The organism is Sphingobium sp. WR1 (genome assembly GCF_059693745.1).
Map to the genome: position 1 here is coordinate 278,784 of NZ_JCATID010000003.1, position 57,671 is coordinate 336,454.

A 57,671-nucleotide genomic window follows, 5' to 3' on the forward strand; every position below is an offset into this window, starting at 1 on the left:
CAGCAGCACGCCGCACAGGAATTGCAGCGTCGGCGCCAGATATTGCATCAGGCCCAATGTCGCCATGGGCAGCCGCTGCGCCGCCATCGCGAACAGCACCAGCGGCACCGTCGTGACGGCGCCGGATATGATGAGCAGCGCAGTGGTCGGGGCGTCCTGGCCAAATCCCACGCCGCCATGGCCGAGTTCCCAGAAGAGATAGGCGATCGCCAGCGGCGTCAGCAGCAGCGTCTCGACGCCCAGCCCGTTCATCGGCGCCACGGGCGTCATCTTGCGCAACAGGCCATAGAAAGCAAAGCTGAACGCCAGCGCCAGGCTGATCCAGAGCGTGGTCAGGGCCGAGGCGGCGAGGATCGCGACCCCGACCGAAGCCACCGCGATCGCCAGCATCTGCGGCCGGCGCAGCCTTTCCTTGAGCACCAGCACGCCCAGCGTGACGCTGACCAGCGGATTGAGGAAATAGCCCAGGCTCGCCGCGACGACATGGCCGTCATTGACCGCCCAGACATAGGTCAGCCAGTTGATGCCGATCATCAGCGCGGAGCCGGCCAGCGGCAGCACCAGCCGGCGATCGCGCAGCGCGGCGATGAAAGGCGGCAAGCCGCGCCGCAGGGCAAGCAGCGTCAGGACCAGCAGCAGCGACCAGAGGACGCGCTGGGTCACGATCTCCACCGGGTCGACATGGTGAAGCAGGCGGAAGAAGAGCGGCAGCAGCCCCCACAGCCCATAGGCGCCGAACGCGGCCAGCAGGCCGCGCCGCATTTCGGTGTCGGCGTCGGTCAGATGATGCCTCCGCCCATGAACAGGCGCAGCGCGCCGAACGCTGCGACGATCAGGCAGAAATTCCGGCCGCTATTTTTCGAGGACAACATGCCGACAAACGCGCCGAACAGGGCGATCGGCACCAGCAACCAGTTGAGGCCGCCCAGCAGCGGCAGGACCGCGGGGATCATCAGGATCAGGGTCACAAGACCGATGAGGCCGGAAAGGATGTTGAGCATGGTCAACACATGGGCTTCAACCTGTCCCAGAGCAAGACAGGGGGGCGATGCCAGTGACGGGAAACTGGCCTTTCGCGAAAAAATCGGTCAATCCCGCCATGTCTCTAAAGAATAGGGCAACTCTTCCTGTACATTGCCCGATGGCGAAGGAGTGAAAATATGGCGCTTATTCGGTCCGTCGGCATGATGTCCCTGCTTCTGGCACTCGCCGCCTGCGGCAAGGGCGACAAGGACGCCGATCTTGCCGCACTCGATGCGCAGCTCACCAACAATGCCGTCGACCCGGCGCTCAAGGGTGCGCTGACCGATCCGATCCTGGTCGATCCGCAACTGGTGGGCCAGTCCAACCGCAACGCCGTGCGCCCCGCCGACCGCCCGGCCAATGGCGCGGTGCCGATGCTGAGCGGCGACGCCGGCAAGGCCCAGGCGGCGGCGGTTCGCCAGGCAGGGGGCAAGCTGCTCTCCGCCCCGGCCGCGAGCGAGGGCGAGGCGATGGCGTCTACCGTGACGCTGGGCGCGGTCGCGCGGGAGCAGGCGACGCGGCGCGGCGGCAATGCCGGCTGCGCGAAGAAGCTGAATTACGGCATGGAATGGGCGCAGCGCCTGCCCGAACCTTTCGCTCTCTATCCCGGCGCGCAGCTGACCGAGGCCGCGGGCGCCGAAGCCGACGGCTGCACCCTGCGCGCGGCGAGCTTCGTGACGCCGGTGCCCAGACAGGGCGTGATGGACTATTATTACACGCTCGCCCGTCGCGCGGGCTATGACGGCGAACACAGGATCATGGGCGGCGACCATGTGCTGGGCGGCACGCGCAGTTCCGACGGCAGTGCCTATTTCATCCTCTTCACCGACGCCCCCGGCGGCAAGACCAGCGTCGACATCATCGCGGACAACGGGCGGTAGGCGCTCTGATAGCGGACATGCGTAGAGCGGCCGGAAACGGCCAATTCTTCTCCCCTCCCGGAAAGGGCGGGGGATATTTTGGTCCAACCCACGCCGTCATCCCTGCAAATGGGATCACTCCTCCGCCCTGTCCTTCTTCGGCACGATCTTTTCCACGATCACCGGGGCGACCGGGGCAGGTTCCACCGCACCCTTGACCAGGGCGTCGAGGCTGGAGCCGTCAAGACCCAGTTCCTTCATCAAGCCGTCGATCACCGGCGCCTGCGCGCGGTAGCGCAGCGCGGCGGAGACGGCGGCATTGGCGAGATTCTGGTCGCCGCCTGCGATGACGGATGCGGCTTCGCCACCGCCCTGGCCGGTCAGGCCGTCGACCTGAACGATCTTGATCGAGTCGATCGCTTCCATCGGCCGGGCGGCCTCGCGGACCAGTTCGGGCAGCACTTTCAGCAGCGCCAGCTTGGTCTGGAGCGAGATCTGGTCGGAGGACAGCAGGTTCGATGCCTCATTAACGGCGCGCTGGCCGGCGGCCTCCACCTCGAAGCGGACGCGGTCGGCCTCGGCGCGCAGCTTGGCGGCTTCGGCCTCGCCCTCGGCGGCGACGCGGAGCGCTTCGGCGCGGTCGGCGGCGGCCTGTTTCTCCGCCTCGGCTTCGACCCGGACCTGGATGGCGGCGCGCTCGGCTTCACGTGCGGCGTCGATCAGTTCGATCCGCTTGGCGCGCTCGGCCACTTCGGTCGCGCGGGAGGTTTGCACCTGTTCCTCGGCGGCGACCGCCTTGGCGCGGGCCTCATCCGCCTGCGCCTTGGCCTGGCTTTCCTCGCGGCTCTTGTTCTGGACCGCGATCTGCTGTTCCTGCCGGGCGAGTTCGAGCGCCTGTTCCTGCGCGATGCGGGCCTGCTGCACTGCGCGGTCAGCCTCGATCTGCTGGCTGTCGACCAGCTTCTTCGCCTCGATCCGGGCCTGATCGGCCTCCTGCTGGCGCAGCGACTGTTCGCGGGCGACCTCCGCGATCTGGGCGGCGCGGCGCATCTCGACCTCGCGCTCCTGCTCCAGCCGGGCGAATTCGGTGTCGCGTGCGATCAGCAGCGACTGGCGCTCGGCTTCCAGATTCTTGGTCTCGATCTGGACGCGGGTTTCCTGCTCGATGTCATTGCGCGATTTCTTGCGCAATTCGATCTGCTCGGTCAGCTTGGTCAGACCCTCGGCGTCGAAAGCGTTGTTGGCGTTGAAATGCTCGATCGAGGTCTGGTCGAGGCCGGTGAGCGAGACGCTTTCCAGCTCCAGCCCGTTCATCGCGAGATCGACCGAGGACACCTGCTGCACCTTCTGCACGAAGTCGCCGCGCTGTTCGTGCAACTGGTTCATGGTCATGCCCGCCGCGACCGAACGCAGCGCGTCGACGAACTTGCCCTCGACCAGTTCCTTGAGCGCTTCGGGATTCATGGTGCGCATACCGAGCGTCTGGGCCGCGGTGGCGATCGACTGGGCGTCGGGCTTCACGCGGACGTAGAATTCCGCCTTCACGTCGATGCGCAGGCGGTCGAGCGTGATGAGCGCGTCAGCATTTTTGCGCTCCACCGCGAGGCGTACCGTATTCATGTTGACCGGCATCGTCTCGTGAAAGATGGGCAGCACCAGCGCGCCGCCGTTCATCACCACCTTTTCCCCGCCGAAGCCGGTGCGGACGAAGCCAATCTCCTTCGACGCGCGCTTGTAGAGGCGGGCGATCACGATACCCAGCACGATCAGGACGAGCAGGCCGCTGCCGGCGATCATCGCATAGGGAAGGATGGAAAAACCTTGCTGGACGGCAGGCAGGGTCATGTCTGTCTCCTAAAGTTGCGGCAGATAATGGTCGCCATGCGAAATGGCGCGGAACAGATGCTCCTCGCGGCGAACGAGCAGGATGGTTTCGCCTTCCTCCAGCACCTGACCCGCATTGTCGGGTTCGACCATGACATAATGGGTCTGGCCATGATGATCCTGAACGCGCGCGCGGGCGGGGGAGCCGGTCGTGGCGCGGCCGGTGACGATGCGCGCTGGGCTGCCGACCAGATGATCGAGCGGGATGGCGGTGGTGTGATCGCGCGGCAGGAGCGGCGCAAGGAGCCGGGCGGCGAGGCCGGTGGCGGGCAGGGCGGCGACGGCAGCGCCGGGCACGGCAATCCAGGGCGAAAGCATCGCGCCGAACAGGTCGTGCGCCACCTGTTGGCCGAGTAGGCCGATGACAGCGAAGAGGGTGAGGAACAGCGCGGCCAGCGCTAGAAGGGGAAGGCGGCCGAAGCCCAGCCAGCCGAGCAGGTCGGCATCGCTGTCCAGGTCGAGATCGGCGTCGCCGGCAAAGCCCAGCGCCTGGACGCCGCCGATCAGCAGCATCAGCAGCAGGGCCGATACGAATACGATGTTTTCCGGCGCGAAAAGAAAGGCCGTCACCCCATAACCCCCTGATTCGGAGGCGATGCTAGACGACGAAAGGAGGCGGGGACAGGATAAAGCGATCTGGGGGCGTCGGCTTACTGCATCACCAGGTCGCGGCTCATATAGACCTGCGCCACGCGGCCGTCCTTCATCGTGCAGGTGAAGCGGCGGGTGGTGCCGCCCGTCGCGCGATAGCTGGCGCGGGTCTCTACCTCGCCGTCGATATTAAACGCACCGTCCTGCGTCGCACGGGGGATGTCCATGTGGCGGACTTCGGCATAGCCGCCATTCTGGCCCTGGGCTTCGTCGCGCGCTGCGACGGCGCAGGCGTCGGTCATGGCGTCATCACGATTGCTGGCGTCGGCCAAGTCGGAAAAATCGGCATCGTTGCGGGAGGGAGCGTTGCCGTCGACGTCCGTTCCATAGTCGGTGCCGGCGCTGGGCGGCGGCGCGTCATATTCGCCGCCGGTGCGGGGATCGCGGATCTTCCTGTCCTTGGACATGGAGGAGGCGACGATCGCGACCGCGCCGACCAGCGCCGCGACGCCGATCGCATCGCCCACGCCGAAGCCGTCGCCGCGGTGGCGGTGATGACGGTCCCACCCGCCGCGGTCCCAGCCCCGGTCATAGCCGTAGCGGGGACGGGCTTCGGCCGCGCCGACGCTGCCGACAAGCAGCCCTGCGCTCACCAGCGCTCCGGTCATCCAGCGTGCCTTGGTCCCGATCATGTCCATTCCTCCTGCGACAGAATGAGCCATAGCCGGGTCCGGCTGTCCAGCGGCTGAACGGTCAGTTGGTTTCCGCCACGCGGCTGACACGAATCGACTGGGCGTTCATCTGGGCGCCGCCGAAGATGGTCATGAACGCGATGTCGGTCGCGTCACGGCCCACGGCGATGCGGGCCATGGTCTCGACCGGCGCCATGCGGGTTGCGTCGACGATGTGCCAGGCGCCGTCGAGCCACACCTCCACCACGGCATGGAAATCGGACGGGTCGAGATCGAGCGCATAGACCGAGACCAGTCGGGCCGGAATGTCGCGCGACCGGATCAGCGCGGCGGTCAGATGCGCGAAGTCGCGGCAGACGCCTTGCTGGGCGACGAAGGTGTCGGCGGCGGTGGTGGCGATGCCGGAACTGCCCGGCACATAGGCGATATTTTCATGCACCCAGGCTTCGAGCGCCTGGACCAGCGCGCCGCCCTCCAGATTGGGGAAATGGCCGCCGACGAAGCTGCCGAAACGGTCGGCCTCGCAATAGCGGCTGGGCCAGATGAAGGGCAGCACATCCTCGGGCAGGCTGGGAAGGGGACTTTTGTTGAGGGCGGCGAGGTCGACCGTGGCGCGTTCCACCTCGATCGTGGCGCGGTAGGTGCTGACCATGCGGCCGGAGCCGGTGCGGGTCCAGGTGCGCCGGCCGACGCCGCTGCCGCCGACCTTGTTGGTGAGCGGCCCGGCATTGTCGATGATATGGGATTGCGCGATCACCCGCTGGTCGGGCAGGGCGGCCGCCTCCACCGCGAGCAGCACGTCGCTGGGTTCGGCGAAGTCATAGTCGAGGATCGCTTCGATCGCGAGGCGCATGATGTCGGGGTCCGATTTGGAACGCGGGGCGAATCGCCCCATGGAATGAGCATCGTGGTCATGCAGGCCGGGGGCAAGCGGCTTTGGCGGTGGGTATGTTTGGTGGCAGTGGTTTTCGCAGAGGCGGCAGAGAGAAAGAAAGAAGCATTCACGCGAAGAAGCGGAGATTTGGAGTGGCCTTCGGCCGACATGCCGTCGCTTAGCGGTCGCCGGCAATCTCTGCTCTCTGCGTGAACCAGTTTGATTGTCTTTCGTAATCCTCTCCGCGTCTCCGCGCGAACCGGAAGTGGGATTTAAACCGCTTAACTTCGCATATATCCCGCAAATCTTTTGCTGACTTGCTCCGATCCTATTGGAGTCGGGAGGGATGCGGGCCATGCCCCAGGCGGTAAAAGGCCCGCCGCGCAACGTGGCGCGACGGGCCTTTTCAGTGCGTGATGCGCAAGGCGGGCGAGTGGCATGGGCGGCACCCCGGCTGATCCGGCCGGGGCGCCTGTCCAGGCTTATTCGCCATCATCCTCCGCATCGGGTCCGGTCATCATCCCTTCGGCAACCTCCTCGGTCTTGCCGCGAATCGCCTTTTCCAAACGTTCCGCCATCTCGGGATGTTCCTTGAGATAGGTTTTGGCATTCTCGCGGCCCTGACCGATGCGGACCGAGTCATAGGAGAACCAGGCGCCCGATTTTTCGACCAGCCCGGCCTTGACGCCGATGTCGAGCAACTCGCCGATCTTGGAAATGCCCTCGCCATACATGATGTCGAATTCGACCTGCTTGAAGGGCGGAGCGACCTTGTTCTTGACCACCTTCACCCGGGTCGCGTTGCCGACGATGTCGTCGCGATCCTTGATCTGGCCGGTGCGGCGGATGTCGAGGCGGACCGAGGCGTAGAATTTGAGTGCGTTGCCGCCGGTCGTGGTTTCCGGATTGCCGTACATCACGCCGATCTTCATGCGCACCTGGTTGATGAAGATCACCATGCATTTGGAACGCGAGATCGATCCGGTCAGCTTGCGCAGCGCCTGGGACATGAGCCGCGCCTGAAGCCCGACATGGCTGTCGCCCATTTCGCCCTCGATTTCAGCGCGCGGCACCAGCGCGGCGACCGAGTCCACCACCAGCACGTCGATCGCGTTGGAGCGGACCAGCGTGTCGACGATTTCCAGCGCCTGTTCACCGGTGTCGGGTTGCGACACGATCAGTTCGTCAATGTCCACGCCCAGCTTCTTGGCATAGCCGGGATCGAGCGCATGTTCGGCGTCGACGAAGGCCGCGGTGCCGCCATTCTTCTGCGCTTCCGCGACGGCATGGAGCGCAAGCGTGGTCTTGCCCGAGCTTTCGGGGCCATAGACTTCGATGATGCGGCCCTTGGGCAGGCCGCCGATGCCGAGCGCGATGTCGAGGCCGAGCGAGCCGGTCGAGATCGCCTCGATCTCGATCTTCTCCCGGCTGCCCAGCTTCATGGCCGAGCCTTTGCCGAAGGCGCGATCGATCTGGGCGAGCGCCGCCTCCAATGCTTTCTGTCTGTCCATTGTCCCCGTCTTCTTGGAATCGATGAGTTGGAGCATTGCGGTCATCGGCCTATCCCCTGTCAAGCGGATCGCGTCGATTCTCTCGACGCCTGGCGATGATGTATCCCGTTTGTTCCCGTAGAACAAGAGGGGAACGGAAATTTCCTATCCGTCCCGGATTCCTGCCCGTGGCGCCATCATAGATATGTTTCCCGAATCGCCAAATGATTGCCCACGCATAAGGGTGGTTCACCCACGCCAATCCTGCCTGCTGGCTGCGACAAAGCCAGAAGGTGCCGCCGACCGCAATGAATCTATCGCCCACCCAGGGCAAGGGGTTGTGCGGCGCGACAGTCGTCGCCATGCTTGCGGAAAGGCGGGGGAACTTCGTTTCATTCCCGAGGATGCGGGAGGGCAGGCGATGGACAGACGCGCGTTTCTGGGACGAACGATGGGCGGCATGGGCGCCGCGACGCTGGCGGCGGCGGCGCGGGCCGCAATCCCCTTCGATCCCTTCGCCGGGGTGGAGCCGATCCGGGCGAGGCCGGACCGCATCTTTCGCACCACCGTCTGTCTGCGCCCCTTCCGCGCCGCCGGTCCGCGAATCGAGGTTGAGGAGGTCGGGCGCAAGCGGGTCGTCCATAATTATGGCCATGGCGGCAGCGGCTGGTCGCTGAGTTGGGGATCGGCGGAGGTCGCCACCGGCATGGCGCTGGCCGACGGGGTCCACGATGTGGCGGTGATCGGCGCAGGCGCGCTGGGCATCACCGCCGCGCTCACCGCGCAGCGGGCCGGCGCGCGCGTCACCATCTATGCCAGGGAGCAGTTCCCGCACGTCCGCTCTGCCCGCGCCACCGGCACCTGGTCGCCCGACAGTCGCGTGGCTATGGAGAAAGCCGTCGATCCGGGCTTTGGCGACCGGTGGGAGGCGATGGCGCGCACTTCCTTCGCGACCTACCAAAGCTATCTGGGCCTGCCGGGCGATCCGGTCGAATGGACCGATCGCTATATGCTGTCCGACACGCCCTTCGGCCAGCCCCATGTGTCCACCGCGCCCGTGATGGAGCGACCGGACGATTTCCTGCACCTGGAAAGCCGGTTGCGCGACATTCTGCCGCGGTCGGTGGAAATGACGCCGGGCACGCATCCCTTCCGGCCCGCCTTCGTGCGCCGCAACAGTTCGCTGACCTTCAACATCGCGGACCTCTCGCACCAGTTGACCAATGATTTCCTGATCGCGGGCGGCCGGATCGTGCCGATGGAGTTTCACGCGCCCGGCGACCTCGCCCGGCTGAAGGAGAAGCTGATCATCAACTGCACCGGCTATGGCGCTCGGGCGCTGTGGCGGGACGAGAGCATCGTGCCGGTGCGAGGCCAGATCGCCTGGCTGATCCCGCAGGCGGGGGCGACTTACGGCGTCTATTATCGGTCGCTGTCCATGCTCGCCCGGCGCGACGGCATCGTCGTGCAGGAGGTCGGGCAGGACGAATATTACGGCTATGGCGACGCCAACGAAACGCCCGACCATGAAGCGGCCGCCGCATCCGTGCGGCAGCTGGCGCAGTTCTGGGCGTAAATTGGCTTACTGCCCGGCGAGCGCGTCCATGATCTGGCGGACCGGGTTGATGTCATAACCAGCCGCCGCCGCCTGCGCCGCCAGCACGTCCGCATTGTCGCCCGCACGCGCGCGGGTCAGCGCCCAGAGCAGGGTGCTGCGCGTGCCCGACCGGCAATAGGCCAGAACCTTACCCTCCCCCGCTTGGCTAAGCGCGCCGGCCATGCCGTCCAGCTGCCAGGGGGCAAACCCGCCATGGGCGACGGGCACGGCGACATAGGCGATGCCCGCTTCCTTCGCCGCCGCCTCGATCGCCGCGCCGTTGACCTGGCCGGGTTCCTCGTCATCGGGACGGTTGTTGACGATGACGGTCACGCCCTGCGCCTTGGCCTCCGCCACCTGATCGACGCTGATCTGGGGGGACACAAGGATGCGGTCGGTGAGCTTGCGGAACATGGGCTTCTCCTTTTGCCGGAGCCATGCGCCGGCGCAAAACGGGATTCAAGCACAAAACCGTAACCGTTCGGCCCTTCGACTTTGCTCAGGAGAGCCTGTCGAAGCCCTGCCCTCCTTCCGAAGAGGAAGACGATCCTTCGACAGCCTCAGGGCGAACGGAAGCGAATGCTCCTCTTACAAAAAGGGGCGGATCGCGGCGAGGAAGGCGTCGCCATAAGCGTCCAGCTTCTTCTGGCCGATGCCGCTGATATGGCTCATCTCGCGGATATTCGACGGGCGCTGCTCGGCCATTTCGCGCAAGGTGGAATCATGGAAGATGACATAGGGCGGCACGCCGGCTGCCTGCGCCAGTTCGCGGCGGCAGGCCCGCAGCGCGTCGAACAACGGATCGCCGACCGGATTGGCTTCCGCGCCATTGCGGGCGCTGCGCTTGCGCCGCTCCCGCCTGGCCGGCACGAGGATGCGCACCTCCTCCTCGCCCCGCAAAATCGGCCGGGCATTGGGGCCGAGCATCAGCCCGCCATGCTCGGTCGTTTCCAGCGCGTCGCGCACCAGCAGCGCGCGCGACACCGGGCGCAGCAGCGCCGTCTCGTCGCCATCGACGATGCCATGGACGGAGATTTTGTCATGGCCGCGCTCGCGTATCCTGTCGGTCGTGGCGCCGGTCAGCACCTGCTCGATATGGCCGGCGCCGAAACTCTGGCCGGTGCGGTAGACGGCGGATAGATATTTGCGCGCCGTCTCGGTCGCGTCGACACTGGCCGGGGGCGTCAGGCAATTGTCGCAATTGCCGCAGGCAAGCGGCGGGTCTTCCCCGAAATGACGCAGCAGGATGGCGCGGCGGCAGGTCGCCGTCTCGACCAGCGCGCCCAGCGCCGAAATGCGCGCCCGTTCGCCCTGCTGGCGGGCCTGTTCCAGTTCGGCGATGCGCATCCGCGCACGGGCGAAATCCTCCGCCCCCCAGAAGAGATGGGCGACGGCCGGTTCGCCGTCGCGACCCGCGCGGCCCGATTCCTGATAATAGCCCTCGATCGACTTGGGCAGGCCCGCATGGGCGACGAAGCGCACGTCGGGCTTGTCGATCCCCATGCCGAAGGCGACGGTGGCGACCATCACCATATCCTCGCTGGCGATGAAGGCGGACTGGTTGGCGGCGCGCTGGGCCGGGTCCATGCCGGCATGATAGGCTCGTACCGAGCGGCCCGAACGGCCCAGCGTCTCGGCCAGTTTCTCGGTCGCGGCGCGGGTCTGGGCATAGACGACGCCCGGCCCTTTCTCGGTCGCGAGCAGATCGGCAAGCTGGCGCGACAGGCCGTCGCGCGGATGGACGGCATAGCGGATATTGGGCCGGTCGAAGCCCGAGATGATGAGGCCGTCGTCGGGGATGCCGAGCTGGACGAGAATGTCCTTGCGGGTGTGCGCGTCGGCCGTGGCGGTAAGGGCGAGGCGCGGAACGTCGGGAAATTCGTCCAGCAGCGGGCGCAGCAGCCGATAGTCGGGGCGGAAGTCATGGCCCCATTCGGACACGCAATGGGCTTCGTCGATGGCGAAGAGCGCGATCTTCGCGGCGCGCAGCAGGTTGCGGAAGCCTTCGCCGCTCGCCCGCTCGGGCGCGACATAGAGAAGGTCGAGATCGCCATTGCGCAGGCGATCCTGCGTCTCGCGCCAGTCGGCGTCGACGCTGGTCAGGCTCGCGGCGCGGATGCCCACCGCCTGCGCCGCGCGCAACTGGTCGTGCATCAGCGCGATCAGCGGCGAGACGACGACGCAGCAGCCGTCCAGCGCCACGGCGGGCAACTGGTAGCAGAGCGATTTGCCCGCGCCGGTCGGCATGATGGCGAGTGTCGGCCGCCCCGCCATGACGCGGTCCACCACCTGCTGCTGCACCCCGCGAAAGCGGGTGAAGCCGAAAATATCATGGAGAAGCGTGGGGATGTCGCGCGCCATGGCGTGGCCTTAGCGGCTAGTGGCGCGGGGGGCCAGCCTCATACCACGCCGCGCATATCCGGCCTGGGTGGGCAGGGAGCGGGCCGCTTTATCCTCCTCTTTGAGGGGGGATTTATGTCCGCTAATGATCGTCACCGGATCGACCGGCTTCGGGCGTGCCGCCTTACGCCAATCCCACTTCCTTGAGCGGCACGCTGGCATCGCCCAGTTGCGCCAGGTCCAGCACCGCGCCCGACAGGACATGCGCCCGGCCCTGGACATAATCCTTGACCGCATTGACGCAATCGAGCGCGATCACCCGTCCGCCCTTCAGATAGACGACCGAGAAACTGCGGTTTGCGGGATCGCCGCGCAGCACCGTCTGGTCATACCCGGTCGACAGGCCCACGGTCTGGAGCTTGAGGTCATATTGGTTCGACCAGAACCAGGGCACCGCGTCATAGGCCTCTTCCTTGCCCAGGATATGCGCCACCGCGACCTTCGCCTGGTCATTGGCGTTCTGCACCGATTCGAGCCGCATCTGGGCGCCGCCGGCAAAGCGGTTGGCGTGGGAGGCGCAATCGCCCACGGCATAGATGTCGGGCAGCGAGGTGCGGCAATATTCGTCGACATCGACGCCATTCCCGCCGGCCGCGCCCGCCGCGATCAGCGGGCCGGTTTCCGGCACGATGCCGATGCCCACGATCACCATGTCGGTCTCGATCCGCTCGCCGTCGTCCATTAGCACGGTGGTGGCCTTGCCATCATGCACCTCGATACAGTCCATCTTCGCGCCGGTGCGCAGGTCGACGCCATGGGCGCGATGCTCGGCCTCGTAGAAGCGCGACAACTCTTCGCCCGCGACGCGCGCCAGCACCCGGTCCAGCGCCTCCAGCAGCACGACCTTCTTGCCGAATTTGGAGAGCACGGCGGCTGCCTCCAGCCCGATATAGCCGCCGCCGATGATGGTGACATGCGCGATGCTGTCGATCTTCGCCATCATCGCGTCGACATCGTCGCGGCGGCGCACGGCATGGACATTATGCGCGTCCGCACCGTTGCAGGTCAGCATCCGGGGCGATCCGCCGGTGCACCAGATCAGCTTGCCATAGCCGATCTCTTCCTCGCCGACGGTCACGAACTTTTCCTGGGGATCGACGCTCTTCACCCGCTTGCCAAGCAGCATATCCACATTGCGTTCGGCCCAGAAGGCGGCCGGGCGGATCAGGATGCGGTCGAAGCTCTTGTCGCCCGCGAAATATTCCTTGGACAGCGGCGGACGTTCATAGGGCGGGTCCTTCTCGTCGCCGATCATGCCGACGCTGCCTTCGAACCCCAGCTGCCGCAGCGAAATCGCCGCCTGTGCTCCGGCGTGGCCCGCACCCACGATCAGAACGTCATAATAGCTCATCCGCCCGATATCCTCTGCTTCATGCCCGGTTTGGGATGCTGTTGGCGCGCTTTATCCCGATGGGCAAGCGGATATTCAACGGCTTCCCCGGCGATGATGGCGGGCAGGCGGCGGCATTCGGTCCCGTCGCCCATGGTCGGCCTGAATATGATCCTTTGCCTAGTCCGTTCTGAAATAAACTTGTCGCGGATTTATGCTCCTGATATCCCGCGAGAAATCTTGGGGGGTATGATGAAATATAAAGTTGCGCGCATGGCGTTGCTGGCCGGGGCGCTGGCGATGGTGACGGCCTGTGGCGGGGGCGGCGACAGTTCGGGCGGTAGCGGGGGTACGTCTGCGCCGACGCCTTCCCCCACGCCGACGCCTTCCACTGCCTGTTCCTTGCGGGAGCGGCAGGACTGGGCGGCGGCGACCCTCAGGGAATGGTATCTCTTTCCTGATACATTGCCCGCATCCCTTGACCCCGCGCCTTATGCGAATGTGGACGACTATATCGACGCCCTGACCCAGGTCGCGCGATCGCAGGGGCGCGACCGTTATTTCACCTATCGGACCTCCATCGCGGAAGAAAATGCCTATTATGAATCCGGCACCAGCGCAGGCCTGGGCGTCAGGTTCGCCACGGATTCCAGCCAGACCCGGCTTTTCGTCATCGAAGCCTTCGAAAACGGCGCAGCGCTGGATGCCGGCATCGATCGAGGTGCGGAAATCGTGGCGATCGGCACGGACAGCAGCAATTTGCGCACCGTCTCTTCGCTCTTTGCGGCCGGCGGACCCGACGCGGTTGTCGATGCCCTGGGGCCCGACACTTCGGGCACGACGCGCGTCCTGCGCGTTGCCGACGCTACGGGTATACGCAATGTGTCGGTGACGAAAAAGGCGTTCGATCTGATGCCGGTGTCCAGCCGCTATGGCGCGCGGGTCATCGAGGATGGCGGCCGTCGGGTCGGTTATGTGAACCTGCGCAGTTTCATCTTCCCGGCCGAGCAACCGCTGCGCAACGCCTTTGCGATGTTCAAGGCGCAGGGCGTTACCGACATCATTCTGGACTTCCGTTACAATGGCGGCGGTCTGCTTTCGACCTCCGAACTGCTGGGCGACTTGCTTGGCGGGAACCGCGCCACGACGGACGTCATGACCCGACATAGCTTTCGGCCGGAAAAGAGCGCGGAGGATGAGACGCGCTATTTCGCGCCGCAGCCGGAATCCCTGGCGCCGACCCGCATCGCTTTCATCGGCAGCGGCGCGACGGCGTCGGCGAGTGAACTGGTGATCAATGCGTTCATTCCCTATCTCGACTCGCGCGCCGCACTGATCGGCGCCAACACCTTTGGCAAGCCGGTCGGGCAGATTGCCGTTGATCGCCCGGCTTGCGACGATCGGCTGCGCGTCGTGGCCTTCGCGACCCGGAATAGCGCGGGCAATGCCGACTATTATAGCGGTCTTGCGACGAGCATGAAGGCGACCTGTCAAGCCGTGGATGATATCGGCTATCCGCTTGGCGATCCCCGCGAGGCGTCCGTCCGTCAGGCGCTCGATTTCATCGCCGGGCGGAGCTGCACTCCCATTGGTCGCGCGACCGCTGGGGCCAGCCTGTCCACAGCGTCCACGCGGGTGGGGACGCCCGTCAGCACTGCGCGCATATTGCTTTCGCCGGCTCGGCCCAGTCCAGCCCAGAATGAGGTCCCCGGCCTGTTCTGAGGCCGGGCTGTTTCAGCGTCTTGCGTGTGACCGGGAAGCGATGCGCGCCACCGTAGGGCGTTCTTTTGCGCAAAATAGCGATATGACGACAATGTCTGGAGATCGCGCCCGATCAGGCGCATCGCGCTTCGGGATGCATGTCGTTGGTAGCGGAGGAGGGACTTGAACCCCCGACACGCGGATTATGATTCCGCTGCTCTAACCAGCTGAGCTACTCCGCCCCACGGGCCTCGCCGGGCGCCTCGCCCTGCGGTGAGGCGGCGCTATACGCAGGCAATGCGGGCCGGTCAACGGGGCTGGGCGCTCAAAATCGAAAAAAATGGCGCGGCATGGCCTGCCACGAAATCCGAGCCGCTTCAACGAAGCAGATCGTCTTTTCCGCCAGGCCAAATGAATGGAGCGGAACGCTTTTGGGCATCCGTCATTTTTGCCTTGCAATCGCTAGGACGCGGCGCACTAATATTGCAACGCACAACCGGCCGCGCGGCCGAGGGAGGATCGACCACTTGCCCTTCCATGAAATGTTTGAGCCCGATGGTTCGATACGCCCCTGTTACGACGAAGTGCAGAAATGGGTGGAGCGAACCGGCATAGCCGGGCTCAATCGCCGCATGGATGAGGCCGAGGCGATCTTCCGCCGCATCGGCATCACCTTCGCGGTCTATGGCGAGGGCGGCGATCCGGAACGGCTGATCCCCTTCGACCTGCTGCCCCGCATCTTCACCGCGAACGAATGGCGCGTCCTAGACAAGGGCATCCGCCAGCGGGCCCGCGCGCTCAACGCCTTCCTGCATGACGTTTACCACCGCGGCGAGATCGTGAAGGCCGGCATCATGCCCGCCGACATCATCTACAAGAACAGCGCCTATCTCGCCGAAATGGCCGACTTCACCCCGCCGGGGAAGGTCTACAGCCATATCGTCGGCATCGACATCGTGCGGACGGGGCCGGGCAGTTTCGAGGTGCTGGAGGATAATTGCCGCACCCCCTCCGGCGTGTCCTATATGCTCGAAAATCGCGAGATCATGACGCGCATGTTCCCCGAACTGTTCGCGCAGGGCGTGGTCGCGCCGGTCGACGATTATCCCGCCGAATTGCTCAAAAGCCTCAAGGAAGTCGCGCCCCCGGCGTGCAAGGGCGATCCGGTCGTGGTCGTCCTGACCCCCGGCTCGCTCAACAGCGCCTATTATGAGCACAGCTTCCTCGCCGACCTGATGGGCGTGGAACTGGTCGAGCCGGCGGACCTGTTCGTCGACGATGACCGGGTGTGGATGAAGACCACGCTGGGACCGAAGGCGGTGGACGTCATCTACCGCCGGATCGACGACGAATATATCGACCCGCTGGTCTTCCGCCCCGACAGCCTGCTGGGCGTGCCGGGCATCTTCAACGTCTATCGCAATGGCGGTGTGACGCTGGCGTCCGCGCCCGGCTCCGGCATCGCCGATGACAAGGCGGTCTATATCTATGTGCCGGAGATGATCCGATTTTATCTGGGCGAAAAGCCGATCCTGGACAATATCCAGACCTGGCAGTGCGGCAAGCCCGACGAACTGGCCTATGTGCTGGAAAATCTGCACGAACTTGTGGCCAAGGAAGTGCATGGCTCGGGCGGCTACGGCATGTTGATCGGGCCGAAGTCGACCAAGGACGAAGTCGCCGCCTATGCGCAGCGGATCAAGGCCAATCCCGGCGAGTTCATCGCCCAGCCGACGCTCGACCTGTCGACCGTGCCGACGCTGGGGCCGGCGGCGGTGGTCGGCCGCCATGCCGATTTCCGTCCCTATTGCCTGGTCGGCAAGCAGATCCGCCTGGTCCCCGGCGGCCTCACCCGCGTCGCGCTGACCGAAGGATCGCTGGTGGTCAACTCCAGCCAGGGCGGCGGGGTCAAGGACACCTGGGTGATGCAGGATTGATGGGGCGACGAGACATTCACCCCTCCCCTTCAGGGGAGGGGCCGGGGGTGGGGGCTAGCCTCTTGGCTCGGCGTCTGGGGCACGCCCCCACCCCAACCTTTCCCCTTCAGGGGAGGGGCTATAGGATTTTTGAGGGCATGATAAAATGCTGAGCCGGACCGCCGAAAATCTCTTCTGGATGGCGCGCTATATGGAGCGGGCCGAAGCCACGGCCCGGCTGCTGACCATGGGGCAGCGCATGGCGATCCTGCCGGGCGCGCATCATCGCGACGAGTGGCGCTCGGTCGTCCGCGCGACCGGGGCAGGGCATCAATTCCCGGAGGGCGCGATCGTCACCGAAAGCGATGCCGTCGCCTATCTGATGCTCGATGCCGACAATCCCAGCTCGATCCGTTCCTGCCTGCTCAAGGCCCGCGCCAATGCCAAGTCGGCGCGGACCATGTTGACGCAGGATATGTGGGAAGCGCTGAACGAAGGCTGGCGCAAGCTCGACGGCTATGATGTCGGCGAGGCGCGGCAGCAGCTCCCCGCCCTGATCGACTGGGTCAAGACCCGCGTCATGACCTTCCGCGGCGCCGCCCATTCGGGCCAGCTCCGCAACGAAGGCCACGACTTCCTGCGCGCCGGTTCCGCGCTGGAGCGGGCGCAGATGACCTTGCGGCTGCTCGACGTCAAATATTATGTGCTGCTGCCGGAAACCGAGGTGATCGGCGGCAATCGCGACCATTATCAATGGACGTCGGTCCTCTACGCCCTGTCGGGCGCGCGCGCCTATCATCATGTCTATGGCGGCACCTACACGCCCTGGCAGATCACCGATTTCCTGATGCTGAACCGGCTTTTCCCGCGCAGCGTCGCCTATTGCTACGACCAGCTCGCCTATCGGCTCAATCGGCTGGCGGGCTGGCACGATGCGAAGGGGCCGTGCCATGACACGGTGCAGGAGCTGGTCGCGGGCCTGGAAAGCCAGGACAGCGGCGAGATTTTCCGTCGCGGCCTGCATGAAACGGTCCAGAACGGCCTGATGATGACTAACCGGCTGGGGATGGAAATCGCCCAGACCTATCATTTCGGTTGAGGCGCGGAGGGAGGCCGAACCCATGAAGCTGCTCGTCCGCCACCAGACCGTCTATCGCTATGCCGCCTCCGCTGGCCGGGTGGCGATGCGTCTCAAGCTGATGCCGGTCGATACGCCCGCACAGAAAGTGCTGGAATGGCGGGTGAGCGTGAATGACGAGCCGCTGACCGGATTCCGCCCGAACAGCTATGGCGAGAAGGAAGCGATCTGGATTCGCCACGACCGGCTCGACAATGCGGTGATCGTAGCCGAAGGACTGGTCGAAACGCGCGAGAGCCACGGCGTCGTCGGTCATCTGAAAAGCCGGGTCGACCCCCGCTATTTCCTGCGCGACACCCGCTTGACCCGCGCGTCGGAAGGGATCGCTGCGATGGCGCGCGACCTGCCGGAGCAGGACGGCCCGCTCGCGACGCTCCACGCTCTGTCCGCCGCCGTCAGCGACGCGGTCCAGTATCGCGCCGGCGTCACCACGTCCGACACCAGCGCCGCCGAAGCCTTCGCGCTGGGGGCGGGCGTGTGCCAGGACCATGCGCAGGTCTTCATCGCCGCCGCGCGGTCGCTTGGCGTTCCGGCGCGCTATGTCTCGGGCTATCTGCTCGCGGGGGAGGGAGACGCGCTGCACGAAACCCATGGCTGGGCCGAAGCCCATCTGCCCGACCTTGGCTGGATCGGTTTCGACCCGTCCAATCGCGTCTGCGTCACCGAACGCTATCTGCGCGTCGCCAGCGGCCTTGATGCAGATGAAGCCGCGCCGATCCGTGGCTCGGTGACGGTGGCTGGCGATATCTGGATTGACGCGGACGTTCGTATCGCGCAGGCGGAAGACGGAGTCGAGGAACGGCAGCTGCAAAAACAGCAGCAACAAAGCACCCCGCCGCCCGACTCGACGGGTTGAGGCAAGCGATCGCAAGTCGGATGGACCATTCGACGATTCGCCGATCGCGACAGATAATTGCAGGAGGCCGGGGGGGCGTGACTTATTGTGTGGCCGTGCGTGTGGACCAGGGACTGGTCATGCTGTCCGACACCCGCACCAATGCGGGCATGGACAATATTGCGCGCTTCCGAAAGAGCTTCACCTACCACGTCCCCGGCGAACGGGCGATCACGCTGCTTTGTTCGGGCAACCTGTCGATCACCCAGGGGGTGAAGGCGGTGCTCAGCAAGGCGATCAAGGAATCGGAGCTTAATCCCGATATCGAAACGATCTGCAATTGCGACACGATGCACCGCGTGGCGCAGATCGTCGGCGAAGCGATGCAGAAGATGCAGCACCGCTATCGCGAGAATATCGAGATGGGCGGGTCCGGCTCCAGCGCCTCGATCATGGTCGCGGGCCAGCGCAGGGGCGGCAAGCCGCGCCTCTACCTCATCTATTCCGCCGGCAATTTCATCGAGGCGACCGAGGACACGCCCTTCTTCCAGATTGGCGAGCATAAATATGGCAAGCCGATCCTCGATCGCATCATCACCCGTGAAACCAGTCTGGAGGACGCGACCAAGGCGGTGCTGCTCTCGATGGACTCGACGCTGCGTTCCAACCTGTCGGTGGGTATGCCGCTCGACCTGACGGTGATCCCGACCGACGCCTACGACTTCCGCGTTCGCACCCGGATCGAGCCGGACAATGAAGAATTCGCCCTGATTTCCCAGGGCTGGAGCGCGGCCCTGCGCAAGAGCTTCGAGGACCTGCCCAACGTGCTGGATTGAGGGGAAGGAAGGTCGGAACGGCGGAGATGGGAAGCAGACTGGCAGCCTTCTCAACCTCCGTTCGCCCTGAGCTTGTCGAAGCCTGTCCTGAGCGCCTGCCTTGGCAGGCAGTCGAAGGGGGCTACACTTCTTCTTCAAAACACAGGGCTTGAAGAAAAGGACGGGGCTTCGACAAGCTCAGCCCGAACGGATATTGGGGTGTCTGAAAATGGCCGTTACCGGACCGTTGGGGCAGACCCCGCAGCCCTACGCGCCCAACACCCTGCCCAGCGCGCGTTCGACGGCGCCGATGGTGAAGGGCTTGGCCAGGGTCGGCCGGTCGGCATGGTCGGTCGGCAGATCGTCGGCCATGCCGCCGGTGGCGAAGATGAAGGGGATGTCGGCCTGCGCCAATATGTCGGCGACCGGCCAGCTCTTTTCGCCCTGGAGATTGCAGTCAAGCAGCGCGGCGTCGAAGCCTCCTTCGCGGGCGTGGGCGCAGGCTTCGTCCACGGTCGCGGCCACGGCATGGAGGCGGTAGCCAAGCGCGTCGAGATAATCCTCCAGCATCATGCCGATCATCGCTTCATCTTCCACGATGAGGATGGATTTCGCGTCCGACATCTAGGCCAAGTCCCCCTTTGTTCCTGCGACGGCTATCGCAAAGCCCGCGCATTGCCCAGCATAATCGCTTGAGCTGGAAAGAAGTTCATTCCGCCGCGGCAGGCCGCATCGTCAGCGCATCGCGTGCCGCCTCCGCCAGCTGGCTGACGGAGAAGGGCTTGGGCAGGAAGGCGACATTTGCGATGTCGATCGACTTGCGCAGCTGCTCCTCGGCATAGCCCGACATAAAGAGGACGGGCAGTTGCGGGTGCGTCTGCCGCGCCTGCGTCACCATGGCGGGGCCGTCCATATTGGGCATGACCACGTCGGAAATGAGCAGGTCGATGCCATCGTTGGCGGCCAGCACCTCCAGCCCCTGTTCGCCGTCATTGGCGGTCAGCACCTTGTAACCCTGCCGCGTCAGCGCCCGTTCGGCGACGGCGCGAACCATATCCTCGTCCTCGACCAGCAATATAGTGCCGGTGCCCCAGGTTTCGGTGGGGCGGGCGGGCGGCTGGACATGGACGGCATGGTCGGCGTCCGCGCCCGCATAGACGGGCAGGTAGATGACGAAGCTGGCGCCGCGGCCCAGTTCGGATTCGGCGAAGATATAGCCGCCCGACTGTTTGACGATGCCATAGACGGTCGAAAGGCCAAGGCCCGTGCCCTTGCCCAATTCCTTGGTGGTGAAGAAGGGCTCGAAAATCTTCGACAATATGTCGGGCGGTATGCCCAGCCCCGTGTCGGAAACGCGCAGCGCGGTATAGTCGCCCACGGGCAGGATCTGCTGGCGCATCTCGCGCGCCTTGGCGGCGGGAACGGCATAGGTCTGGATGTTGAGCGTGCCGCCTTCGGGCATGGCGTCGCGGGCGTTGACCGCGAGGTTGACGATCACCTGCTCCAGCTGGCCGGGATCGGCGCGCACCGCGCCCAGGTTGCGGCCATGGCTGACGTCGAGCCGCACATTTTCGCCCAGCAGCCGCTTCAGCAGGTTCGACACGTCGGACACGATGTCCGGCAGCTGAAGAATCTGCGGGCGCAGCGTCTGCTGGCGCGAGAAGGCGAGCAACTGGCGGGTGAGGCCAGCGGCGCGGTTGCTGTTCGACTTCACCTGCTGGATGTCGTCATAGTCGCTGTCGCCGGGCGTATGGCGCATCAGCATCAGGTCGCAATGGCCGATGATCGCGGTCAGGATATTGTTGAAGTCATGCGCCACGCCCCCGGCGAGCTGGCCGATCGCCTGCATCTTGGTCGCCTGCGCAACCTGGCGCTTGAGTTTGGACTCCTCGCTATTGTCCTTGAGCGACAGCAGCACAGCCGCTTCGCCCAGGCCCCGGACGCCGGCCAGGCTGAGCGCGATCGGCTCGTCGGGCTGTTCGCGCAGGCGCACCGCAATGTCGCCCGACATCTGCGGGCCGACGGCGAAACGGCGCACCGCATCGGCGACCGCCGCCTGGTCTTCCCGCACGACCAGGTCGCCGGGATAGCTGGGCTTGGCGCCGGACTTGAGGCCGGAGGCGCGGGCGAACGCCTTGTTGACGAACAATATGCGCCCGTCGCGGTCGGCCATGGCAAGACCGAAGGGCAGCAGCGAGAGCAGGGTTTCGATATAGGAAAGGGCGGACGTGCCGCCGCCGCCCGCCGGTTCGTCGATCAGCAGGAGCAGCATCGGACCGTCCTGCGCCGCCGCCTGCCCGCCGCCCGGCTGGCTCGCGCGGCGCAGCGGGACCTGGAGCAGGCGCAGCGGCAGGCTGCCCGCCTCCTCGCGCGCCAGGAACAGCCGGCCCTTGTCGTCCACCCGCATGTGCGCGGCGAAGTCCCGGCCGGTGATGTTGGCGTCGATACGCCCGGCGGCGCGCAGCATGAAGGCGCCGTTGGCGGCGCGGATGCGGCCTTCACCGCCGATCATCACCGCCATGATGCCCGCTTCGCCCAGCTGCCGCCCGGCTTCGCCGGTCAGGAAGCGATGGACGTCGTCCAGCGCGCTCGGCTGGCGGACGGGGGTGAAGCGCCAGAGCAGATAATCCTCCGACCGGCCGGTGCGGGTGATGTCGACGTCCAGCCGCATCGCGCCCAGCGTCATCCCCTCCATCTTTGATTCGCCGTCGCGCCACGCGGCGCGGGCGGTGTGGGACAGGGTCTCGGTCAGAGTGACGTCGCCGGTGACGCCCGGCGGGGTCGGATAGCCGGGGAACCATTCGCCGAACAGGTCGCTGGCGCAGACCAGTCGTCCGGCGCGGTCGGTGACGGCGATCGCTATGCTGGAAGCGTCGGCGGCGGCGCGCGCGACGGTCCAGTCGGGCATCGCTTCGCCGGCGGCCGTCTGGCCGGGATAGAGGCGATGATACCAGCTCATCAAGGCGGCGATGGCGAGCACACCCGCAGCGAAGCCCGCCGCCAGCGCGGCGCTGCCCGCCGCGTAGAAGACGAGGCCAGCCGACAGCAAGGCCGCGCCGATGAGCAGCGGCAATGCGAAGGGCGAGGCTGGTTTGTTCAGCCACGCCTCATCATCCTTTTTCAGCCTTGCGGCCATGATCGGCCAACCCCCTGCATCGCCACTGGAACCAGCCACCCGTCAGATATGGGCGGTCTCCTCCAATGCGCTGCTTTTGTGGACCTTGCCAATCCTCAATTTGCGCGCTTGCCATTTGCGGCCCATGCGATGGCGCCAGAACCAGTCGGCGGTGACATAGCCCAGGATGGCGCAGGCAAGCGAGATCAGGAACAGGCCGAGCAGCATGGCGGGGGCGGCTTCGGAGAAGAGCCAGGCGCACCAGTCGCGCAGCGAGGCATGTTTGTCGACCAGCGCCATGAAGCCCGACGCATCGGCGCTGCGGCCCAATATCCAGTTGCCCAGCCACACCGACGCCATGAGGATGAGCGGCGTCGTGGCGGGATTGGAGAGGAAGGTCATGGCCGCCGCAACCGGAATGTTGGCGCGGAAGGGCAGGGCGAAAAGCGCCGCGCCGGCGATCTGGACGCCGGGGATCAGCAGGAAGATGCCGACGAACAGGCCCAGCGCCACGCCGCGCGGCACCGAGCGGCGGGTGAAGCGCCAGAGCGAGGGTTCAAGCACGCGATGCGCGACCGGAGCCAGCACCTTGCTCTGTTCCAGCGATTCGCGGGTGGGGGCGTTGGCGTGCCACCAGCGGGCCAAACGTCCCCTCTGCTGCCGGTTGCTCATCAACCCTTATCCCGCATGATGCGCTGTTGATCGCGCTTCCAGTCGCGCTCCTTGATGCTGTCGCGCTTGTCGTGATTCTGCTTGCCCTTGGCCAGCGCCAGTTCGACCTTGGCGCGGCCCTGACTGTTGAAATAGATCATCAGGGGCACCAGCGTCATGCCCTTGCGCTCGACCGCGCCGTGCATCTTCATGATCTCGCGCTCGTGCAGCAGCAGCTTGCGCGGGCGCTTGGGCGTGTGATTCTCGCGATTGCCGTGGCTATATTCGGGGATGTTGCTGTTCACCAGCCACACCTGGTTGCCCTTCACCTCGGCATAGCTTTCGGCGATATTGCCCTCGCCGCCGCGCAGCGCCTTCACCTCGGTTCCCTGCAGGGCGATGCCTGCCTCGAACACGTCCTCGATGAAATAATCGAACCTCGCCCGCCGGTTCTCGGCGACGATCTTCTTCTTGTCGAAGGTTGCGGGACGGGGGCGGGCCATTGGTCTTTTCTAGTCTTCCGTTCGTGTCGGGCGCGGCGTTGCATATACGCGTCGCGCACCCCTCCTATTCCGCGGCTCTGCCCGGAACGAACGGGATATGGTGTCGGCTGCGCCTCAAACCAATCCCGCAATCTCCAGCGCGCGGTCGACCGCCGTTCGGCTCGATTCCGACGGCCAGGTGATCGGCAGGCGGACGTCGCCGGGCATGTCCGGGCGGACGCGCGTGAGCGCATATTTGACCGGGCCAGGTGAAGAATCGCTGAACAGGGCGTCATGCAGGGGATAGAGACGATCCTGGAGCGCAAGGGCCCCATCCCAGTCATGCGCGGCGCAGGCCGCCTGGAAATCGGCGCACAGGCGCGGGGCGACATTGGCGGTGACGCTGATGCACCCCTTGCCACCCATCGCGTTGAATCCCAGCGCCGTTTCGTCATTGCCCGACAGCTGGCAGAAGTCGGCGCGGCAGGCGAGGCGTTGCGCGGTGACGCGCCCCAGATTCCCGGTGGCGTCCTTGATGCCGACGACGCTTTGATATTCCTCCGTCAGGCGGTGGATCACCGGCACGCCGATGTCGGTGATGGTGCGGCTGGGGACGTTATAGAGGACGATCGGCAGATCGCAGCGCTCCGCCAGCCAGGCGAAGTGGCGATAGACGCCCTCCTGATTCGGCTTGTTGTAATAAGGCGCGACCACCAGCGCGGCGTCGGCGCCGGCGGCCTGCGCGGCATACATATGCTCCAGCGCGATTCGGGTGTCGTTGGAACCGCAGCCGGCGATCACCGGCACTCGGCCCGCCGCCTGATCGACGCAGATGGCGATGACGCGATTATGTTCCGCCACGGTCATGGTGGCGCTTTCGCCCGTCGTGCCGCAGGGAACGAGCGCGCTCGACCCTTCTTCGATCTGCCAGTCGACGAAGGCGCGGAAGGCGGGTTCGTCGATCGCGCCATCGCGAAACGGGGTGATCAGAGCCGGAATCGAGCCCGAAAACATGATAAAACTCCTTCAAATCTCCGGGCGGCCGGGGCATGATCGGTGAAGCGGCGCGCTATAGCGCGTCATTCAGGGCCTGATAAGGATGCAAATGCGATTATGTCCAGCATGTGCGCCCCCTCTCATGTCGAAAGTTACCTGATCCGAATGCCGATTATTGCCTTGTTGCTCATGACCGCCGGCGCGGGCGCGCAGACCGAAGGTATTGCCCCTGCCGCTTCTCCGCCCGCCGCCCGCTCCGGCGCGACGGTCCAGCCGATCCCGCCCGAATATGGCCAGCCCGCCAGCCAATGGAATCAGGTGCAGGCGCGAATCGGCCAGCCCAGCGACATGAGCATCGCCGGCACGATCAGCCAGTGGCGCGCGCTTCAGCAGAGCGACGGCCTGGGCGCGTCCACCTATGCCAGCTTCATCCTCGCCAATCCCGGCTGGCCCGGCGAGGACCGGATGCGCCGGCTGGCCGAGACGGGGATCAATCCCGACAGCTATGATCCGGCCCAGGTGACGGCCTTCTTCGCGCGCTTCCCGGCGCGCACCGCGACCGGCCATGCGCGCAACGCCGTGGCCTTGATGCAGCTTGGTCGCATGGCCGAGGCGCGGATCGCCGCACGCAATGCCTGGATCGGCGGATCGCTCAGCCCGGCGGACGAGGCGCGGTTGTTGTCGCTCTTCGGTTCCAGCCTGACGCCCGCCGACCATGACCAGCGTGCCGACGCGCTGCTGTGGGGCAATGACGTCAACGGCGCGATGCGGATGATCGCCTATGTCAGCCCGGCGCGGCGCGCGGCGTTCCAGGCGCGCATCGCGCTGCGCCGCAAGACGCCCGATGCGTCCGTGCTGGCGCAGGCGGCCGAAGCGACCGGCGCGGGCGATGCCGGCTTCATCGCCGACAAGGCGATCTGGATGCGCGACACCGGCAATTGGGTGGGCGCGCGCCAATATCTGGCGAACCGCAGCGCGCTGACCTACCGCCCCAGCAATGCCGAGAAATATTATGAGGTGCTGCTGAACCAGGCGCGGGCGGCGGCGAACGACAGCCAATGGACCTTCGCCTATGGCATCGCCAGCAAGATCGACGATGCGATCGCCCCCGGCGTCCAGCTGAGCGACCAGCCGATCGGTGTGCGCGACGATTATACCAGTCTCGCCTGGCTGGCGGGCACCACCGCCTTCTACAATCTCAACCGTCCGGGCGACGCGGTGACGATGTTCCGCCGCTATGCCGACGCCGCCAAGTCGCCCCAGACCCGCTCGAAGGGCTATTATTGGGCGGGACGCGCGGCATTGCAGATGGGCGACGCCGCCACCGCCAACAGCTATTTCAACCAGGCCGGCATCTATCCCGACCAGTTTTACGGGCAACTGGCGCTGGAACGGCTGGGCCGGCCGATCCCCGCGCCCGCGACGGTCGAGCGGCCGGTGCCGATTTCGGCGGCGGAGCGGGCAGCGTTCGACAGTCGTTCGGTCGTGCGCGCGGTCAAGGCGCTCGGCCAGATGGGCTATTGGGAGGACCAGAGCAAGTTCGCCCGCGCCATCGCCAACAATGCCGACAGCGACACGGATCATTTCCTGGCCGCAGAACTGGCGCAACGGATCAACCGTCCCGACATGAGCGTGATGGTCGGTCGTCGTGCCGTGTCCAGCGGCCTGACCGGCTATGGCGAAACCGCTTTCCCGCGCGTGCCGGTGCCGCCGACGGCGCAATATAACTGGACCATGGTCCATGCGATCGCGCGGCAGGAAAGCCAGTTCGACAAGCAGATCGTCAGCCATGCCGGCGCGCGCGGCCTGATGCAGCTGATGCCGGGCACCGCGCGCGAGCAGGCGGGCAAGCTGGGCCTTGGCTACAATCCCGCCTCGCTCAACGATCCCAGCTACAACATCATGCTGGGGTCGGGCTATTTCCAGCGGATGCTGGATTATTATGGCGGCAGCTATCCGCTGGCCGTCGCGGCCTATAATGCCGGGCCGGGCAATGTGAACAAGTGGATCGCCGCCAATGGCGACCCGCGCATGGCCGGGGCCGACATGCTGCGCTGGATCGAGCAGATCCCGATCTTCGAGACGCGCAACTATGTGCAGCGCGTGCTGGAAAATGCGGTGGTCTATGAGGCGATGAACCCGGAGCGTGCGAAATTCCGGGGCACCAGCGCGGTGCTGAGCCGCTATCTGGGGAAGCAGACACCGGGCTGAATCTGCGCTAGGGGGCGGCAATGTCGACCCCCTATCCAAACTACATCACCCCCGAAGGCTTCGCGAAGCTGCGCGCCGACTATGACCATCTGCTGGGCGTCGAGCGGCCCGCGATCGTCGAGGTGGTGAGCTGGGCGGCGGGCAATGGCGACCGCAGCGAGAATGGCGACTATCTCTATGGCCGCAAGCGGATGCGCGAGATTGACGGGCAGTTGAAGCGCCTGTCGAAGAAAATGAAGGACGCTAAGGTCGTCGATCCCCGGCAGCAGCCCGACAAGGGCCGGGTCTATTTCGGCGCGACCGTCACCATCGCCGACGAGGATGACAATCATCGCACCGTGACGATCGTGGGCAATGACGAGACGGACGTGGACGCCGGGCGGATCGGCTGGGGGTCGCCGATCGCGCGCGCCCTGCGCGGGGCGGCGGTGGGCGACCTGCGCCGCGTGAGGCTGCCGGCGGGCGAGAAGGACTATGAGGTGATGGCGATCGCCTATCCGGCCTGAGCGGTCGATAGCAGCCAAAGGCGGAAATCCGCCATCGCCGGGCTGTCCGGGCGGGACATCAGGCGGGTGAGCCAGTAGCCGCCCAGATCGACCGACGCGGCGAAGGGCTGGACGAGGCGGCCGGCGTGCAGATCGGTCTCGAACAAGGCGGGCGGAGCGAGGGCGACGCCGATGCCGCGCAGGGCCGCATGGATCATCAGGATCGAGCTGTCGAACACCGGTCCGCGCAGCGGCGGGCAGGGCGCGCTGGCCGCCGCGAACCAGCGCGGCCATTCGTCGGCGCGATAGGAGCGGAGCAGGGTTTTGCGGGCGAGCGCGGCGGGATCGGGCAGGCGCGCCGCCATCTCCGGCGTGCAGAGGGGAGCAAGCGGCGCGCGCAATATCGGGTCGGCATGAGTGCCGTGCCAGGCCCCGTCACCGAAACGGATGGCAAGGTCCAGTCCCTCCCCCGCCAGGTCGACGCGGTTATTGTTGGTCATGATCCGCAGGTCGACATGGGGGCAGGCGCGCGCGAAATCCTCCAGCCGATCCAGCAGCCAGCCGCCGGCGAAGGTGCCGACCACGCCCAGGTTCAATATCTCGCGCGGACGGCCACCCTCGATCCGGCCCAATGTCGCGCCGATCCGGTCGAGCGCATCGCCCATGACCGGCAGCAGGGCGCGACCCTCGTCCGTCAGCATCAGGCCGCGCGGCAGGCGGCGGAAAAGTGGTGCGCCCAGCCGCGCCTCCAGTTGCGCGACCTGCTGGCTGACCGCGCCCTGGCTGACGCAGAGTTCGATGGCCGCTTTCGTGAAGTTGAGGTGCCGCGCCGCCGCCTCGAAGGCGCGCAGGGCATTGAGGGGCAGTTGGGCGCGGTCCATGGTTCAGAAGGCATAAGCCTGGCTCATGGCTCTGTCGAGAAATCATGCTTTGTAGCGGTAGCAGCGGCGGGGCAGTTTCGCTTTCACTCAGAGATGGAGGCGGAATCATGCGGAAAAGGACCATGTTGGTCATAAGCCTGGCTGGGATGATGGCGGTGGGGGCGGGTAAACCTGACGACCCACGGATGCGCCCGGTCGTGCCCGATTATGCCAAGCGCTGGCTGGAGCCTCAGCCGCTCACGCGCTTCTATGGGACGACCTATCTGGTCGGTTTTGATGCGCTGAACGTGGCGCTGATCCGCACCAGCGCGGGGCTGATCCTGATCGACGGCGGAGTGCCGCAGGGGGTGCCGGATATCGAGGCGAAGATCCGCCGGCTCGGTCTTTCGATCAGGCAGGTGAAGCTGATCTTCAGCACCGAACCCCATTATGACCATGCCGGCGGCATTGCCGCGCTGGCGCGGGACAGCGGCGCGACGGTGATCGCCAGCGCGCCCGCTGCCCCCGTGCTGCGGCAGGGCGGCGGCGACCCCGACGATCCGCAGGCGGCCTGGCTAGAGCGCTTCCCCGGCGTGGCGAGAGTGCGCGCGGTGCGCGACGGGGAGGTGATCCGGCTGGGCGATGTCGCCGTCATCGCTCATGCGACGCCGGGCCATACGCTGGGCAGCATGAGCTGGAGCTGGAAGAGTTGCGAGGACAAGGCGTGCAAGACGATCGTCTTCGCCTCCAGCCTCAATCCGATGGCGGCCGATGGCTGGCGCTTCGCCGATCCGGCGCACCGGCGTTTCGTCGATGCGTTTCGCGGCACCTTCGCGCGGGTGAAGGCGATGCGCTGCGACATGCTGATCACCGCCCATCCGGGCGATGACGATGCCGACCGGCTGGCGAAACTGGCGAGGGCGCGCACGCCCAATCCTTTCGCCGATCCGGGCGCCTGCCGCCGCTATGCAATGGGCGCGGAGGCAGCGCTGGAGAAGAAACTGAAGGAATGAAAGGCGCGGGCGTGCAGGCCTGCATTGACTCGCGCTGTTCCTGTGGGTGATAAGAACATAACAGGAACAAATGTCATGAGCGAGTCGCTGCACAGCCTCGCCGCCTTGAAGCGGCATATCGCATCGTTGGACCGCGCGCCAGCGTCGCAGCCCCGCGCACGCTTCGCCAGCGGGCATGTCGGGCTGGACGCGGCGCTGGGCGGCGGGCTGGCGCGCGGACGGGTGCATGAGCTGTTCGGGGACAGCGCGGACGCGGCGGCTGCGGCCGGCCTGTCGCTGCTCTGGAGCCGACAGGCGAGCGGCGATGCGCCCTTGCTGTGGCTGCGCACGGTCGCGGCGGGGAAGGCGGGCGGCCATCCCTATGGGCCGGGACTTGCCGCTTTGGGCATCGATCCCGACCGGCTGTTGCTCGGCATCATGCCGGATGAGGCGATGCTGCTGCGCGCGGCGGTGGATGCGCTGCGCTGCCCGGCGCTGGGTGCCCTGCTGATCGAATTGCGGGGGCGGGCGCCCCTGCTCGACCTCACTGCCAGCCGGCGGCTGGCGCTGGCGGCGGAAGGATCGGGCGTCACCGCCCTGGTGCTGCGGATCGATGCGGAGCCGGTGCCGAGCGCGGCGGAAACGCGCTGGCGCGTGGCCGCGGCGCCCTCCGTGCCGCTGCCCGGCAATGCGCCGGGGCTGACCAGCTTCGCCCTCACCCTGCTGCGCCGCCGGGCAGGGACGGACGGGCAGGTTTGGCGGCTGATGTGGGACAAAGAGCGGGGGATATTCGGAGACGCGGGCGATGAACGCCATGATGAGGAACAGCGAAGCGGCGACGGCGGTGCGGCGCTATCTGGCGCTCAGCTTCCCCTTCCTGCCGATCGACCGGCTGCGGATCATGCGGCCCGATCTGTGGGGCGGGGGTGAGGGGCCGGCGATCGTCGTCGAAGCGGTGCGCGGCGCGATGCGGCTTGCGGCGGTCGATGCCGACGGGCTGACGATCGGGCTGACGCCGGGCATGACCCTGGCCGACGCGCGGGCGCGCGAGCCGAATCTGCGCGTCTTCGATGCCGATCCCCATGCCGATCAGGACTGGCTGGAGCGGCTGTGCGATGGCTGTGCGCGTTACACGCCCAATGCCGCGCCCGACGGGGCCGACGGGCTGATGCTCGACATCAGCGGTTGCGGCCATTTATGGGGCGGGGAGGAGGCGCTCGCCGCCGAGGCCGCCGCGCGGCTGGAGCGGCAGGGGCTGCGCGTGCGCCACGCCATCGCGGCCAGCCCGGAGGCGGCCCATGCGCTCGCCCGCTTCCCGGTGCCGCCCGCGCCCGACGAGGAAGCGGCAGTGCGCCGCCTGCCGGTGGAGGCGCTGGGGCTGGAGGGCGAAAGCGCGGTGGCGCTGCGCCGGGCGGGGCTGCGCACGGTGGGCGACCTTGCCGCCCTGCCCGCCGCCACGCTCGCCGCGCGCTTTGGCGAGGAAGCGGTCGATGCGCTGCACGCGCTGCTGGGCCTGGGCCATCGGCCGCTTGCGCCCCGTCGCCCCCGCCCCGCCGTCCGCATCGACCGCCGTTTCGCCGAGCCGCTGGGCAGCACTGCCTTTGCGCTCAAGATCCTCGAAGAGATGGCGGCCGAGGCGGGCGCGCGGCTGGCCGAGCGAGGCGAGGGCGGACGCCGGTTCGAGGCGGTCTTCTTTCGCAGCGACGGCCTTGCCTTCCCGCTCCGGGTGGAAACCAGCCTGCCGGTGCGCGACGCGCCCGCGATCCTGCGGCTGATGCGCGAGCGGATCGATGCGCTGTCCGATCCGATCGATCCGGGCTTCGGCTTCGATATGCTGCGTCTCACCGTGCCGCAGGCGGAACGGCTGGCGCCGACGCAACTGGCGCTGGAGGGAGGCGAGGCGAAGCGCGAGGACAGTGCCGCCGCGTTGATCGATCGCCTGTCGATCCGCGCCGGGCGGGCGCGCATCCAGCGGCTTGCCGCCCGCGACAGCCATATCCCTGAACAGGCGCAGCTTGCCCTGCCGGCGGTGGAAAGCCGCGCGCCGGGGAATTGGCCAAAAAACTGGGACGCGGAGGGCGAGCCGGGCGATCCGCCGATGCGTCCGCTCCATCTGTTCGATCCGCCCCAGCCGATCGAGGTGGTGGCGCAGGTGCCCGACGGGCCGCCGCACCGCTTCCGCTGGCGCCGCACGCTGCACGACATCATCCGCTATGAGGGGCCGGAACGGATCGCGCCCGAATGGTGGAAGGCGAAGGATGGCAGACTCGAGGGCGACAGCATCGGCCGCACGCGCGATTATTACCGGATCGAGGATGCGCGCGGGCGGCGCTACTGGATCTTCCGCCACGGGCTTTACGGCGAAGAGGCGGCGCATCCGGGCTGGTATATCCACGGCCTGTTCGCATGAGCGGCCATCCGCAAGCCGCGCCGCCCTTTGCCGAACTGGTCGCGGCGACCAACTTCTCCTTCCTGCGCGGCGCGTCGCATGGCGCCGACATGGTGGCACGGGCGATCGAACTTGACCTCACCGGTATCGGCATTGCCGACCGCAACACGGTGGCGGGGGTGGTGCGGGCCTGGAAGGCACGTCGCGATGCGCCGGGAAAGGCGCGGGAAAAATTGCTCGACGAGAAGAAGGAAAGAGGCGAACCGCTCACCCTGACTCCGGCGGAGGAAGCATCCTGCCGGATCGACTTGCGGGTCGTGGCGGGCGCGCGGCTGGTGTTCAGCGACGGGACGCCGGATGTCGTCGCCTATCCGCGCACGCGCCATGGATGGGGGCGGCTGACCCGGTTGCTGACGCGCGGCAATATGCGCGCCGTCAAGGGCGACTGCATCCTGTATTTCGACGACCTGCTCGATCATCTGGACGATCTGCTGCTGATCGTGCTGCCGGTCGCCAGCGGGGCTGAGGCGGAGGCGCACCGCGATCCGCTGGATTTCCCCTTCGAGGATCAGGAGGCGGATAAGCCCCTCTCGCATCTGTCGCTGGTGCCGCCGCTTCCCCCCCGGACGGTCGAGGAACTGCTGTTGCGCCTCAGGACCCGCGCGGAGGGCGGCGTCTGGCTCGGCATCGGCCAGGGCTATGGGGGAAAGGATCGGCGTGTCGCCACCCAACTGGCGGCGATGGCGCGTCGGATCGGCATCCCTCTGCTGGCGACCAATGATGTGCTCTATGCCACGCCGGGGGAGCGGCCCCTGCACGACATCCTCACCTGCATCCGCCATGGCGTGACGATCGGGCAGGCCGGTCGCCGTCTGGAGGCTCATGCCGAACGCCATCTGAAGGCGCCGGCGGAGATGGCGCGGCTCCATGCCCATTGGCCCGACGCGATTCAGGAAAGCGTTCGCTTCCTTTCCCTCATCGACTTCGACCTGTCCCAGCTACGCTATGAATATCCGCATGAGCCGGTGCGGGAAGGGTGGGCGCCGCAGGACTGGCTGGCGCATCTGGTCTGGGACGCGGCGCATGATCGCTATGGCCCGGACCTGCCGCCGGGCCTGCGCGAACGGGTGGAGGAGGAACTGGGCTTCATCGCCGATCGCAACTATGCCTATTATTTCCTGACCGTCCATGATGTGGTGACGTTCGCGCGGCAGCAGGAACCGCCGATATTGTGCCAGGGGCGCGGATCGGCCGCCAATTCCGCCGTCTGCTTCCTGCTGGGCGTCACCTCCATCGATCCGACCCATCATGATTTGCTGTTTTCGCGCTTCATTTCCGCCGACCGCAACGAACCGCCCGATATCGACGTCGATTTCGAGCATGAGCGGCGCGAGGAGGTGATGCAATATATCTATCGCCGCTATGGCCGCCATCGCGCCGGCATCGCCGCGACGGTCATCCATTATCGATCGCGCAGCGCGGTGCGGGAAGTGGCGCGGGCGCTGGGCCTGAGCGAGGATATTCCCGCGCGGATCGCGGGCACTGTCTGGGGCAGCTATTCCAGCGATCTGGGCAACAAGCGGATCGACGAAGCGGGGTTCGACCTTGGCAATCCGCAGATCGTCCAGTTGCAGACGCTGGTGGGGCAGTTGCTCGTCGCCCCCTTCCCCCGGCATTTGTCGCAGCATGTTGGCGGCTTCGTGCTGACGCAGGACCGGCTGGACGAAACCGTTCCGATCCATCACGCCGCCATGGCCGACCGTAGTTTCATCGAATGGGACAAGGACGATATCGACGCGCTCGGCCTGATGAAGGTCGATGTGCTGGCGCTTGGCATGTTGACCTGCATCCGCAAGGCGTTCGACCTGATGCGCGCCAATGGGCTGGGGGATCACCAGCTGATGGTGGACCTCGAATCCGAGGATGAAGATGTCTACGACATGCTGTGCAAGGGCGACAGTATCGGCGTGTTCCAGGTGGAAAGCCGGGCCCAGATCAACATGCTGCCGCGCCTCAAGCCGCGCACTCTCTACGACCTGACGGTGCAGGTCGCGATCGTGCGGCCGGGACCGATCGAGGGCGACATGGTGCATCCCTATCTGCGCCGGCGCTGCGGCGAGGAGAAGATCAGCTATCCCTCGCCCAGTCCCGACCATGGCCCGGCCGATGAACTGGAGCAATTGCTGGGCAAGACCTTCGGCGTGCCCCTGTTTCAGGAACAGGCGATGAAGCTGGCGATCACGGCGGCGGATTTTTCCGATTCCGAAGCCAACCAGTTGCGCCGGGCGATGGCGACCTTCCGCAATGTCGGCACCATCCATCATTTCCGCGAGAAGATGATCAGCGGCATGACCCGGCGCGGCTATACGGAGGAATTCGCCGCGCGCTGCTTCAAGCAGATCGAGGGGTTCGGCAGCTATGGCTTTCCCGAAAGCCATGCTTTGTCCTTCGCGCGGCTGGTCTATGTGTCGGCCTGGATCAAATGCCATCAGCCGGCGGTCTTCGCCTGCGCGCTGCTCAATGCGCAGCCCATGGGTTTTTACGCCCCCGCGCAACTGGTCCGTGACGCGCGCGAGCATGGTGTGAGCGTCCATGATGTCGATGTGAATATGAGCCTGTGGGACAATGGGCTGGAGCCGCTGCTACGATCGCGGCGGAGCAACCGGGGCGAGGGGCAGGGACGGGCATTGGCGTTGCGGCTGGGCTTCCGCCAGATTGACGGGTTTCGTGAAGCCTGGGCGGCGCAACTGGTGGCAGCGCGGGCCGAAGGCGGACTGTTCACCGGCATCGAGGATCTGGCGCGGCGGGCCGGGCTGCCGGCGCGGGCGCTGCGGCTGCTGGCCGATGCCGACGCCTGCCGCTCGCTGGGGCAGGACCGGCGCACGGCCTTGTGGGAGGCGCGGCGCACGCCCTCGGACGAACTGCCGCTCTTCGCGGCGGCGCGGATGCGGGGCGGGGAGGCGCGCGAACTGGGCGCGGAGCCGGACGCGGCCCTGCCCGCCATGCCGCTCGCCGAGCAGGTGGCGACCGACTATGCGGTGACGCGCCTGTCCTTGAAGGGCCATCCGATGCAGTTCCTGCGTCCCGTCTTCGCGGCCGAGGGCGTGCTGCGCTGCGCGCAGGCGAGCGCGGCGAAGAATGGCGCGCGGGTGAAGGTGGCGGGCGTGGTGCTGGTGCGGCAGCGGCCGGGCAAGGGCAATGCGGTCTTCATCACCATCGAGGATGAGACGGGCATCACCAACATCCTGCTGTGGGCGCGGCTGTTCGAAATGCAGCGCCGCCCGGTGATGGCCAGCAGCCTGATGCTGGTGGAGGGGGAGATACAGCGCAGCAAGGAAGGCGTCGTCCACCTGATGGCGACCCGCGTGCATGACCGGACGGCGGAAATGAACCGGCTGATGCAGCCGGAAGCCCGCGACTCCCGGCCCCATCCGCGCACCGCCAGCCACCCGCGCAATGTGCGAATATTGCCGGGATCGCGCGATTTTCATTGAGTTTCGACCATTTTTAGCCGTTCGCTGATGATTTACGCCACTCTAATAGCAGCCGTTCCCCCAGCACCAACCTAGCAACTATCTCAACGTGCGACCTTCGCGCCGCACCGCTTACCGGCTGCCGCTGCCACCAAATCAACGGCGCTGATGCCTCGTGATGCCGTAATGATTCCGTTCTTATCAAGTTGTCCCCAGCTGTATTCAGCAGCAGATGGGGGATCGACATCGGGGGGTGTCACCAACCACCATGCATCCTTCGTCCTGTAATGGATTGGCCGCATTAAGGTTTCGTAGTTCGAAGGCGTAAAACCATCTTCTGTATATGATTTATCGAGTGGCGATGCTATCGGCCACACGAGCATCCCTCTACGGTCATAAACGAGCTGATAATTCAATTCTTGCAGAGAATATTTCCCGTCACGTTCCATCTTTAGAAAAAGTAGGAATTGCTTAATGGCGGAGTTGAACCGGGTATGCAGTGACGTTCGAACATCGATATCAGAGGACTTGATTGATCCAGCAATCACCTGTTTGACTGCGAACCGAATTGAAACGGGCGATCTGATAATAATTTCGTCAGGCTCGCTCTCTACCGGCTGCCACCGATAGCGAGGGCTTGTCGCAATTAAAGCGACGTCGAAACATGACTTATCGGCTTCGACGGTTTCGGCACTCGCTGACGATATAGCTGTCACCGTCAATACAAGTGCCAAGCTATAGGTCCAAATTTTCGACATGCTGCTGAGAAGCCACGACGGCTTAACGTCGTCAAGATCGAAGTTTCACCCGAAGCCGGACAGTCCCCTACCCACCCCAAACAGACCGGACCGGCCATCGGCATCCTGCCTAATCCGCCAGTTTGCCAAAGGGCAGGAGTTTGCGCGCCAGCGCCGCCGCCTTCCTGCCGTCACTGGCGCGCAGGGCGGGCAGGATGGCGAGGGCGTTCCGCTTCATCAGCGTGTCGAGCGGCGTGGGCGTCGGGGCGGTCGCGGCGGCTTCGGCCCATTTGCGTGCCTCGGCGACATCGCCGTGATCCAGCCTGATCCGCATCATCGCTCCCAGTCCGGGATAGAAGGCGCGGTCACCGCCCAGCGCGACGGCGCGGTTCAGCGCCGCCTCACCCACCTGCGTCCGCGCGCCCAGCACGGTGCGGGCCATGAAGCCGCCCAATTGGGCGATGGCGTCGAGATGCCAGCCGGCGATCACCATCTGCGCTTCGGCGTCGCGCGGGTTTTTCGCGGCCAGCCCCTCGAATATCCCCAGCGAGGCCCGCGCGTCCGACCGACTGCGGGTCAGTTTGGCACGATAGCCGATGGCGATGCCGCGCTGGAGCGTCGCTTCATGATCGCCGGGACGGCCTGCCAATATCCGGTCGGACGCGGTGATCGCCTGCCCGATCAGCGCCAGCGCCTTGTCCTTGTCGGGCGCCTGGAATGCGGCGGCGGTCAGCAGCTCGCGCGGCGTGTCCGCCAGCGCCGCGGCCGGCCCCATGGCGAACAGGGCTGCCATGGCTGTCATCGTCGGGCGGTGGATCGGCACGCGGGGCTTTCTGTCTGGTCCGGCCGCCGGAACGGCTCGACGGCATGATGCCCGATGGCTGGGACATAGGCCAGCGCCGTCGATGCAAAATGCGTCATCCCAGGACATTATCACCGCATAGCGGCCCGTTCGCCGTCCCTCAATAATCCTTCGAATAGCGCAGGTTCGCCGACGATCCGGCGTTGGTGCCGGTCTTCGACAGCAGGCTGAGCGTCTTGGACAGGGCGATTTCCAGCTGGGTGGCGGTGAAGCCCTTGGAGTCGGTGATGACCTCCACATAGATATTGTTGGAGATATGCTGGCCGACCGCGAGGCTGGTGCCGCGCCCGGTCGCCTCGTCGCCGCCGACGATGCCGATCCGGTCGAGGCCCGACGCGCCCTGCAACTTGCCCATCGGGTTGAGGCCGCCGCTGCCGCCGCGCAGGCCGTTCAAGGCCGCCGCCAGCTGGATCGCCTGGGTCGCCGACAGGTTGGCGACATTGTCGCCGAACAGGATGCGGGCGAGAATTTCGTCCTGCGGCAGGGTCGGCGTGGAAATGAACGCGATGTCCGGTTGCTGCGCGCTACCCGTCACCTGGATGCCCGCCGTCACCGTGTCGATCCGGGTCTCCGCCTTGATCGCGAGAGTGGGATTCATCATCGGTCCGTTGAAGCTGATGACGCCCTGCGACAGATCGAACTGGTGGCCCGAGAAGCTGTAGCGGCCGCGGATCACTTCGATCTTGCCGACAACGCGCGGGGCGGCGGTGGTGCCGGTGACGCGCATATTGGTCTTCCATTCGGAATCGAGGCCCATGCCGGTCACATAGATTTCATTGTCGGCGCGGACCCTGATGTCCAGCTTCCAGTCGGCGGGCTTGGCGGCGACCTGACGCGCGGCAAGGCGCTGGTCGAGCGCGTCACCGCCTTCGCCCTTGCGGCGCACGCCGGTCAGCTGGCGGATATCGGTGCCGCCTTGCCAGGCGACGCGATAGCGGGTTTCGGGCAGCGACAGGTCGCCCTTGATCAGGCCGCCATTGGCCGCGCTGTTGCTGATGTTGAGCGTCCCGCTGACAACGCTGGTGATCGCTTCGCTGCGGGCGAGGCGGGCGCGGTTGAGCTTCACGGCAATGTCCATCGGGAAGCCGCTCGCCGCCGCCAGCCCGACATTGCCCGACGCCTGCACCGTACCGTCGCCGGCCCGGCCGGAGAAATCGCGAATTTCCAGATGATCGTTGGTGAAGCGGCCATCCAGCTTCATCTGGGTGACGCGGGTGCCGAACGTCTCATTCTCGTAAGTGAGCGCATTGGCGCGCACCACGCCATTGAGGCGCGGGTCGCTGAGCCGTCCGCTGAAGTCGGCGGCGACGGCAAGGCCGCCGGTCAGTTGCTGGTCGGCCAGCCCCGCAAAGGAGAAAAGGACATCGGCCGGCCCGGCATAGCGGATGCCGCCGCCCAGCGGGGCGTTCTGCAACTGTTCCGACCATGTCGCCCCCGCGCCCGGAGGCGCCAGCGTGGCGACGAAGCGGCCGAGCGTGGCGTTGCCTTCGCGGATCAGGCCGCGCAGGTCGCCGCCGGCCGAAGACAGCTTGCCCTCGACATTCATCGATACCGGATCGGACACGGCGGTCAGGCTGGAGCGGCGGAAATCGCTGATGGCGAGGCGCGTGGTCGCGGTCGGGAAGGCGCTGCCCTGTTGCCGATAATCCAGCGTGCCGGTCGCGCGGCCGCCGATGCCGAGGCCCGGCGAAGCGATATTGGCGATGGCGAGGTCGAAATCCTTGAACCGCGCCTGCGCCGTGGTCGTGTCGCCGAAGCGGCCGGCAAGGTCGACCTTCCCTTGCGGCAGCACCAGCGTCGCGGGTTCGAGGCGATAGCCGCCCTGCTCGATACGGATGATGGCGGGCTGGGCCAGCTTGAAGTCGATATTGGCCGCCTTGCCCTGCAACGCCACAGCGTAGAGATCGGGGCGCAGCGCCGCATTGGCGGCGATCGAGAAGGGCACGCCGCTGGAGCCGTCGGCGACCAGTTGGGCGCGGCCGCGCCCGCCCTGATAGTCGAGCCGCGCGCGCGCCTTGCGCACCACATAGTCGCCATAGGCGGCGTTGGCGATCTGGGCGTCGGCCCTGATCTGCGGCTGATCGGCCAGCAGCATGGATGCGGTCACGATCGCCCGGCCGATCACGATATCGGCCTCGCCCGGCAGCTTGGCGTTGCTGGCGGTGGCGTTGACGTCGATCCCCTGCACCTTGCCCACCGCCGCCAGCCGGATCGCGCCGGTGATGCCGGAGCCGTTCATCGCGAGCTGCCCGGCGAAGGGACCGGCGGCGCTCTGCTGGATGCGGCCGTTCATGTCGACCCCGGCGAAGCGCGCCTTGGTGACGTCGATGGTCAGCGGCCCCTTGGCGGTGCGGATCAGCACATTGGCGAAGAAGGGACCATAGGGGGAGCCACCCGTGGCTTCCAATCGGTATCCCGCCGCCTCGCCATTCAGCTTCGCGACGACATCGGTCAGTTGCACGCCGACATTGGGCCGCGCCGCGCGCAGCACCGCCTGCGGCCGCTCCATCGTGCCGCGCACGGTCAGCGCCAGCGGACCATATTGTTTCGAGGACGCCGTCGCGTCGAATGCGACCTGCCCGTCCGTGTCATAGCTGCCCGATCCCGAATGGATGGTGAAGTTGGGCGCCGCGCCCTTCAGCCCGGCGAGGGTGAACTTGCCCTCCGGCGTCATGCCGATGCGGCCGGACATGACCGCATTGCCGCCCAGGAAGTCGCGGACTGAGGCGTTCTCCCAGCGCGATGTCCGCACCCCGAACCGTCCGCCCAGGCCGAAGCCGCCCCTGGGACCGGGGATCAGTTCGACATCGGTGTTGAGATTGACGATGCCGACGCCGTCGATCTTGTAATCGTTGACCCGACCTTTCAGCGCGCCGCGATAGATGGCGTTGTCGAGGTCGGCCAGCACGATCGCGGTGGCGTCGATCTTGTCGCTGTCGATCTTGAGATTGTCGCTGATCAGCTTGCCCGCGGCATAGGCGAAGTCGCCCTTCACCCGCAGATTCTGGAGCAGGCCGCCCGCCGCTGCATTGAGGCCCGTCACCCGGGTCGCGGTGGCGTTCACGGGGATGCGGATGCGATCGGCGTCGATTACTGCCCGGCCGCTGGCCTTGAGATTCTCGATGCCCGTCGCATCGAAGGCGATGCTCTTGGCGGTTATGTCATAATCGATGAAGGGCGTCGCCATCGGCCCGTCGAGAATGACGGAGGCGCGCACGTCGCGGCCCTTCACCTTCTCCATGATCGCGCCGGGGGTCAGCAGCGCGGCGTTGATGCGCAGCGCGCTGAACTGGCTCTTGCCCAGGTCGATCAGGCCCTGCGCATCGGCCGTCATCGCCGGCGAGCGCAGCGTGCCCTTGAGGTTCACGCGCCGTTCGTTGAGGCCCGCGAACAGGTCCACGTCCAGTTGCGGCGCGGTCAGGCGGTCAACGGCGCCGGCAAAAACCAGTCCGGGCCGCACCGGACCCTTGGCGGTGAAATTGCCGTCGCGCGCCGACAGCAGGATGTTCGCCAGCTCGCCCTTGGGCGAGGTCGCGACGATCTTGCCGTCCCAGGCCTGCCATGTGCCCTTGCCGTCCAGGGTCGCGGTCATACCATCGGTCAGGCCCGACATGGCGGCGATGACGCCGCCCTTGGGCGCGGTCAGCGTGCCGCTCATGGCGAGGCGATTCTGTTCGGGCACCGCGTCCAGCTTGGCCTGCAACCGATCCCCGCTGTCGACTACGGCGTCAGCGGACAGGATGGCGCGGCCGTCCGAGATATGGGTGACGCCATCAATCGCGATCTCGCGCTTCTGGCCGATCACTGGCTTGGCGAGGATGAACTTGCCGATCTTCATCCGGTCGACGTCGATGTCGAGGTCAGGCAGGATCGGGGCGTTAGGATCGCTTTCCGTCACGTTGAACTGCGGGCTGCGCGCCAGCACGACCAGCGGCGTTTCCAGCAGACTGACCGAGATATGATTGTTGATGTAGCGGAAGGGCCGCCAGACCACATGCACCTTCGGGCTGACCGCGAACACGCCCTTGGGGTCGCGCAGCACCAGGTCGCGGATCGTCATGTCGCTGTAGATCGATCCCTCGATCCGCCCGACCTCAATCTTCATGCCCGACTCCATCTGGAGCGCGGCGATCTGCCGGATCAGGAATCTCTTGCCCGGCTGGGTGTTGAGGCCGAGCAGCAGGCCCGCCACCAGCACAATCAGCGCGACGACGAGGCCAACGACGCCGATCGCGATCTTTCGCCACAACGGGCGCTTCTCGCGGATGACCACGGTTTCGCCAATCGCTTCGGAAGCGGGGGGAGGGGTGTCGTCCTGCGCCATCAGAAGGCCTGTCCGATGCCGATATAGAGCGCGAACTTGGATTCGCCCGGCTGGCGGTTGATCGGCATGGCGATGTCCGCGCGGAAGGGGCCGAAATTGGTGTAGAAGCGGCCGCCTATGCCGACGCCATAGCGCATGTCGGAGAATTTGGGCATCTGGCTTTCATAGACCTGGCCCGCATCGACGAAGGCGACGATGCCGTAATTGCCGAAGCGATAGCGGCCTTCGACCGCGAATTCATTGACCGACCGACCGCCCACGGGATCGTTGTTGACATCCTTCGGCCCCAGTTCCTGATAGCCGAAGCCGCGCACCGATCCGCCGCCGCCGGCATAGATGCGCCGCGACGGGGCGACATCGTCGCGGTCCACGCCGTTGATGGTGCCCAGCCGCGTGCGCGCCGCGATCACCAGGCTGTCGGACACCGGATAATAGCCGCTAAGGTCGAAGGTGCTGCGCACATAGGGCGAGAAATTGCCCTGCAACGATCCTTCGGGCGACACGCGCAAATTGGCGCGGAAGCCCCTGGTCGGGTTGAGCAGATCGTTGGAGCGATCATAGCCCACCTGCACCGGCAGCGCGCCGATGAAATAGGTGCGCCGGGTCTTGTCCGCCGTCAGCAGGTTGGTCACGACCTGCTCGTTGGTCAGCAGGATTTCGGCGCCATAGCTGTAGGTCCAGCGCTTCTGGAAGATCGGCGTCGACGCTCGCGACCAGCCGATGTTGATGCCCGCCGTATAGGCTTCATAGGCGTCGTAATTCTGGTGGTTGAGCGTGATGCCGGTCTGGAAGGTCTTGTCGCGCTTGCCCGCGTTGGAGCGGCGGAAGGTCGCCGACGCGCCCTGTTCCTGCGTGCCCGCGACTGCGCCCAGAATCAGCGCGCCTTCGGGCGGGAACATGTTGCGATGGGTCCATGTCCCCTCCGCGCGGAAGCCCTGACCGGTGCCATAGCCTGCTTCGCCCGCGATCGTGCGCGGCGGCCCTGCCTCCTGCTCGACATGCAGATCGACATATTCGGTGCCGTCCGGTCCGACCTCATTGGTGCGCACCGGATCGACGGCGACGCTGGAGAAGAGGCCGGTCGCGACCAGCGCCTTGCGCAGGTCGTCCACCTTGCGGCTGTCGTAGATCTGGCCAGGCTTGTAGCGGCGGATCACTTCCATATGATCGGCGCCGAAGGCCTGTTTCTCGCCGCTGGTGGTGATCTTGCGGAAGGTGCCGCGCGGGCCGACCTCCACGGGCAGCGTATAGGCGCCCGTCACCGTCGAGGGATCGAGGAGGATGTCGCGATCGCCGACCTTGGCGAAGGGATAGCCATTTTCGGGCAGCTTCAGCGCGACATTGGCCTCCGCCCCCTCGACATTGGCGGCGATGATATAGTCGCCGGTGTTGAGCGGCAGGCTGTCGCGGATCAGGTTCGGCGGCACGGTTGCGCCGGCATTCACCACGATATCGCCGATCTTGTAGCGCTTGCCCGGCGTCACCGAAACGACCGCTTTCAGCGTGCCGTCGCCCGCCTGGTCGAGACTGGCGAGCGCGGTCCCGTCATAATAGCCCTCCGAATGAAGCAGGCGGATGGCGAGCTTTTCATCCTCCTGCGCGCGCGCCTGCACCATGGCGGCGGTTTCGGCCTTGCCCTTGCCGTCGATCAGCGCGGATTCGGCGCGGAATGCGTCTTCCAGCCCGGTCTTGCCGAAACCCTCGATGCTGGTGGCGTAGCGGACATCGGGCAGCTTGGCGTTGGGGTCCTCGTTGGCTGCGGCGTTGGCGGGGACAGTGACGCTGTCGAGCGGCGGCAGCGGTTGGGCCAGTTCCCGTTCCTCGGCCGGGTCGGTCGCCGGGGGCAGTTCGGTAGGCGCGGTGGATTGGGCCGGCATCTGCTGATCGATCCAGCTGTCGATCGAGGGCAGTGGCGCATTGGGATCGCCGCCTTCGACCTTGGGCAGGCGCGCCTCGAACTGGTCGTCGGGCAGGATCGGTTCTTCGGCTTCCGATGGCGTAGAGACAGGGGGTGTCGTCGGCATAGCCGTCTGGGCCATCAGCGGCAGCGGAGAGGCTGTCATCAGCGCCACGGCCATTATGCGCCGGACATGATCTGCCTGCCGTCTGTTCATGAACCTTGCGCCGCCCCTTTCGCGCCGTGCATCCCACAGGCCCGGCAAAGAGGCAATACGCCCAACGGGTTGCGGCGGTTCCGCCAGCGATATGTTTTGCCCGCCTTTCCTCATGACTCGCGGACCGCTAAAGCCCTTTCATGACATTTGCGCTGAACATCTCGCGATCGATTTCGGGCCAGCCCTGGCGCTGGCGGGGCGGCGGGGCCGACACGCGCGATCCCGCCTATCTGCCCGACGATCTGGTGACGCAGCTGCTGCTGGCGCGCGGCTGCCCGCGCGAGGCGGTGGCGGCGCACCGCAATCCGACCATTCGCCAGTTCATGCCCGATCCCAGCCTGTTCCGCGACATGGACGCGGCGGCCGAGCGGCTGGCCGACGCGGTGCAGCGCGGCGAGGATGTGCGCATCTTCGGTGATTATGACGTCGACGGCGCGACCAGCGCGGCGCTGCTGATCCGGTTGCTCCGCGATCTCGGCCTTGCCGCCAGACCCTATATTCCTGATCGCCTGATGGAGGGCTATGGCCCCTCGGGCGAGGCGCTCGTGCGGCTGGCGGGCGAGGGGGCGACGCTGATCGTCACCGTCGACTGCGGCGCGCAGGCGTTCGAGGCGCTGGCCATGGCCAAGGCGACCGGCGTGGATGTGGTGGTGGTCGATCACCATAAATGCGCGACGCAACTGCCCGAGGCTTTCGCGCTGGTGAACCCCAACCGGCTGGACGAGAATGAGGGCGCGGCGGTGCACGGGCATCTGGCGGCGGTCGGCGTCGCCTTCCTGCTGGGCGCGGCGCTGGTGCGGCTGCTGCGCGCGCGCGGCTGGTTCGCGCAGCGCGCGGAACCGGCGCTCATGGAACTGCTCGACATCGTTGCATTGGGCACCGTGGCGGATGTGGCGCAGCTCAGGGGCCTCAACCGCGCCTTTGTGGCGCAGGGGCTGAAAGTCATGGCCAGGCGGCGCAATATCGGCCTTTCCGCCCTGATCGACGCCAGCCGCCTGACGCGGGCGCCGCTTTGCCATGATCTGGGCTTCGCGCTGGGGCCGCGCATCAATGCGGGCGGGCGCGTGGGGCAGGCCGATCTGGGCGTGCGGCTGCTGACCACCGATGACCCGGCCGAAGCGGCGCGCATCGCCGCGCAGCTCGACCAGTATAATGAGGAACGCCGCGCCATCGAGGCGACGGTCCAGGAACAGGCCGAGGCGTTGCTTGAGCGCCAGGGCAACCGCGCCGTGGCGGTGATCGCGGGCGAGGGATGGCACCCGGGTGTCATCGGCATCGTGGCTGGCCGGATCAAGGAAAAGGCGGGCCGCCCCGCCATCGTCATCGCCATCGACGAGGCGGGCATGGGCAAGGGGTCGGGCCGCTCCATCTCCGGCGTCGATCTGGGCGCGGCGGTGCTGGCGGCCAAGGATAGCGGCCTGCTGGTGGCCGGCGGCGGCCATGCCATGGCGGCGGGCCTCACCGTCGCGGCGGACCGGATCGACGCGCTCGCCGATTATCTGGACGGCCGATTGTCCACTTCGGTGTCCAGGGCGCGCGACGACCGGGCGCTGCTGATTGATGCGGTGCTGGCGCCGGCGGGCGTGAACCCGGATTTCGTCGCCGCGATCGAGCAGGGCGGTCCCTATGGCGCCGGCTGGCCCGCGCCGTTGATCGCCGCCGGGCCGATGCGCGTCATCAGGGCCGATATCGTCGGCAATGGCCATTTGCGCGCGATCATGAGCGGGGAGGATGGCCGTTCGATCAAGACGATCGCCTTCCGCCAGGCAGAAACCGACCTTGGTCAGGCGATATTGGGGGCGCCGCGCGACCGGAAGCTCTGGGTCGCGGGCAAGGCGAAGATTGACGACTGGGGCAGCCGTCCCGCCGCCGAACTGCATCTGGAGGACGCCGCCTGGGCGGATTGAAGGCGCGGATTCCTTCGATCTTGTAACGCACGGAAGGGATGTCGGGAAGAAATGGCTTCATTGCAATTTTATTGGGCAAAAGGGGTTGACCCTTTCCCCGTCCCCGCCTAATTGCGCCCTCGCTTCGCAGCGCTGCCCCACGGCGGCGCCCACGAACGGCCCCTTCGTCTAGCGGTTAGGACGCGGCCCTTTCACGGCTGAAACACGGGTTCGATTCCCGTAGGGGTCACCAAAATCCTCTCCCAGAGGGTTCCAGAAAGTGCCATAACTGGCTGATTTCTGCGGTTTTTTCGTGGCATAGGTATCCCATACGGAGCGGTCTTGGACCACCGGATACCACCGTCTTGATGGTATATCTGATGGTAGCGCGACCCTCCCCCAAAAGGAGATACGCTTTCATCGTGTTGATCCACTGATCGCCGTGCTTGGCATTGGCCCATTGGTCCTTATGGGTTTCATGACAGGCCGGAGCCGCTTCCCGAAAAGTGACATTCTCGGTCTTGGCTTTCTGTTTCTCGGCCACAAGGTCGCGTCCGTCCTCGCGGGTTGCCTTGTGGGCTTCGGCTGCCTTGGCTCGCGCCGCTGCCAGTGTCACTAGCTTGGCGCTGCCAAGGCCGATATCACGCCGTTTGCCCTCATGCTGGACACGCAGGAGCCAGCTTGCCCCTCCTGTGCGGCTTACTTTCAGGAAAAGTCCGTCGCCGTCACCATAGGTTCCCGGCTTTGTCAGCGTGGCTTTCACTTCATTGGCTGTCAGCTTGCCCATGGCAGTTCCCCACAAAATGAGATGGGGCTTCCCCACACTCGGAGATTTCCCCACAATTTAATGCGGCTGTAGGCAAATTTCAACGAACGGCAGCGGGCAGTCATGGCCATAAATCCCGCAGAAGTCTGCGGCTTTTGGCAACTGTCGGCGAACTTGGGTGGACGGTAAAATGGCGGAGCGGGAGGGTTCCGTACTGGTCAATTTATGACGTCTCCGTAGATTTCATATGATTTCACTAATACACTGAAAAATAGCAATTATAACGATGCGCATGTCTGACTCGGTATCTGGACATTTCGCTCCAACGCGCTCACAAAGTGGGACCGAAAGTGGGACCGAAGAGTTCGGCGGAGACGTTAGGCGGAGAGTTATGACGAAGCGGACGCTCAACAGGCTGACGGCCATTCAGGCGGCGAAGCTGAAGGCACCAGGTCGTCATTCTGACGGTGGTGGGCTTTACCTCTTTATCGATGATAGCGGACGGCGTCGCTGGATCTTCATGTACACTCGGGCCGGTAAACGCGTGGAACTGGGCCTTGGCAGCGGACGCGATCTGCCCTTGGCGACGGCGCGGATGGAAGCCGCAGCACTTCGGACAATCCTTGCAGAGGGTGGCGACCCGAAAGCCGAGCGCGCGAAGCTGCAAGGCATTCCAGACTTCGGCACATGCGCTGACGCCTATATCACCGCGATGACACCCTCCTGGCGCAACCCGAAGCATGTCGCGCAGTGGAAGATGACGCTCACGACCTATGCTGCTTCGATCCGACACAGACCGGTCGACGAGATCACCACGCAGGAGATACTGGGCGTGCTCGAGCCCTTGTGGAAACGCGCACCCGAGACCGCGGAGCGCCTGCTTGGGCGAATCGAGAATGTCCTCAATGCCGCAAAGGCGAAAGGGTATCGATGCGGCGAGAATCCCGCCACTTGGCGAGGGCATCTTGACCAGCTCTTACCTAAGCGCCAGCGATTGACGCGCGGCCACCATGCGGCACTCGCCTATGAGGCTGCCCCCGCGTTCATGTCCGAGCTTCGTCTGCGCGAAGCAACTGCAGCCCGGGCTCTCGAATTCACGATTTTGACTGCCGCCCGGTCCGGCGAAGTGCTCGGAATGCGCTGGGACGAGGTCGATCTCGACAAGCAGATCTGGGCGATTCCAGCTGCGCGTATGAAGATGGGCCGCGAACACCGCGTGCCACTTGCAAGCCGCGCCTGGGCAATCATTGAAGCGCAAGCCGAAACCACGGTGAACGGTTTCGTGTTCCCTAGCCCCAAGCCCGACAAACCCTTATCTCCCATGGCAATGGCAATGCTGCTCAGGCGCATGAAGGCAGGCATCACCGTTCACGGCTTTCGCTCGACCTTCCGCGATTGGGCATCGGAAACAACCGGCTTTTCCCATGAGGTATGCGAAATGGCGTTGGCGCACGCCATCGGAAACAAGGCCGAAGCCGCCTATCGGCGCGGCGACCTGTTTGAGAAGCGTCGCAAGCTCATGGATGCCTGGGCGGGCTATTGCGCCAGAAAGGCGGACGCTAAGGTCGTACCACTGCACAAAGGGAAGACAGCAGCCTGAGGCGCCATCCTATGCTCGATGCCCTGGCTCGTCGGCGCGATAGCCCGCAGGATCGGCGATCCAGCGGTTGACGGCGGATTCATGCCAGCCCGCGCCATGGACGCTGATCCGTACCTGACGCGGAAAGCTGCCTTCGCCGATCTTGCGGTAGAGGGTGGCACGCGAAAGTCCGGTGCGGTCGAGCACGGTCTTGAGACGGATGATCCTTTCAGCATTGGACATTGGGCATTCTTCCATCGTCTGGTGGTTGGTAAGCTCCCCTGAGAACAGAATTGATGGTCTCGATGCATCGCGCAAGAGTGCCGGAAACAGTGCCGGTGCGCTGTGGCGTATCCAGTCGTCCCATGTCGTCCGCAGTCGTGCGCTGACGAAGATGATATTTTTTCTCACACCGTCTCGACCCAAGCTGGTCGGCTTCGACCGGTCTCCATCGCGGCCATATGTTCCTCAGGGCGAGAAGAATCGCGGCGCTGGGCTTCGGGCTTTTCGCCTCGCAGAACACCATGCGTTGGAACGCACGTACCGCAGGCCATTGATCATAACACTATGTGTTATATATAACTCGAGAAGCAGGAGAGCCAGCCATCACGCGCATCTTCAAGAACGGCTGGTTTGAACGCTTCGCGCGCAAGGAGAAGCTGAGCGATTCGGCGCTTCGGGAAGCGGTGGCACGCGCAGAAAGCGGTTTGATCGATGCCGACCTCGGTGGCGGCGTCATCAAGCAGCGGGTCGCTCGGCCGGGCAAGGGCAAGTCGGGCGGCTATCGCACGCTGATCCTGTTTCGCCAGGGTGACCGCGCAATCTTCGCCTTCGGCTTCGCCAAGAGCGCGCAGGCGAACGTAACGAAGGCGGACCTGGCGCTGTTGAAGAACGCAGCGGCTGAGGCGCTGGGATGGAGCAATGAAAAACTGGACCGGCTGGCGGTGTCGGGTGGCTTGGTGGAGATCGAAGATGAGCAGGAAGACTGAGAGCAAGGGTTATCGCAGCGAGATTGCGGGCGCGATCCACGAGATGATGAGCGATGCCCATGATGGGGGCGTCGTGTCCCGCGCCACGCTGCGCACCTTCGACGAGGGATGCCTGACCCCGGCGCCAGCCCTGGCCGGCGAGGAGATTCGGCGCCTGCGCGAGCGCGAGCATGTTTCGCAGCCGGTGTTCGCTGCCTATCTCAATGTCTCGCGCAATCTCGTGTCCGATTGGGAGCGCGGCGTGAAGAAACCGGGCGGCCCAGCGCTACGTCTGCTCTCCATCATCCAGCGGAAAGGATTGCAGGCGGTGACATGAGATCTTGATACTAACTTTGCCATCGCCAAGCCGTCTAAAACTATCGAATGTCGGCTATGTCGGCGAGAGCGGTTGGCACTTTGCTATCATATCATGTCTATGAGCTGCACCTCTACCTTATTCCCCGGGGCGTAGCTTACAGAGAGCTGGCGCACGCCCATGAAAATGGCTAGCTGCACTTCTTCCGATTTCCTCGAGGACGAGCCGCATGCCTCTCTTCAGCCGGTCTGATCTCCCGGATCTGCACATCTTCGTGACAATCGTGCGCCGTCGGAGTTTCAAGCTTGCCGCGATCGAGCTGGGTGTGACAACCTCGGCACTCAGCCACGCGATGAAGAAGCTCGAGGATCGCATGGGTGTCCGGCTTCTGCACCGGACGAATCGAACGGTCATTCCCACACCCGTCGGCGAGAAGCTGGCCCAACGGCTGGAGCGCAGCTTCGATGCGATCGGCGATGCAATCGGCGAGGTAGAAAGCTATCGCCAGAACCCCGTGGGGCAGTTGCGCTTGAACGTGCCCAATGATGCGGCGCGGCTGCTGATCGGACCGGTCCTGCGCGCTTTCGCGATTGCTTGTCCGCAAGTGCAACTGGTGCTGGCGGTTGAGGACCGGCCGGTGGACGTCGTTGCGGAGGGCTTCGACGCGGGTATCCGCTATGGCGGCACCGTGCCGGAGGACATGGTGGCGATGGCGCTCACGCCGCCATTGCGCTGGGTCGTTGTCGGGTCGCCGGACTATCTCGAAAGGCACGGCCGTCCGGCACGGCCGGAGGATCTTCGCGACCACGCATGCGTCCGTGTCCATCTTGGCGACAATTCCATATTCAAATGGGAACTGGGCGACGGCGACGCGATGGTGCAGATCGATGTCCAGGGTTCGTTCGCAGTCAACGATACGGCGATGACGGTTGACGCCGCACTGAGCGGCGTGGGGTTGGGATATGTTCTTGAGCGGCGGGTATTGGCTGAAGTCGAGCGTGGCAAGCTCGAGATCGTTCTTCCCGACTGGGCGTCGACCGGCCCGCCCTTCTTTGCCTATTACGCCAGTCGCCGACAGACGGACCCGGGACTGCGCCAGTTGATCCATTTGATCAGGGCGCGCGAAGGCTTGGTCTAGCCCGCCGAGCTGCGGCCTTATTTTCGGGCGGCACTCACCGGGCCGTTGAGCCTCGTTCATGCTGCCACGGGTGGCGCTCCCCACAGCCGATCTCTATTTTCCTGTCATGGTTTTGCAGCTGGCACTTGTCGCATCTGACGAGCCTTCGCCGATCGTTTGCCTCTGCACGATGCGATCCGCTTATCCAACGAGATAGAAATGATGCTTTCAACCACGACGCTGCCCGTCCGCCGGCCCGACCGCACCGACATAAAGATCCCGAACAAGATTGATGCTGCGCGCCAGTGGCTCACGCCCCCGGATCTTGAGGAGATAGCCGAGGCTATCCGAAATGCCGGCCCGGGCAGCGGACCCACGCGTCCGCTGACCGACTTTGTTGGAAGCGCGCGATGAGCCAGCGGGCCGTTTTCCGTTTGCTGGGGATCGCCGGCAGTCTCCGCCGGGAGTCCAATTCCGCAGCTGTGCTGAGCGCGTTGCACGCCTCGCTTCCCGCCAGATTCGCCCTTGAGAAAGCGGACGTCCGCCTGCCGTTGTACGATGAGGATGAGGATGAGGATGGCCCGCGCTCGGCCGAGACGGTGGTCGCACTGCGCCGAGCTGTCGCGGAATGCGACGGCATCGTGCTCGTCACGCCGGAATATAATCACGGCATGCCCGGAGTGGTGAAGAACGCGCTCGACTGGTTGTCGCGCCCCTATGGGCAATCCGTCCTGATCGGCAAGCCGGCGCTGGTCATTTCTACTTCAGCCGCCTTTACCGGCGGCGTGCGGGCCCATGCGCAACTCAACGAAACCTTGCTCAGCGTCCAGGCGCGCGTCACGCCGGGGCCGCAGGTGGTGATCGGAAGCATCGCGGCAAAGGTGCGCGACGGCAAGCTGATGGATGAGGAAAGCCTCGCCTTCATCGTCGCTTCGGTGGAACGCATGACTGAGCCCGTTGGTGTCTAACGAGGCCGCCGAGCGCGCGTCTGCGCGTCATTGCTTTTTCGGGAAGACGGCTATGCACGGAATCGGCGGACAGACGGTCCTCATCGAACGCGCCCGGAAAACGGGTCGATGAAGACACTCCTCCTTGCAACCCTGCTCCTGGCGGGAAGTCCGGCCGCAGCCGAAACCGTAGCGATCACCCATGCCCGGTTGATCGACGGCCGCGGAGGGGCACCGCTCGACGATGCGACAATCCTGATTGCCAGCGGCCGGATCATCGCTGTCGGCTCTGACATAGACATTCCGGCGGACGCGCGGCGCCTGGATCATCGCGGCAGGACCGTGATCCCGGGCCTGATCTCCAATCACAGCCATGTCGGGCAGGTCGGCGGTACGCAGACGGGAGCCGCCAACTATACTCGCCCCACCATCACCGCCGAACTCGCCCAATATCGCGACTATGGCATCACCACCGTCACCGCGCTGGGCAATAACGGCCCGCTCTTCGACACGTTGCGGGCCGAGGCGCATGCCGGCCGGATCGACGGCGCCGACTTGTTCGGGATCCCCCAAGGGATCGGCGTACCCCAGGGTGCGCCGCCACAGGCGATGCTGAACCTCGGCCTAGACCAGCTTTTTCGCCCGAATACGCCCGAGGAGGCGCGCGACGCCGTCGGCCGGATGGCGGCTAGGAACACCGATATGGTCAAGATCTGGCTCGACGATTTCGGCGGCAGCCTTCCGGTCAAGATGAAACCAGAAATCTACAAAGCTGTCATCGAGAAATCGCACCGTCGGGGCCTGCGGATCGCCACGCATGTCCACAACCTCGCCGACGCCGAGGCGATGGTCGATGCGGGTGCCGAGATCATCGCTCACGGCGTCCGCGACCAGCCCGTGCCCCCGGCCTTCGTCGCGAAGATGAAGGCGAAGGGCGTCTGGTATGTGGCGACGCTGCAGCTCGACGAAGCGAGCGTCGCCTGGGCCGATCGGGCGCCCTGGACGCTCACGCCGAACGCGCGGGCTGCATTGTCTCCCGCGCTCGCGAAGCAGATAGACGATCCCGCCTGGCGTGCGAAAGTGCTTGCTGATCCGCGCAGTGCGGCATCGCGCAGATCGCTGGCCATGAACCTCGTCAACCTGAAGACCCTTTACGACGCGGGCGTGAAGATAGGCTTCGGCACCGATAGCGGCGCGACGCCGCTGCGCATCGCCGGTATCGCGGAGCATCGCGAGCTCGCGCTGATGGTCGAGGCGAAGCTGACTCCCAGCCAAGCATTGACGATCGCCACCGCGCGCGCGGCCGAATTGCTTGGCCTGGAGGATCGTGGCACGATCGAGCCCGGCCGGCGGGCCGATCTCGTCATTCTCGCAGCCGATCCCGCGGCCGAGATCGGCGCCCTCGAAACAATCGTCGAAGTGTGGGTGGCGGGCCGCCCCGCGCCGCAATCGAGACACTGAAAGAGCATCCATCCAGCCATGACCACATCCTTTTCGCAGTCGGGCGCCATCCGCCCCGGCATCGTTCATTTTGCGCTCGCAATGGGCGGATTCGCTATCGGGACGACCGAATTCGCAACCATGAGCCTGCTGCCGTTCTTGGCCGAGGGACTTGGCATTGACGAGCCAGCAGCGGGCCATGTGATCAGCGCCTATGCCTTGGGCGTGGTGGTTGGCGCGCCGATAATAGCGGTGCTTTCGGCGCGGCTGGCCAGGCGTAGCCTGCTCCTGTTACTGATGAGCTTCTTCGCGATCGGCAACGGCCTCAGCGCCGTTGCGCCGAGCTACGAGTGGATGCTCCTGTTTCGCTTCCTGAGCGGTCTGCCGCATGGGGCCTATTTCGGCATTGCCATGCTCGTTGCCGCATCGCTGGTTCCGGTTGCTCAACGAACGCAAGCGGTAGCGCGGGTTTTGCTCGGCCTGACGGCCGCAACCATCATCGGGGTGCCGTTCGCCAACTGGCTGGGGCAGGCCCTCGGCTGGCGGTGGGGTTTCGCCGTCGTCGCGGCGCTGGCAATCGCTACTGCCGCCATGGTATGGCTTGTCGCACCGCGGGACCGCCCGGTCGCCGGTGCCAGTCCGTTGCGGGAGCTTGGCGCTCTCGGCAAGGAGCAGGTGTGGCTGACGCTGGGCATCGGCGCGATCGGGTTCGGCGGTATGTTCGCCGTCTACACCTATCTGGCTTCCACTCTGATGGAGGTCACCCATGTCGGGCCAAGGGCGGTGCCGATGGTCCTTGCGATCTTCGGCATCGGGATGACCGGTGGTAATCTCGTGGTGCCGCGCTTCGCCGATGGCGCGCTGATGCCGACGGCTGGAGCGCTCCTGCTGTGGAGCGTGGCGTCGATGATCCTCTACGCTTTCGCGGCAGGCAATATCTGGACGATCTCGCTGGCGGTGCTGACCATCGGTTTTGGCGGCGCCTTGGCTCCAGTGCTGCAGACCCGGCTGATGGACGTGGCAGGAGAGGCGCAAAGTCTCGCGGCCGCGCTGAACCATTCCGCCTTCAACGCGGCCAACGCATTGGGACCTTGGCTCGGCGGGCTTGCCATCGCGGGAGGCTATGGCTGGACTTCAACGGGCTGGGTTGGCTGCGGCCTTGCGCTCGGCGGATTTGCCATCTGGCTGATCTCGCTTGCCAGGATGCGGACGAGGCAGGTTGCGGCCGCCTAGGCCAACCAGCACGTTCCACGGTAAAGCGGGCAGCGCGCACCACTTTTATCGGAGGTTGGGCCGGCGATTAGCGGCTTCTTGAAGTGCCGGCTACGTTTCAGGACAATGATAGGCGGCTCAGTCGAGACGTGCTGCAGTCATCTTGGCATCGCTGAAGCCGCCATACTGCTCGCTGGTTGACTGCCGCCCAGCGCCTTCACGAGCGCGATGCTGGCGCGTATGCGCTGCGTCTCTATGGCAAGCAGAACGCTCTGGGCGTCGAGCGCGTCGGTTTGTGCGGTCACGACTTCCAGATAGTCCGATGCGCCATCGCGATAGCGGGTGAGAGCAAGGTCGCTGGTGCGCTCGGCGGCGGTCGCCGCGCTGCGCTGGCTGACGGTCTGGTCGGCCAAGTGGCGGTTGGCTGCGATCGCGTCTTCGACCTGCTGGAACGCCGTCAGGACGGTGTCACGATAATTGGCAGCCAGCTCTTCATATTGGGCGCGGGACATTCGGACCCGCGACTTGCGGCGGCTTCCGTCGAACAACGAAAGAATGGCTGATGCCGGCCCTAGTCCCCAGAAGATGTTCGGCGTTCGGAACAGATCGCCATGGGTGGTTTCCAAGCCGCCGCTCAGGCCCAGGGTCAAGCTCGGGAAGAAGGCCGCGCGGGCGACGCCGATGCGGGCGTTCGCGGCGAACATCCGCCGCTCGGCCGCCGCCACATCGGGCCGGCGCTGGAGCAGTTCCGAAGGGGCGCCCGCGGGCACTATGGGCGCCACGAGCGGCTGGGTGCGCGCCGGAATGGAGAAGTCGGACGCGACCGCGCCCACCAGCGCGGCAATCTCATGCTCGGTCGCCGCGCGCTGGTTGGAGATGGCCGAGATCTGCGCGCGGGCGTTGTCGAGTACGGTCCTGGCGCGGTTGACGTCGATGCCCGAAGCGATTCCGCCGTCGTGGCGTCGGCTCGTCAGGTCATAGGCCCTGCCGAAGGCGTCGACCGTCTGGCGCAGCAATTCCGCCTCGGCATCGAGACCGCGCAGCCGCGCATAGGCGTCGGCCACGGCGGTCTGGAGGCTGAGACGCGCCGAGGCGAGGTCGTCCGCGCTCGCGGCGGCATCGGCGCGCGACGCCTTCACGCTGTTGCGGATGCGGCCCCAGAGATCGAGCTCATAGTCGAGCGCGCCGCCGACAACGAAATCATCATAGGTGGGCGCAGTGCCGGTGCCGTTGAAGCGATTGCCCGACAGCCGCTGGCGGCTGGCCCCACCCACGGCGCTCACCTGGGGGACGAGGTCCGCGGAGTCGATGCGGGCGGCCGCACGGGCCTGATCGTAGCGGGCGAGGGCGGCGGCCAGCGTCGGGCTGGCCTGCTCGGCGCGCACTTCCAGGTCGTTCAGGACCGAATCGTCGAACGCTTCCCACCAGTTGCCGCGCGCGGCGCCGTCCATGGGCGTGGCGGCGGTCCAGCCCTCGACTTCCTTATAGGCCTGCGGCACGGCCGTCTCGGACGGCCGATAGGCGGGCGCCATCGAGCAGCCCGCGAGCAGGACCAGCGCGAGGGCGGCGGCGCTCCGGTCAACGCCCATTCGCATTGGCCTTTCCGGCTGCGGCGGCAGGGGTCGCCTGTACCTTGACGCGGTCGCCGGTGCGGATCGCGTCCGGCGGGGTGTCGATGACGCGCTCGCTTGGCGCAACGCCGGTGGAGATCAGCACGCGTACGCCCTCGTCGCGGGCGATGGTGACGGGTTTCACCGTGACGCGGCCGTCGCCGCCCACCACGGCGACGGTCGGGCCGTCATTGCCATAGAGGATGGCGCTGCCGGGCAGGGTCAGGCCGTTGCCCTGGCCCGCGCCGACCTGGAAGCGGACCTGGGAGAAGGCGCCGGGCTTCAGCGCGCCGTCGGGATTGTCCGCCTGGAGCTCGACGAGCACCGCGCCCGATTGCGCGTCGACGGCATTGGCGCTCCGCGTGGTGGTCGCGGCGAAGGTCCGTCCCGGATATTCCGGCATCGTCAGGGTCGCGGACATGCCGGACCGCACCGCCGCCGAATAGCCCTGAGGCACGCGGACGTAAATGCGCACGCGGTGGGCGTCGGACACGGTGAAGAGCGGCTGGGCGGCGGCATTGCCGGCGACGACAAGGGCGCCGACCTGGGCCGACCGGCTGGTGATCACGCCGTCAAAGGGCGCGGACAGGCGCGTGAAGCCCTGCATTGCGCGCAGCCGCTTCACATTGGCGAGCGCTGCATTGGAGAGCGCGGTCCGGGCGGCGAGGTCGCCTGCCTTTTCATCGGTTTCCTGCCGCGACACCGCGTCCTGCGCGAGCATCGCGCTCCAGCGCTTGGCAGTGGTGTCGGCCAGCCGCTGGTTGGCGCGCGCGGTCTGGTAATCGGCCTCTGCCTGGGCGAGCTGCTGGTCGATCTCCGGCGCGTCGAGAATCGCCAGCGGCTGGCCGGCGCGTACATGGTCGCCGATATCGGCCAGCCAGCGGCGGACATAGCCGTTGGTGCGCGCATAGATGGCGGCGCTGTTATAGGCCTGGACATTGCCCGGCAGCACCAGCGCATTGCCTTCGCCGCTCGCCGTGGGCGTGACGACCGCGACGTTGGGGATCGAAGCGTCGGCGGCGGTTTCGCGCAGCTCGTTGGTGGCGCCGATCCGCGACGCGGCGCCGAGGCCGACCACGCCCAGCGCGGCGATCGCGGCGCCGAGGCCGATTCGCTTGAGCGTGCGGCTGTTGGGGCCGGCTTCTGCCGGGTTCTCGATGGTGCTGTTGTGCTCAGACATGGCTCGGCTGCATTTCCAGGGCAGTCGCCTTCGTGCCGCGCTTGCGGTGGACGAACGCGAAGATGGTGGGGACGAAGAACAATGTGGCGATGGTGGCGCAGACCAGGCCGCCAATGACGGCCCGGCCCAGCGGGGCGTTCTGCTCGCCGCCTTCCCCCAGGCCCAGCGCCATCGGCGCCATGCCGATGATCATCGCGAGCGCGGTCATCAGCACCGGGCGGAAGCGGACCATGCCGGCCTCCAGCGCCGCCTTCGTCGCGTCGCCCAGCAGCGCGAGCTGCTCGCGGGCGAAGCTGACGACAAGGATCGAGTTGGCGGTGGCGACGCCCATGCACATGATCGCGCCGGTCAGCGCCGGGACCGACAGCGTCGTGCCGGTCATGAACAACATCCAGACGATGCCGGCCAGCGCGGCGGGCAGGGCGGTGATGATGACGAACGGATCGACCCAGCTCTGGAAGTTGACGACGATCAGCAGGTAGATCAGCACGATCGCGCCGGCGAGGCCGAAGCCGAGGCCCGAAAAGGCGGTGTTCATTGTGGCATATTGGCCGCGGATGGTGACGGTCGCGCCCTGGGGCTGCTCCTTCTCCAGCGACTGGATGGCCTTCTCGATATCGCCCGCGACCGCGCCCAGGTCGCGGCCTTGGGTGGTCGCGAAGACGTCCAGTACCGGCGCGATATTATAGTGCGAGACCACCGGCACCGTGTTCGAGCGCCGGATGGTGGCAAGTCCGCCCAGCGGCTGGGTCGACGCGGCGTTCGCGCCAGAGACCGGGACGTTGGCGAGGTTGCCCATCGAACCGACCAGATATTCCGGCGTCTGCGCGACAACCGGATAGGAAACGCCGTTCTCTGGATTGACGAAGAAGACCGGTGCGGTCTGGGACGTGCCCGCCAGCGAGCTGGCGAGGCTGGTCGTCACGTCGCGTTCGGTCAGTCCATATTGGCCGGCGCGCGAACGATCGGCATCGACATCCAGCTGGGGCGCGCGGCCGGGCTGCTGGATGCGCGCGTCGGCAAGACCCGGAATGGCGGCGATCTTCGCCAGCAGCTTCTCGGCATAGGCGCGGTTCGCCGCGGCGTCCCGGCCGGCGACCTGGACGTCGATCGGCGCGGGCGCGCCGAAATTCAGGATCTGGCTGGTGATGTCGGCGGGGAGGAAGGAAAAAGTTGATCCGGGGAAGCGCCGGGGCAGCTCACGGCGGAGCTCCGCCACGATGTCCTCGGTCGAGCGATGGCCCTCGTTCAGCGAGATCAGCATGTCGCCGTCCTGCGGGCCGATCGTCCCGCTGTTGTTGTAGACGGTGTTGATGGAGCTGACCGGCAGGCCGATATTGTCGGTGATCAAGCCCAGCTCTGCGGCGGGAATGATCGCGCGGACTTCGCTACCGATACGGTCGAAGCGTGCGGCCGTGTCCTCGATGCGGGAGCCCACCGGTACGCGGACGTGCATCGCGATCTGGCCGGAATCGACCGAAGGGAAGAAGTTGCTGCCAAGCATCGGCAGCAGGCCGAAGGACAGGAGGACGACGGCAAGGAAGCCGAGCAGGAACGGCTTGCGCGCGTCGAGCGCCCGATGGAGCAAGCCGACATAGCCGGTCCGCACCCGCTCGAACCGGTGCTCGAAGCCGCGCTGGAAGCGGACCAGCGGATTGCGCGATCCCGGCTCGCCGGCCAGATGTTCGTCCTCGTCGCCGACGTGGTGGGGCTTGAGCAGATACATGGCCATGGTCGGCACCAGCGTGCGCGACAGGATGAAGGACGCGATCATCGCGAACACGACCGACAGCGCCATCGGCACGAACAGGAA

Annotated in this window: 47 protein-coding genes and 2 tRNA genes (2 of these 49 cut by a window edge); 22 read left to right on the forward strand and 27 right to left on the reverse strand. The window is 65.9% G+C overall.

Going from position 1 to position 57,671, the window contains the following annotated elements:
- Together rarD and AC58EF_RS06200 are read right to left on the reverse strand one after the other, a co-directional pair.
- Positions 1-762, reverse strand: partial view of an EamA family transporter RarD gene (gene rarD, locus AC58EF_RS06195; protein ID WP_497275311.1) — the 5' portion only. 120 nt of this gene lie to the left of the window's left edge; only the first 762 of its 882 coding nucleotides appear in the window; it begins with the start codon at positions 760-762; its stop codon lies beyond the left edge, outside the window.
- Positions 763-779: 17 nt separating this feature from the next.
- Positions 780-1,001, reverse strand: coding sequence for a hypothetical protein (locus AC58EF_RS06200; RefSeq protein WP_497275312.1), 222 nt, complete (start codon positions 999-1,001; stop codon positions 780-782).
- Between the two features lie 159 nt (positions 1,002-1,160).
- Between AC58EF_RS06200 and AC58EF_RS06205 the strand changes: the two genes are divergently transcribed.
- Positions 1,161-1,904 (forward strand): hypothetical protein, encoded by a 744-nt coding sequence (locus tag AC58EF_RS06205; RefSeq protein ID WP_497275314.1) that lies wholly within the window; start codon positions 1,161-1,163, stop codon positions 1,902-1,904.
- Between the two features lie 114 nt (positions 1,905-2,018).
- On the opposite strand, the gene AC58EF_RS06210 is transcribed toward AC58EF_RS06205, so the two are convergent.
- The 5 genes from AC58EF_RS06210 to recA all read right to left on the reverse strand — a co-directional run bounded on the left by AC58EF_RS06210 (position 2,019) and on the right by recA (position 7,480).
- The gene (locus tag AC58EF_RS06210; RefSeq protein ID WP_497275316.1) at positions 2,019-3,728 is read right to left on the reverse strand and encodes a flotillin family protein; all 1,710 of its coding nucleotides are present in this window, start codon (positions 3,726-3,728) and stop codon (positions 2,019-2,021) included.
- Positions 3,729-3,737: 9 nt separating this feature from the next.
- Positions 3,738-4,337 (reverse strand): OB-fold-containig protein, encoded by a 600-nt coding sequence (locus AC58EF_RS06215; protein WP_497275318.1) that lies wholly within the window; start codon positions 4,335-4,337, stop codon positions 3,738-3,740.
- A gap of 80 nt (positions 4,338-4,417) precedes the next feature.
- Positions 4,418-5,050: a hypothetical protein gene (locus AC58EF_RS06220; protein WP_497275320.1), complete on the reverse strand. Its 633-nt coding sequence runs from the start codon at positions 5,048-5,050 to the stop codon at positions 4,418-4,420.
- Between the two features lie 61 nt (positions 5,051-5,111).
- Entirely contained in the window at positions 5,112-5,903 is a 792-nt protein-coding gene (locus AC58EF_RS06225; RefSeq protein WP_497275436.1) for a transglutaminase-like domain-containing protein, read from the reverse strand.
- A 503-nt stretch (positions 5,904-6,406) separates the two neighbouring features.
- Positions 6,407-7,480 (reverse strand): recombinase RecA, encoded by a 1,074-nt coding sequence (recA, locus tag AC58EF_RS06230; RefSeq protein ID WP_497275321.1) that lies wholly within the window; start codon positions 7,478-7,480, stop codon positions 6,407-6,409.
- 355 nt (positions 7,481-7,835) lie between these two features.
- Between recA and AC58EF_RS06235 the strand changes: the two genes are divergently transcribed.
- On the forward strand, positions 7,836-8,990 hold the full coding sequence (locus tag AC58EF_RS06235) for an FAD-dependent oxidoreductase (RefSeq protein WP_497275323.1): 1,155 nt from the start codon (positions 7,836-7,838) through the stop codon (positions 8,988-8,990).
- 6 nt (positions 8,991-8,996) lie between these two features.
- On the opposite strand, the gene AC58EF_RS06240 is transcribed toward AC58EF_RS06235, so the two are convergent.
- From AC58EF_RS06240 to AC58EF_RS06255, 4 genes are all read right to left on the reverse strand, one after another.
- Entirely contained in the window at positions 8,997-9,425 is a 429-nt protein-coding gene (locus tag AC58EF_RS06240) for a protein tyrosine phosphatase family protein (protein ID WP_497275324.1), read from the reverse strand.
- A 174-nt stretch (positions 9,426-9,599) separates the two neighbouring features.
- Entirely contained in the window at positions 9,600-11,372 is a 1,773-nt protein-coding gene (recQ, locus tag AC58EF_RS06245) for a DNA helicase RecQ (RefSeq protein ID WP_497275325.1), read from the reverse strand.
- Between the two features lie 163 nt (positions 11,373-11,535).
- The gene (locus tag AC58EF_RS06250; RefSeq protein ID WP_497275327.1) at positions 11,536-12,762 is read right to left on the reverse strand and encodes an NAD(P)/FAD-dependent oxidoreductase; all 1,227 of its coding nucleotides are present in this window, start codon (positions 12,760-12,762) and stop codon (positions 11,536-11,538) included.
- Complete coding sequence (locus AC58EF_RS06255; RefSeq protein WP_497275328.1) at positions 12,759-12,896, reverse strand: hypothetical protein; 138 nt, start codon at positions 12,894-12,896, stop codon at positions 12,759-12,761. The genes AC58EF_RS06250 and AC58EF_RS06255 overlap by 4 nt, the downstream gene beginning before the upstream one ends.
- 94 nt (positions 12,897-12,990) lie before the next feature.
- On the opposite strand from AC58EF_RS06255, the gene AC58EF_RS06260 reads away from it, so the two are divergent.
- A complete protein-coding gene (locus tag AC58EF_RS06260; RefSeq protein ID WP_497275330.1) occupies positions 12,991-14,463 on the forward strand; it encodes a S41 family peptidase in 1,473 nt (490 codons plus the stop codon).
- A 144-nt stretch (positions 14,464-14,607) separates the two neighbouring features.
- On the opposite strand, the gene AC58EF_RS06265 is transcribed toward AC58EF_RS06260, so the two are convergent.
- Positions 14,608-14,684: transfer RNA gene (locus AC58EF_RS06265), tRNA-Met, on the reverse strand.
- 285 nt (positions 14,685-14,969) lie between these two features.
- Between AC58EF_RS06265 and AC58EF_RS06270 the strand changes: the two genes are divergently transcribed.
- The 4 genes from AC58EF_RS06270 to AC58EF_RS06285 all read left to right on the forward strand — a co-directional run bounded on the left by AC58EF_RS06270 (position 14,970) and on the right by AC58EF_RS06285 (position 19,167).
- Positions 14,970-16,379, forward strand: coding sequence for a circularly permuted type 2 ATP-grasp protein (locus AC58EF_RS06270; protein WP_497275332.1), 1,410 nt, complete (start codon positions 14,970-14,972; stop codon positions 16,377-16,379).
- Positions 16,380-16,524: 145 nt separating this feature from the next.
- A complete protein-coding gene (locus AC58EF_RS06275) occupies positions 16,525-17,457 on the forward strand; it encodes an alpha-E domain-containing protein (RefSeq protein WP_497275333.1) in 933 nt (310 codons plus the stop codon).
- A 22-nt stretch (positions 17,458-17,479) separates the two neighbouring features.
- A complete protein-coding gene (locus AC58EF_RS06280; protein ID WP_497275335.1) occupies positions 17,480-18,352 on the forward strand; it encodes a transglutaminase family protein in 873 nt (290 codons plus the stop codon).
- 77 nt (positions 18,353-18,429) lie between these two features.
- Positions 18,430-19,167: a proteasome-type protease gene (locus AC58EF_RS06285; RefSeq protein ID WP_497275336.1), complete on the forward strand. Its 738-nt coding sequence runs from the start codon at positions 18,430-18,432 to the stop codon at positions 19,165-19,167.
- Between the two features lie 246 nt (positions 19,168-19,413).
- Here the strand turns inward: AC58EF_RS06285 and AC58EF_RS06290 are convergent, their stop codons facing one another.
- The 5 genes from AC58EF_RS06290 to dapA all read right to left on the reverse strand — a co-directional run bounded on the left by AC58EF_RS06290 (position 19,414) and on the right by dapA (position 24,408).
- Positions 19,414-19,770 carry a response regulator gene (locus AC58EF_RS06290; protein ID WP_497275337.1) on the reverse strand — a complete coding sequence of 119 codons (357 nt, stop codon included), beginning with the start codon at positions 19,768-19,770 and terminating at the stop codon, positions 19,414-19,416.
- Positions 19,771-19,855: 85 nt separating this feature from the next.
- Positions 19,856-22,282 carry a hybrid sensor histidine kinase/response regulator gene (locus AC58EF_RS06295; RefSeq protein ID WP_497275338.1) on the reverse strand — a complete coding sequence of 809 codons (2,427 nt, stop codon included), beginning with the start codon at positions 22,280-22,282 and terminating at the stop codon, positions 19,856-19,858.
- 42 nt (positions 22,283-22,324) lie between these two features.
- Entirely contained in the window at positions 22,325-22,933 is a 609-nt protein-coding gene (locus tag AC58EF_RS06300; RefSeq protein WP_497275340.1) for a DUF2062 domain-containing protein, read from the reverse strand.
- Positions 22,933-23,415, reverse strand: a complete 483-nt coding sequence (gene smpB / locus AC58EF_RS06305) for an SsrA-binding protein SmpB (protein ID WP_497275342.1) — start codon at positions 23,413-23,415, stop codon at positions 22,933-22,935. Before smpB ends, AC58EF_RS06300 begins: the two co-directional genes overlap by 1 nt.
- Before the next feature lie 114 nt (positions 23,416-23,529).
- The gene (dapA, locus tag AC58EF_RS06310; protein WP_497275343.1) at positions 23,530-24,408 is read right to left on the reverse strand and encodes a 4-hydroxy-tetrahydrodipicolinate synthase; all 879 of its coding nucleotides are present in this window, start codon (positions 24,406-24,408) and stop codon (positions 23,530-23,532) included.
- Positions 24,409-24,507: 99 nt separating this feature from the next.
- Here dapA and AC58EF_RS06315 point away from each other — a divergent pair, with 99 nt between their 5' ends.
- Positions 24,508-26,601 carry a lytic transglycosylase domain-containing protein gene (locus AC58EF_RS06315; RefSeq protein WP_497275345.1) on the forward strand — a complete coding sequence of 698 codons (2,094 nt, stop codon included), beginning with the start codon at positions 24,508-24,510 and terminating at the stop codon, positions 26,599-26,601.
- A 20-nt stretch (positions 26,602-26,621) separates the two neighbouring features.
- Complete coding sequence (gene greB, locus AC58EF_RS06320; RefSeq protein WP_497275347.1) at positions 26,622-27,107, forward strand: transcription elongation factor GreB; 486 nt, start codon at positions 26,622-26,624, stop codon at positions 27,105-27,107.
- Here greB and AC58EF_RS06325 read toward each other — a convergent pair.
- The gene (locus tag AC58EF_RS06325; RefSeq protein WP_497275349.1) at positions 27,095-27,967 is read right to left on the reverse strand and encodes a LysR family transcriptional regulator; all 873 of its coding nucleotides are present in this window, start codon (positions 27,965-27,967) and stop codon (positions 27,095-27,097) included. The two genes, greB and AC58EF_RS06325, sit on opposite strands and share 13 nt — an antisense overlap.
- A gap of 122 nt (positions 27,968-28,089) precedes the next feature.
- Between AC58EF_RS06325 and bla the strand changes: the two genes are divergently transcribed.
- The 4 genes from bla (at position 28,090) to AC58EF_RS06345 (ending at position 34,821) form a co-directional block, all read left to right on the forward strand.
- Positions 28,090-28,959, forward strand: a complete 870-nt coding sequence (bla, locus tag AC58EF_RS06330) for a subclass B3 metallo-beta-lactamase (RefSeq protein ID WP_497275351.1) — start codon at positions 28,090-28,092, stop codon at positions 28,957-28,959.
- Positions 28,960-29,034: 75 nt separating this feature from the next.
- Positions 29,035-29,868: an ImuA family protein gene (locus AC58EF_RS06335; RefSeq protein WP_497275353.1), complete on the forward strand. Its 834-nt coding sequence runs from the start codon at positions 29,035-29,037 to the stop codon at positions 29,866-29,868.
- The gene (locus AC58EF_RS06340) at positions 29,753-31,348 is read left to right on the forward strand and encodes a Y-family DNA polymerase (protein ID WP_497275437.1); all 1,596 of its coding nucleotides are present in this window, start codon (positions 29,753-29,755) and stop codon (positions 31,346-31,348) included. Before AC58EF_RS06335 ends, AC58EF_RS06340 begins: the two co-directional genes overlap by 116 nt.
- The gene (locus AC58EF_RS06345) at positions 31,345-34,821 is read left to right on the forward strand and encodes an error-prone DNA polymerase (RefSeq protein ID WP_497275354.1); all 3,477 of its coding nucleotides are present in this window, start codon (positions 31,345-31,347) and stop codon (positions 34,819-34,821) included. The genes AC58EF_RS06340 and AC58EF_RS06345 overlap by 4 nt, the downstream gene beginning before the upstream one ends.
- Before the next feature lie 83 nt (positions 34,822-34,904).
- Here the strand turns inward: AC58EF_RS06345 and AC58EF_RS06350 are convergent, their stop codons facing one another.
- From AC58EF_RS06350 to AC58EF_RS06365, 4 genes are all read right to left on the reverse strand, one after another.
- The gene (locus tag AC58EF_RS06350) at positions 34,905-35,558 is read right to left on the reverse strand and encodes a hypothetical protein (RefSeq protein ID WP_497275355.1); all 654 of its coding nucleotides are present in this window, start codon (positions 35,556-35,558) and stop codon (positions 34,905-34,907) included.
- 109 nt (positions 35,559-35,667) lie between these two features.
- Complete coding sequence (locus tag AC58EF_RS06355; protein ID WP_497275356.1) at positions 35,668-36,339, reverse strand: hypothetical protein; 672 nt, start codon at positions 36,337-36,339, stop codon at positions 35,668-35,670.
- Positions 36,340-36,499: 160 nt separating this feature from the next.
- Entirely contained in the window at positions 36,500-40,723 is a 4,224-nt protein-coding gene (locus AC58EF_RS06360; protein ID WP_497275357.1) for a translocation/assembly module TamB domain-containing protein, read from the reverse strand.
- Positions 40,723-42,837, reverse strand: a complete 2,115-nt coding sequence (locus AC58EF_RS06365; RefSeq protein ID WP_497275358.1) for an autotransporter assembly complex protein TamA — start codon at positions 42,835-42,837, stop codon at positions 40,723-40,725. Before AC58EF_RS06365 ends, AC58EF_RS06360 begins: the two co-directional genes overlap by 1 nt.
- Before the next feature lie 140 nt (positions 42,838-42,977).
- On the opposite strand from AC58EF_RS06365, the gene recJ reads away from it, so the two are divergent.
- Both recJ and AC58EF_RS06375 read left to right on the forward strand, forming a co-directional pair.
- Positions 42,978-44,744, forward strand: coding sequence for a single-stranded-DNA-specific exonuclease RecJ (gene recJ, locus AC58EF_RS06370; RefSeq protein WP_497275359.1), 1,767 nt, complete (start codon positions 42,978-42,980; stop codon positions 44,742-44,744).
- A 157-nt stretch (positions 44,745-44,901) separates the two neighbouring features.
- Positions 44,902-44,976 (forward strand) — tRNA-Glu (locus tag AC58EF_RS06375).
- Here AC58EF_RS06375 and AC58EF_RS06380 read toward each other — a convergent pair.
- Positions 44,971-45,510 carry an Arm DNA-binding domain-containing protein gene (locus tag AC58EF_RS06380; RefSeq protein ID WP_497275360.1) on the reverse strand — a complete coding sequence of 180 codons (540 nt, stop codon included), beginning with the start codon at positions 45,508-45,510 and terminating at the stop codon, positions 44,971-44,973. The genes AC58EF_RS06375 and AC58EF_RS06380 overlap by 6 nt on opposite strands.
- A 370-nt stretch (positions 45,511-45,880) precedes the next feature.
- Between AC58EF_RS06380 and AC58EF_RS06385 the strand changes: the two genes are divergently transcribed.
- Positions 45,881-47,089: a tyrosine-type recombinase/integrase gene (locus AC58EF_RS06385; RefSeq protein WP_497275361.1), complete on the forward strand. Its 1,209-nt coding sequence runs from the start codon at positions 45,881-45,883 to the stop codon at positions 47,087-47,089.
- A 9-nt stretch (positions 47,090-47,098) separates the two neighbouring features.
- Here the strand turns inward: AC58EF_RS06385 and AC58EF_RS06390 are convergent, their stop codons facing one another.
- Positions 47,099-47,311, reverse strand: a complete 213-nt coding sequence (locus AC58EF_RS06390) for a helix-turn-helix transcriptional regulator (RefSeq protein ID WP_497275362.1) — start codon at positions 47,309-47,311, stop codon at positions 47,099-47,101.
- A 326-nt stretch (positions 47,312-47,637) separates the two neighbouring features.
- Here AC58EF_RS06390 and AC58EF_RS06395 point away from each other — a divergent pair, with 326 nt between their 5' ends.
- From AC58EF_RS06395 to AC58EF_RS06420, 6 genes are all read left to right on the forward strand, one after another.
- Positions 47,638-48,057, forward strand: a complete 420-nt coding sequence (locus AC58EF_RS06395; RefSeq protein WP_497275363.1) for a type II toxin-antitoxin system RelE/ParE family toxin — start codon at positions 47,638-47,640, stop codon at positions 48,055-48,057.
- The gene (locus AC58EF_RS06400) at positions 48,041-48,373 is read left to right on the forward strand and encodes a helix-turn-helix domain-containing protein (protein ID WP_497275364.1); all 333 of its coding nucleotides are present in this window, start codon (positions 48,041-48,043) and stop codon (positions 48,371-48,373) included. The genes AC58EF_RS06395 and AC58EF_RS06400 overlap by 17 nt, the downstream gene beginning before the upstream one ends.
- Before the next feature lie 208 nt (positions 48,374-48,581).
- Positions 48,582-49,490 (forward strand): LysR family transcriptional regulator, encoded by a 909-nt coding sequence (locus tag AC58EF_RS06405; RefSeq protein WP_497275365.1) that lies wholly within the window; start codon positions 48,582-48,584, stop codon positions 49,488-49,490.
- Positions 49,491-49,879: 389 nt separating this feature from the next.
- On the forward strand, positions 49,880-50,437 hold the full coding sequence (locus AC58EF_RS06410) for an NADPH-dependent FMN reductase (protein ID WP_497275367.1): 558 nt from the start codon (positions 49,880-49,882) through the stop codon (positions 50,435-50,437).
- Positions 50,438-50,545: 108 nt separating this feature from the next.
- A complete protein-coding gene (locus AC58EF_RS06415; protein WP_497275369.1) occupies positions 50,546-51,877 on the forward strand; it encodes an amidohydrolase family protein in 1,332 nt (443 codons plus the stop codon).
- An 18-nt stretch (positions 51,878-51,895) separates the two neighbouring features.
- Complete coding sequence (locus AC58EF_RS06420) at positions 51,896-53,089, forward strand: MFS transporter (RefSeq protein WP_497275371.1); 1,194 nt, start codon at positions 51,896-51,898, stop codon at positions 53,087-53,089.
- A gap of 137 nt (positions 53,090-53,226) precedes the next feature.
- Here AC58EF_RS06420 and AC58EF_RS06425 read toward each other — a convergent pair whose 3' ends face one another.
- The 3 genes in view from AC58EF_RS06425 to AC58EF_RS06435 are tightly spaced (each overlapping or abutting the next) and all read right to left on the reverse strand, a layout consistent with a single transcriptional unit that may run on beyond the window.
- Entirely contained in the window at positions 53,227-54,657 is a 1,431-nt protein-coding gene (locus AC58EF_RS06425; protein WP_497275373.1) for an efflux transporter outer membrane subunit, read from the reverse strand.
- On the reverse strand, positions 54,647-55,858 hold the full coding sequence (locus AC58EF_RS06430) for an efflux RND transporter periplasmic adaptor subunit (RefSeq protein WP_497275375.1): 1,212 nt from the start codon (positions 55,856-55,858) through the stop codon (positions 54,647-54,649). Before AC58EF_RS06430 ends, AC58EF_RS06425 begins: the two co-directional genes overlap by 11 nt.
- Positions 55,851-57,671 carry the 3' portion of an efflux RND transporter permease subunit gene (locus AC58EF_RS06435; protein WP_497275377.1) on the reverse strand. 1,374 nt of this gene lie beyond the right edge of the window, so the window shows 1,821 of its 3,195 coding nt (coding positions 1,375-3,195); its start codon lies beyond the right edge, outside the window; its stop codon occupies positions 55,851-55,853. Before AC58EF_RS06435 ends, AC58EF_RS06430 begins: the two co-directional genes overlap by 8 nt.

Coding starts and splice junctions, on each gene's coding strand:
- AC58EF_RS06340 (WP_497275437.1), top strand. CDS start 29,753: ATGATGAGGAACAGCGAAGCGGCGACGGCGGTGCGGCGCTATCTGGCG.
- AC58EF_RS06235 (WP_497275323.1), top strand. CDS start 7,836: ATGGACAGACGCGCGTTTCTGGGACGAACGATGGGCGGCATGGGCGCC.
- AC58EF_RS06225 (WP_497275436.1), bottom strand. CDS start 5,903: ATGCGCCTCGCGATCGAAGCGATCCTCGACTATGACTTCGCCGAACCC.
- AC58EF_RS06400 (WP_497275364.1), top strand. CDS start 48,041: ATGAGCAGGAAGACTGAGAGCAAGGGTTATCGCAGCGAGATTGCGGGC.
- smpB (WP_497275342.1), bottom strand. CDS start 23,415: ATGGCCCGCCCCCGTCCCGCAACCTTCGACAAGAAGAAGATCGTCGCC.
- recA (WP_497275321.1), bottom strand. CDS start 7,480: ATGACCGCAATGCTCCAACTCATCGATTCCAAGAAGACGGGGACAATG.
- dapA (WP_497275343.1), bottom strand. CDS start 24,408: ATGTTTTCGGGCTCGATTCCGGCTCTGATCACCCCGTTTCGCGATGGC.
- AC58EF_RS06295 (WP_497275338.1), bottom strand. CDS start 22,282: ATGGCCGCAAGGCTGAAAAAGGATGATGAGGCGTGGCTGAACAAACCA.
- AC58EF_RS06220 (WP_497275320.1), bottom strand. CDS start 5,050: ATGATCGGGACCAAGGCACGCTGGATGACCGGAGCGCTGGTGAGCGCA.
- greB (WP_497275347.1), top strand. CDS start 26,622: ATGTCGACCCCCTATCCAAACTACATCACCCCCGAAGGCTTCGCGAAG.
- AC58EF_RS06205 (WP_497275314.1), top strand. CDS start 1,161: ATGGCGCTTATTCGGTCCGTCGGCATGATGTCCCTGCTTCTGGCACTC.
- AC58EF_RS06420 (WP_497275371.1), top strand. CDS start 51,896: ATGACCACATCCTTTTCGCAGTCGGGCGCCATCCGCCCCGGCATCGTT.
- AC58EF_RS06390 (WP_497275362.1), bottom strand. CDS start 47,311: ATGTCCAATGCTGAAAGGATCATCCGTCTCAAGACCGTGCTCGACCGC.
- recJ (WP_497275359.1), top strand. CDS start 42,978: ATGACATTTGCGCTGAACATCTCGCGATCGATTTCGGGCCAGCCCTGG.
- AC58EF_RS06410 (WP_497275367.1), top strand. CDS start 49,880: ATGAGCCAGCGGGCCGTTTTCCGTTTGCTGGGGATCGCCGGCAGTCTC.
- AC58EF_RS06345 (WP_497275354.1), top strand. CDS start 31,345: ATGAGCGGCCATCCGCAAGCCGCGCCGCCCTTTGCCGAACTGGTCGCG.
- AC58EF_RS06275 (WP_497275333.1), top strand. CDS start 16,525: ATGCTGAGCCGGACCGCCGAAAATCTCTTCTGGATGGCGCGCTATATG.
- AC58EF_RS06260 (WP_497275330.1), top strand. CDS start 12,991: ATGATGAAATATAAAGTTGCGCGCATGGCGTTGCTGGCCGGGGCGCTG.
- AC58EF_RS06290 (WP_497275337.1), bottom strand. CDS start 19,770: ATGTCGGACGCGAAATCCATCCTCATCGTGGAAGATGAAGCGATGATC.
- AC58EF_RS06385 (WP_497275361.1), top strand. CDS start 45,881: ATGACGAAGCGGACGCTCAACAGGCTGACGGCCATTCAGGCGGCGAAG.
- AC58EF_RS06355 (WP_497275356.1), bottom strand. CDS start 36,339: ATGACAGCCATGGCAGCCCTGTTCGCCATGGGGCCGGCCGCGGCGCTG.
- AC58EF_RS06255 (WP_497275328.1), bottom strand. CDS start 12,896: ATGGGCGACGGGACCGAATGCCGCCGCCTGCCCGCCATCATCGCCGGG.
- AC58EF_RS06240 (WP_497275324.1), bottom strand. CDS start 9,425: ATGTTCCGCAAGCTCACCGACCGCATCCTTGTGTCCCCCCAGATCAGC.
- AC58EF_RS06200 (WP_497275312.1), bottom strand. CDS start 1,001: ATGCTCAACATCCTTTCCGGCCTCATCGGTCTTGTGACCCTGATCCTG.
- bla (WP_497275351.1), top strand. CDS start 28,090: ATGTTGGTCATAAGCCTGGCTGGGATGATGGCGGTGGGGGCGGGTAAA.
- AC58EF_RS06250 (WP_497275327.1), bottom strand. CDS start 12,762: ATGAGCTATTATGACGTTCTGATCGTGGGTGCGGGCCACGCCGGAGCA.
- AC58EF_RS06380 (WP_497275360.1), bottom strand. CDS start 45,510: ATGGGCAAGCTGACAGCCAATGAAGTGAAAGCCACGCTGACAAAGCCG.
- recQ (WP_497275325.1), bottom strand. CDS start 11,372: ATGGCGCGCGACATCCCCACGCTTCTCCATGATATTTTCGGCTTCACC.
- AC58EF_RS06210 (WP_497275316.1), bottom strand. CDS start 3,728: ATGACCCTGCCTGCCGTCCAGCAAGGTTTTTCCATCCTTCCCTATGCG.
- AC58EF_RS06360 (WP_497275357.1), bottom strand. CDS start 40,723: ATGGCGCAGGACGACACCCCTCCCCCCGCTTCCGAAGCGATTGGCGAA.
- AC58EF_RS06350 (WP_497275355.1), bottom strand. CDS start 35,558: ATGTCGAAAATTTGGACCTATAGCTTGGCACTTGTATTGACGGTGACA.
- AC58EF_RS06280 (WP_497275335.1), top strand. CDS start 17,480: ATGAAGCTGCTCGTCCGCCACCAGACCGTCTATCGCTATGCCGCCTCC.
- AC58EF_RS06405 (WP_497275365.1), top strand. CDS start 48,582: ATGCCTCTCTTCAGCCGGTCTGATCTCCCGGATCTGCACATCTTCGTG.
- AC58EF_RS06415 (WP_497275369.1), top strand. CDS start 50,546: ATGAAGACACTCCTCCTTGCAACCCTGCTCCTGGCGGGAAGTCCGGCC.
- AC58EF_RS06315 (WP_497275345.1), top strand. CDS start 24,508: ATGTCCAGCATGTGCGCCCCCTCTCATGTCGAAAGTTACCTGATCCGA.
- AC58EF_RS06430 (WP_497275375.1), bottom strand. CDS start 55,858: ATGTCTGAGCACAACAGCACCATCGAGAACCCGGCAGAAGCCGGCCCC.
- AC58EF_RS06300 (WP_497275340.1), bottom strand. CDS start 22,933: ATGAGCAACCGGCAGCAGAGGGGACGTTTGGCCCGCTGGTGGCACGCC.
- AC58EF_RS06425 (WP_497275373.1), bottom strand. CDS start 54,657: ATGGGCGTTGACCGGAGCGCCGCCGCCCTCGCGCTGGTCCTGCTCGCG.
- AC58EF_RS06335 (WP_497275353.1), top strand. CDS start 29,035: ATGAGCGAGTCGCTGCACAGCCTCGCCGCCTTGAAGCGGCATATCGCA.
- AC58EF_RS06325 (WP_497275349.1), bottom strand. CDS start 27,967: ATGGACCGCGCCCAACTGCCCCTCAATGCCCTGCGCGCCTTCGAGGCG.
- AC58EF_RS06365 (WP_497275358.1), bottom strand. CDS start 42,837: ATGAACAGACGGCAGGCAGATCATGTCCGGCGCATAATGGCCGTGGCG.